The 56,651-nt window shown below is 41.1% G+C and carries 63 protein-coding genes, 1 other RNA gene and 1 riboswitch (2 of these 65 running past the window's edge); of the genes, 51 read left to right on the top strand and 13 right to left on the bottom strand.

The features are described from left to right. From ACP69X_RS11040 to ypjB, 7 genes are all read left to right on the top strand, one after another. On the top strand, window positions 1-528 hold the 3' portion of the coding sequence (locus tag ACP69X_RS11040) for a ReoY family proteolytic degradation factor (protein ID WP_008344562.1). Its footprint begins 12 nt before the window's first position; the window shows 528 of its 540 coding nt (coding positions 13-540); its start codon lies off the left edge, out of view; its stop codon occupies window positions 526-528. A gap of 61 nt (window positions 529-589) precedes the next feature. After that, entirely contained in the window at window positions 590-1,036 is a 447-nt protein-coding gene (locus ACP69X_RS11035) for a YpiF family protein (protein ID WP_041085875.1), read from the top strand. 144 nt (window positions 1,037-1,180) lie between these two features. Further along, window positions 1,181-1,687, top strand: a complete 507-nt coding sequence (locus ACP69X_RS11030) for a ubiquinol-cytochrome c reductase iron-sulfur subunit (RefSeq protein WP_007500911.1) — start codon at window positions 1,181-1,183, stop codon at window positions 1,685-1,687. A 2-nt stretch (window positions 1,688-1,689) separates the two neighbouring features. After that, on the top strand, window positions 1,690-2,364 hold the full coding sequence (gene qcrB / locus ACP69X_RS11025) for a menaquinol-cytochrome c reductase cytochrome b subunit (protein WP_003215804.1): 675 nt from the start codon (window positions 1,690-1,692) through the stop codon (window positions 2,362-2,364). Between the two features lie 41 nt (window positions 2,365-2,405). Continuing rightward, window positions 2,406-3,173, top strand: a complete 768-nt coding sequence (locus ACP69X_RS11020; RefSeq protein ID WP_039179522.1) for a menaquinol-cytochrome c reductase cytochrome b/c subunit — start codon at window positions 2,406-2,408, stop codon at window positions 3,171-3,173. A 100-nt stretch (window positions 3,174-3,273) separates the two neighbouring features. After that, entirely contained in the window at window positions 3,274-3,867 is a 594-nt protein-coding gene (locus ACP69X_RS11015) for a DUF1405 domain-containing protein (RefSeq protein WP_041085871.1), read from the top strand. A 65-nt stretch (window positions 3,868-3,932) separates the two neighbouring features. Then, a complete protein-coding gene (ypjB, locus tag ACP69X_RS11010; RefSeq protein ID WP_034280441.1) occupies window positions 3,933-4,736 on the top strand; it encodes a sporulation protein YpjB in 804 nt (267 codons plus the stop codon). 29 nt (window positions 4,737-4,765) lie between these two features. Here the strand turns inward: ypjB and ACP69X_RS11005 are convergent, their stop codons facing one another. Beyond that, a complete protein-coding gene (locus ACP69X_RS11005) occupies window positions 4,766-5,638 on the bottom strand; it encodes a YitT family protein (RefSeq protein WP_024422789.1) in 873 nt (290 codons plus the stop codon). Window positions 5,639-5,775: 137 nt separating this feature from the next. On the opposite strand from ACP69X_RS11005, the gene ACP69X_RS11000 reads away from it, so the two are divergent. From ACP69X_RS11000 to ACP69X_RS10920, 17 genes are all read left to right on the top strand, one after another. Next, window positions 5,776-6,111: a nucleotide pyrophosphohydrolase gene (locus ACP69X_RS11000; RefSeq protein ID WP_024422788.1), complete on the top strand. Its 336-nt coding sequence runs from the start codon at window positions 5,776-5,778 to the stop codon at window positions 6,109-6,111. Window positions 6,112-6,116: 5 nt separating this feature from the next. Beyond that, window positions 6,117-6,920, top strand: a complete 804-nt coding sequence (gene dapB, locus ACP69X_RS10995; protein ID WP_338527484.1) for a 4-hydroxy-tetrahydrodipicolinate reductase — start codon at window positions 6,117-6,119, stop codon at window positions 6,918-6,920. A gap of 17 nt (window positions 6,921-6,937) precedes the next feature. Further along, the gene (gene mgsA / locus ACP69X_RS10990) at window positions 6,938-7,357 is read left to right on the top strand and encodes a methylglyoxal synthase (protein ID WP_024422786.1); all 420 of its coding nucleotides are present in this window, start codon (window positions 6,938-6,940) and stop codon (window positions 7,355-7,357) included. Further along, on the top strand, window positions 7,344-8,048 hold the full coding sequence (gene bshB1 / locus ACP69X_RS10985; protein WP_064497524.1) for a bacillithiol biosynthesis deacetylase BshB1: 705 nt from the start codon (window positions 7,344-7,346) through the stop codon (window positions 8,046-8,048). Before mgsA ends, bshB1 begins: the two co-directional genes overlap by 14 nt. Window positions 8,049-8,050: 2 nt before the next feature. Beyond that, window positions 8,051-9,196, top strand: coding sequence for an N-acetyl-alpha-D-glucosaminyl L-malate synthase BshA (bshA, locus tag ACP69X_RS10980; RefSeq protein ID WP_058837946.1), 1,146 nt, complete (start codon window positions 8,051-8,053; stop codon window positions 9,194-9,196). Continuing rightward, window positions 9,189-10,391 (top strand): CCA tRNA nucleotidyltransferase, encoded by a 1,203-nt coding sequence (locus ACP69X_RS10975; RefSeq protein WP_075611561.1) that lies wholly within the window; start codon window positions 9,189-9,191, stop codon window positions 10,389-10,391. The genes bshA and ACP69X_RS10975 overlap by 8 nt, the downstream gene beginning before the upstream one ends. Next, window positions 10,364-11,347, top strand: a complete 984-nt coding sequence (locus ACP69X_RS10970; protein ID WP_041085859.1) for a biotin--[acetyl-CoA-carboxylase] ligase — start codon at window positions 10,364-10,366, stop codon at window positions 11,345-11,347. The genes ACP69X_RS10975 and ACP69X_RS10970 overlap by 28 nt, the downstream gene beginning before the upstream one ends. 197 nt (window positions 11,348-11,544) lie before the next feature. Next, complete coding sequence (panB, locus tag ACP69X_RS10965; RefSeq protein ID WP_024422781.1) at window positions 11,545-12,384, top strand: 3-methyl-2-oxobutanoate hydroxymethyltransferase; 840 nt, start codon at window positions 11,545-11,547, stop codon at window positions 12,382-12,384. Further along, window positions 12,381-13,247 (top strand): pantoate--beta-alanine ligase, encoded by an 867-nt coding sequence (gene panC / locus ACP69X_RS10960; protein WP_041085858.1) that lies wholly within the window; start codon window positions 12,381-12,383, stop codon window positions 13,245-13,247. Before panB ends, panC begins: the two co-directional genes overlap by 4 nt. Next, window positions 13,240-13,623, top strand: a complete 384-nt coding sequence (gene panD / locus ACP69X_RS10955) for an aspartate 1-decarboxylase (protein WP_024422780.1) — start codon at window positions 13,240-13,242, stop codon at window positions 13,621-13,623. Before panC ends, panD begins: the two co-directional genes overlap by 8 nt. A gap of 114 nt (window positions 13,624-13,737) precedes the next feature. After that, complete coding sequence (dinG, locus tag ACP69X_RS10950; RefSeq protein ID WP_426052678.1) at window positions 13,738-16,530, top strand: ATP-dependent DNA helicase DinG; 2,793 nt, start codon at window positions 13,738-13,740, stop codon at window positions 16,528-16,530. A 127-nt stretch (window positions 16,531-16,657) separates the two neighbouring features. Continuing rightward, window positions 16,658-16,828: a YpmA family protein gene (locus ACP69X_RS10945; protein WP_064497519.1), complete on the top strand. Its 171-nt coding sequence runs from the start codon at window positions 16,658-16,660 to the stop codon at window positions 16,826-16,828. Window positions 16,829-16,840: 12 nt separating this feature from the next. Next, on the top strand, window positions 16,841-17,326 hold the full coding sequence (tseB, locus tag ACP69X_RS10940; RefSeq protein ID WP_041085855.1) for a cell wall elongation/penicillin-binding protein regulator TseB: 486 nt from the start codon (window positions 16,841-16,843) through the stop codon (window positions 17,324-17,326). 115 nt (window positions 17,327-17,441) lie between these two features. Beyond that, window positions 17,442-18,734 (top strand): asparagine--tRNA ligase, encoded by a 1,293-nt coding sequence (asnS, locus tag ACP69X_RS10935; protein ID WP_087975939.1) that lies wholly within the window; start codon window positions 17,442-17,444, stop codon window positions 18,732-18,734. A gap of 99 nt (window positions 18,735-18,833) precedes the next feature. Beyond that, the gene (locus ACP69X_RS10930) at window positions 18,834-19,538 is read left to right on the top strand and encodes a DnaD domain-containing protein (protein WP_041085852.1); all 705 of its coding nucleotides are present in this window, start codon (window positions 18,834-18,836) and stop codon (window positions 19,536-19,538) included. Between the two features lie 17 nt (window positions 19,539-19,555). After that, window positions 19,556-20,218 (top strand): endonuclease III, encoded by a 663-nt coding sequence (gene nth, locus ACP69X_RS10925; protein WP_024422776.1) that lies wholly within the window; start codon window positions 19,556-19,558, stop codon window positions 20,216-20,218. After that, window positions 20,215-20,724, top strand: a complete 510-nt coding sequence (locus ACP69X_RS10920; RefSeq protein WP_041085849.1) for a YpoC family protein — start codon at window positions 20,215-20,217, stop codon at window positions 20,722-20,724. Before nth ends, ACP69X_RS10920 begins: the two co-directional genes overlap by 4 nt. A 240-nt stretch (window positions 20,725-20,964) precedes the next feature. Here the strand turns inward: ACP69X_RS10920 and ACP69X_RS10915 are convergent, their stop codons facing one another. Together ACP69X_RS10915 and recU are read right to left on the bottom strand one after the other, a co-directional pair. Further along, entirely contained in the window at window positions 20,965-23,679 is a 2,715-nt protein-coding gene (locus ACP69X_RS10915; protein ID WP_073979685.1) for a PBP1A family penicillin-binding protein, read from the bottom strand. Between the two features lie 19 nt (window positions 23,680-23,698). Beyond that, a complete protein-coding gene (gene recU, locus ACP69X_RS10910; protein ID WP_041085845.1) occupies window positions 23,699-24,334 on the bottom strand; it encodes a Holliday junction resolvase RecU in 636 nt (211 codons plus the stop codon). 46 nt (window positions 24,335-24,380) lie between these two features. Here recU and ACP69X_RS10905 point away from each other — a divergent pair, with 46 nt between their 5' ends. Then, the gene (locus tag ACP69X_RS10905; RefSeq protein WP_073979686.1) at window positions 24,381-25,337 is read left to right on the top strand and encodes a DUF2515 domain-containing protein; all 957 of its coding nucleotides are present in this window, start codon (window positions 24,381-24,383) and stop codon (window positions 25,335-25,337) included. A gap of 25 nt (window positions 25,338-25,362) precedes the next feature. On the opposite strand, the gene sspM is transcribed toward ACP69X_RS10905, so the two are convergent. Then, entirely contained in the window at window positions 25,363-25,467 is a 105-nt protein-coding gene (sspM, locus tag ACP69X_RS10900; protein ID WP_039179471.1) for an acid-soluble spore protein SspM, read from the bottom strand. A gap of 197 nt (window positions 25,468-25,664) precedes the next feature. On the opposite strand from sspM, the gene ACP69X_RS10895 reads away from it, so the two are divergent. The 3 genes from ACP69X_RS10895 (at window position 25,665) to ACP69X_RS10885 (ending at window position 26,856) form a co-directional block, all read left to right on the top strand. Continuing rightward, a complete protein-coding gene (locus tag ACP69X_RS10895; protein WP_224928722.1) occupies window positions 25,665-25,898 on the top strand; it encodes a DUF5446 family protein in 234 nt (77 codons plus the stop codon). Window positions 25,899-25,947: 49 nt separating this feature from the next. Then, on the top strand, window positions 25,948-26,328 hold the full coding sequence (locus ACP69X_RS10890; RefSeq protein WP_228280239.1) for a YppE family protein: 381 nt from the start codon (window positions 25,948-25,950) through the stop codon (window positions 26,326-26,328). 108 nt (window positions 26,329-26,436) lie between these two features. Then, window positions 26,437-26,856 (top strand): YppG family protein, encoded by a 420-nt coding sequence (locus ACP69X_RS10885; RefSeq protein WP_041085838.1) that lies wholly within the window; start codon window positions 26,437-26,439, stop codon window positions 26,854-26,856. Between the two features lie 20 nt (window positions 26,857-26,876). Here ACP69X_RS10885 and ACP69X_RS10880 read toward each other — a convergent pair whose 3' ends face one another. Further along, window positions 26,877-27,296 carry an Hsp20/alpha crystallin family protein gene (locus ACP69X_RS10880; RefSeq protein ID WP_041085836.1) on the bottom strand — a complete coding sequence of 140 codons (420 nt, stop codon included), beginning with the start codon at window positions 27,294-27,296 and terminating at the stop codon, window positions 26,877-26,879. A 169-nt stretch (window positions 27,297-27,465) separates the two neighbouring features. On the opposite strand from ACP69X_RS10880, the gene ACP69X_RS10875 reads away from it, so the two are divergent. After that, a complete protein-coding gene (locus tag ACP69X_RS10875; protein ID WP_039183169.1) occupies window positions 27,466-27,972 on the top strand; it encodes a PTS sugar transporter subunit IIA in 507 nt (168 codons plus the stop codon). A 53-nt stretch (window positions 27,973-28,025) separates the two neighbouring features. Here the strand turns inward: ACP69X_RS10875 and ACP69X_RS10870 are convergent, their stop codons facing one another. Next, entirely contained in the window at window positions 28,026-29,144 is a 1,119-nt protein-coding gene (locus ACP69X_RS10870) for an NADH-dependent flavin oxidoreductase (protein WP_258954579.1), read from the bottom strand. A gap of 160 nt (window positions 29,145-29,304) precedes the next feature. Between ACP69X_RS10870 and ACP69X_RS10865 the strand changes: the two genes are divergently transcribed. From ACP69X_RS10865 to pbuX, 12 genes are all read left to right on the top strand, one after another. Next, a complete protein-coding gene (locus ACP69X_RS10865; RefSeq protein WP_041085832.1) occupies window positions 29,305-31,551 on the top strand; it encodes a DEAD/DEAH box helicase in 2,247 nt (748 codons plus the stop codon). Between the two features lie 24 nt (window positions 31,552-31,575). Beyond that, window positions 31,576-32,823 (top strand): ribonuclease H-like domain-containing protein, encoded by a 1,248-nt coding sequence (locus tag ACP69X_RS10860; protein ID WP_041085830.1) that lies wholly within the window; start codon window positions 31,576-31,578, stop codon window positions 32,821-32,823. Window positions 32,824-33,139: 316 nt separating this feature from the next. Beyond that, window positions 33,140-33,376 (top strand): spore coat protein CotD, encoded by a 237-nt coding sequence (gene cotD / locus ACP69X_RS10855; protein WP_073979689.1) that lies wholly within the window; start codon window positions 33,140-33,142, stop codon window positions 33,374-33,376. A 48-nt stretch (window positions 33,377-33,424) separates the two neighbouring features. Next, window positions 33,425-33,967, top strand: coding sequence for a DUF1273 domain-containing protein (locus ACP69X_RS10850; protein ID WP_029706022.1), 543 nt, complete (start codon window positions 33,425-33,427; stop codon window positions 33,965-33,967). Window positions 33,968-34,042: 75 nt separating this feature from the next. Then, the gene (gene gpsB / locus ACP69X_RS10845) at window positions 34,043-34,348 is read left to right on the top strand and encodes a cell division regulator GpsB (protein WP_012010336.1); all 306 of its coding nucleotides are present in this window, start codon (window positions 34,043-34,045) and stop codon (window positions 34,346-34,348) included. A 60-nt stretch (window positions 34,349-34,408) separates the two neighbouring features. Next, window positions 34,409-34,795, top strand: an RNA gene (gene rnpB / locus ACP69X_RS10840) — RNase P RNA component class B. Window positions 34,796-34,902: 107 nt separating this feature from the next. Next, complete coding sequence (locus ACP69X_RS10835) at window positions 34,903-36,057, top strand: THUMP domain-containing class I SAM-dependent RNA methyltransferase (RefSeq protein WP_041085826.1); 1,155 nt, start codon at window positions 34,903-34,905, stop codon at window positions 36,055-36,057. A gap of 105 nt (window positions 36,058-36,162) precedes the next feature. Next, window positions 36,163-36,360 carry a hypothetical protein gene (locus tag ACP69X_RS10830; protein WP_024422762.1) on the top strand — a complete coding sequence of 66 codons (198 nt, stop codon included), beginning with the start codon at window positions 36,163-36,165 and terminating at the stop codon, window positions 36,358-36,360. 75 nt (window positions 36,361-36,435) lie between these two features. Beyond that, window positions 36,436-38,373, top strand: coding sequence for an ATP-dependent DNA helicase (locus ACP69X_RS10825; protein WP_268465562.1), 1,938 nt, complete (start codon window positions 36,436-36,438; stop codon window positions 38,371-38,373). A 123-nt stretch (window positions 38,374-38,496) separates the two neighbouring features. Beyond that, complete coding sequence (locus ACP69X_RS10820; protein WP_041085822.1) at window positions 38,497-40,002, top strand: carboxypeptidase M32; 1,506 nt, start codon at window positions 38,497-38,499, stop codon at window positions 40,000-40,002. 136 nt (window positions 40,003-40,138) lie between these two features. Next, window positions 40,139-40,238, top strand: a riboswitch (purine riboswitch). A 117-nt stretch (window positions 40,239-40,355) separates the two neighbouring features. Beyond that, the gene (gene xpt / locus ACP69X_RS10815) at window positions 40,356-40,940 is read left to right on the top strand and encodes a xanthine phosphoribosyltransferase (RefSeq protein WP_269103369.1); all 585 of its coding nucleotides are present in this window, start codon (window positions 40,356-40,358) and stop codon (window positions 40,938-40,940) included. Beyond that, entirely contained in the window at window positions 40,937-42,256 is a 1,320-nt protein-coding gene (gene pbuX / locus ACP69X_RS10810; RefSeq protein ID WP_426052677.1) for a xanthine permease PbuX, read from the top strand. Before xpt ends, pbuX begins: the two co-directional genes overlap by 4 nt. Window positions 42,257-42,448: 192 nt before the next feature. Here the strand turns inward: pbuX and ACP69X_RS10805 are convergent, their stop codons facing one another. Continuing rightward, window positions 42,449-43,303, bottom strand: coding sequence for a polysaccharide deacetylase family protein (locus ACP69X_RS10805; RefSeq protein ID WP_284367676.1), 855 nt, complete (start codon window positions 43,301-43,303; stop codon window positions 42,449-42,451). Window positions 43,304-43,915: 612 nt separating this feature from the next. Here ACP69X_RS10805 and ACP69X_RS10800 point away from each other — a divergent pair. The 6 genes from ACP69X_RS10800 to ACP69X_RS10775 all read left to right on the top strand — a co-directional run bounded on the left by ACP69X_RS10800 (window position 43,916) and on the right by ACP69X_RS10775 (window position 50,893). After that, entirely contained in the window at window positions 43,916-45,016 is a 1,101-nt protein-coding gene (locus ACP69X_RS10800) for a type III polyketide synthase (RefSeq protein ID WP_075611547.1), read from the top strand. After that, on the top strand, window positions 45,013-45,522 hold the full coding sequence (locus ACP69X_RS10795; protein ID WP_034623498.1) for an isoprenylcysteine carboxyl methyltransferase family protein: 510 nt from the start codon (window positions 45,013-45,015) through the stop codon (window positions 45,520-45,522). Before ACP69X_RS10800 ends, ACP69X_RS10795 begins: the two co-directional genes overlap by 4 nt. 64 nt (window positions 45,523-45,586) lie before the next feature. Next, on the top strand, window positions 45,587-45,694 hold the full coding sequence (fbpC, locus tag ACP69X_RS10790; protein ID WP_306299200.1) for a Fur-regulated basic protein FbpC: 108 nt from the start codon (window positions 45,587-45,589) through the stop codon (window positions 45,692-45,694). 133 nt (window positions 45,695-45,827) lie between these two features. Next, window positions 45,828-49,424, top strand: a complete 3,597-nt coding sequence (locus tag ACP69X_RS10785) for a dynamin family protein (protein ID WP_426052676.1) — start codon at window positions 45,828-45,830, stop codon at window positions 49,422-49,424. 41 nt (window positions 49,425-49,465) lie between these two features. Continuing rightward, complete coding sequence (locus ACP69X_RS10780; protein WP_041085809.1) at window positions 49,466-49,729, top strand: YpbS family protein; 264 nt, start codon at window positions 49,466-49,468, stop codon at window positions 49,727-49,729. A gap of 276 nt (window positions 49,730-50,005) precedes the next feature. Further along, window positions 50,006-50,893, top strand: a complete 888-nt coding sequence (locus tag ACP69X_RS10775; RefSeq protein ID WP_041085807.1) for a 5'-3' exonuclease — start codon at window positions 50,006-50,008, stop codon at window positions 50,891-50,893. Window positions 50,894-50,909: 16 nt separating this feature from the next. On the opposite strand, the gene ACP69X_RS10770 is transcribed toward ACP69X_RS10775, so the two are convergent. From ACP69X_RS10770 to ACP69X_RS10760, 3 genes are read right to left on the bottom strand one after another with little or no spacing between them, the layout of a single operon-like run. Further along, a complete protein-coding gene (locus ACP69X_RS10770; protein ID WP_003215584.1) occupies window positions 50,910-51,035 on the bottom strand; it encodes a hypothetical protein in 126 nt (41 codons plus the stop codon). A 42-nt stretch (window positions 51,036-51,077) separates the two neighbouring features. Then, complete coding sequence (locus ACP69X_RS10765) at window positions 51,078-51,473, bottom strand: reverse transcriptase-like protein (RefSeq protein ID WP_041085804.1); 396 nt, start codon at window positions 51,471-51,473, stop codon at window positions 51,078-51,080. 1 nt (window position 51,474) lies between these two features. Further along, window positions 51,475-52,164 (bottom strand): queuosine precursor transporter, encoded by a 690-nt coding sequence (locus ACP69X_RS10760; protein ID WP_426052675.1) that lies wholly within the window; start codon window positions 52,162-52,164, stop codon window positions 51,475-51,477. A gap of 94 nt (window positions 52,165-52,258) precedes the next feature. Here ACP69X_RS10760 and ACP69X_RS10755 point away from each other — a divergent pair, with 94 nt between their 5' ends. From ACP69X_RS10755 to ACP69X_RS10745, 3 genes are all read left to right on the top strand, one after another. Continuing rightward, complete coding sequence (locus tag ACP69X_RS10755) at window positions 52,259-52,930, top strand: ribonuclease H family protein (RefSeq protein ID WP_269103373.1); 672 nt, start codon at window positions 52,259-52,261, stop codon at window positions 52,928-52,930. Window position 52,931: 1 nt separating this feature from the next. Further along, window positions 52,932-53,114 (top strand): zinc-finger domain-containing protein, encoded by a 183-nt coding sequence (locus ACP69X_RS10750; RefSeq protein ID WP_024422748.1) that lies wholly within the window; start codon window positions 52,932-52,934, stop codon window positions 53,112-53,114. A gap of 173 nt (window positions 53,115-53,287) precedes the next feature. Further along, complete coding sequence (locus ACP69X_RS10745; RefSeq protein WP_426052674.1) at window positions 53,288-53,470, top strand: hypothetical protein; 183 nt, start codon at window positions 53,288-53,290, stop codon at window positions 53,468-53,470. A 51-nt stretch (window positions 53,471-53,521) separates the two neighbouring features. On the opposite strand, the gene cspD is transcribed toward ACP69X_RS10745, so the two are convergent. Continuing rightward, window positions 53,522-53,722, bottom strand: a complete 201-nt coding sequence (cspD, locus tag ACP69X_RS10740; RefSeq protein ID WP_024422747.1) for a cold-shock protein CspD — start codon at window positions 53,720-53,722, stop codon at window positions 53,522-53,524. Between the two features lie 262 nt (window positions 53,723-53,984). Here cspD and ACP69X_RS10735 point away from each other — a divergent pair, with 262 nt between their 5' ends. Beyond that, a complete protein-coding gene (locus ACP69X_RS10735; RefSeq protein WP_041085797.1) occupies window positions 53,985-54,686 on the top strand; it encodes an AIM24 family protein in 702 nt (233 codons plus the stop codon). 33 nt (window positions 54,687-54,719) lie between these two features. Here ACP69X_RS10735 and ACP69X_RS10730 read toward each other — a convergent pair whose 3' ends face one another. Further along, window positions 54,720-55,871, bottom strand: a complete 1,152-nt coding sequence (locus ACP69X_RS10730) for a diglucosyl diacylglycerol synthase (RefSeq protein WP_073979696.1) — start codon at window positions 55,869-55,871, stop codon at window positions 54,720-54,722. 228 nt (window positions 55,872-56,099) lie between these two features. Further along, on the bottom strand, window positions 56,100-56,651 hold the 3' portion of the coding sequence (metA, locus tag ACP69X_RS10725; protein WP_024428133.1) for a homoserine O-acetyltransferase MetA. It continues 357 nt past the right edge of the window; 552 of the gene's 909 nt are visible here — the last part of the coding sequence; its start codon lies beyond the right edge, outside the window; its stop codon occupies window positions 56,100-56,102.

The following is a 56,651-nucleotide window of genomic DNA, read 5'->3' as shown; positions in this document are numbered from 1 at the left end:
GTTTCTGTCAATGAAAAAAAGGAATTTATCCGGTGGTTCTTAAACCATTATCAGCTAAAGCGAAGAGAGTGTGTTTGGATATTAAATTATTTAATGAGTCACGACTCTTTGATGGAAAAGGTTCATTTTGTAGAGCAAGCAGAATTTTGCCCAAGGGGAATCATCATGTCAACACACTGTGTGGATGAAGTTCCCTTTAGATTTTATAAAGAAAACATCATGACGACAGATGCTGAAAAGTCATTTCATGATATTCGTTTGAATAAACAGCAGGATTTGTTTATTCAATTGAATTTCCGTTCTGCTTATCGTTCGCCGGAATATGCAGCTGTTCTTGAAACAAATCCCCATATTCCGAAGGATCTTTATGAGAACGAAAAAGATAAGGATCTTGCTGAGAAAGTGCTTGAGCACTCAATCGCAACTTTCCAAAAAGAACGGCTCATGAAAGAGATAGATGAAGCACTTGACCGCCATGATCAAGAAACATTTAATAAGCTGGCAAAAGAATTAAGCCTATTGTCATAAACTGAACGAATAAGCCTTGCCCTATACAGGCAGGGCTTATGTCATGAAAGAGGGGAAATTGATGAAGTTTCAAGCAGAGGACGCGGATCGCTTTTTGCAATCTAAAGCTTACATTGATACCGCTATCATTCCATTAGTTGGGGTTAACGCAGATCAAATGAAACAAACCGTGTCTTTAGGAGAGTTTACTATTCTTGTAGCAGAGGAACTTGAAAGACAATTAAAAGGACGGGTTTTTCTTTTTCCACCACATACATATTTAGAAGTGAGTGACCGGAAACAAGAAGACATACTCACAATGAAGCAGTCGCTCAAAGATCATTTTCAGCATGTCGCACTGATCACATCTGATCACCAGTGGAAAGAGCATGCTGAGATTAGCGAATCGCTATTTTTGCTCAAGCCGGTTCCGCTGGAGCATTTGAAGGTTGAATTAAAGCAAAAAGTCATTCAAGACAGTGTAGAACAAATTTTGAACTTTTTGTTACAAAAATGGAACCCTTCATAAAAACCCTTACATTTGCATTGTACATAGCTTTTTAGGATGTTGACCTTGTGAATAGATTGATATATTATGAGGGTGTCCTAGTTTTATGAAATTTTTTCTAATTCAGTTATAAAGTAGCTGACGACCTGAGGGGGGGAGAAAAAAATGAGCGAGAAGAGACATGGAGTGTCCAGGCGTCAATTTTTGAATTACACGTTGACCGGCGTGGGGGGATTTATGGCCGCTGGAATGCTCATGCCTATGGTTCGCTTTGCGCTTGACCCTGTGCTTAAAGGAACAGAGGATCAGGATATGGTTCAAGTTGTCAGTGTAGATGAACTGACAAAGGAACCGAAGCGCTTTGACTTTAAAATTGATCAAGTAGATGCATGGTATGAGTCAAAGGAATCTAGGTCAGCATGGGTGTACAAAGAAGGGGATGAAATTGTCGCTTTATCGCCAATCTGTAAACATTTAGGATGTACAGTGAACTGGAACAGTGATCCGAAAAATCCAAACAAATTTTTCTGCCCGTGCCATTATGGGCTGTACGACAAGGATGGTACAAACGTACCCGGAACTCCACCGCTTGCACCGCTTGACCATTATAAGCAGCAAGTGAAGGACGGATACCTCTATCTTGGAAAAGCTGTGCCGAAAGGGGAAGGGTAACGATGCTTAACAAGATTTACGATTGGGTAGATGAGCGGCTCGACATTACACCGATATGGAGAGATATTGCGGATCACGAGGTGCCAGAGCACGTCAATCCAGCACATCATTTCTCCGCTTTTGTGTATTGTTTTGGCGGTTTAACGTTTTTTGTGACAGTCATTCAAGTCCTTTCGGGCATGTTTTTAACGATGTATTACGTGCCGGATATTAAAAATGCCTGGGAATCTGTCTACTATTTGCAAAATGAAGTGGCATTTGGCCAGATTGTCAGAGGAATGCACCACTGGGGTGCGAGTTTAGTCATTGTGATGATGTTTTTACATACGCTAAGGGTCTTTTTCCAAGGGGCGTATAAAAAGCCTAGAGAGCTGAACTGGATTGTTGGAGTGCTCATTTTCTTTGTGATGCTTGGACTTGGTTTTACAGGTTATCTTTTACCATGGGATATGAAGGCGCTGTTTGCGACGAAGGTTGGTCTTCAAATAGCAGAAGCAACACCTTTCATTGGTAAAGAGATCAAAACGCTGCTTGCAGGTCATCCTGACATTGTAGGGGCACAAACGCTGACGAGATTTTTCGCTATCCACGTCTTTTTCTTGCCAGCGGCATTATTTGGGCTGATGGCTGCCCACTTTATTATGATTCGTAAGCAAGGAATTTCTGGACCGCTATAAAATGTTGCGTTTGATGAATGTTCAATGAGGAGGGGATGACTTTGCATAGGGGAAAAGGGATGAAGTTTGTCGGAGATTCCAGGATACCGGCAGAAAGAAAACCTAACATACCTAAAGACTATTCCGAATATCCGGGAAAAACAGAAGCCTTTTGGCCGAACTTTCTTTTAAAGGAATGGCTTGTAGGTGCCGTTTTTTTAATTGGATTTCTTGTCCTAACTGTTGTTCATGCGCCTCCGCTTGAGCGGATGGCTGATCCGACAGATACTGGCTATATTCCGCTGCCAGACTGGTATTTCCTATTTTTGTACCAGTTATTAAAATATGAATTTGCTGCAGGTAGCTTCACTGTCGTTGGCGCGATGATTATGCCTGGAATCGCGTTTGGTGCACTTTTGCTAGCGCCATTTCTTGATTCAGGTCCAGAACGCAGACCGTATAGAAGACCAATTGCAGTCGGGATGATGATCCTTGCAGTCGGCGCAGCAACATATTTAACGTGGGAGTCTGTTGCAACCCATGATTGGGAAGCAGCGGCAAAACAAGGCGAGATTAAGAAAGAAGCAGAGATTGATACTTCGGCTGAAGAGTATAAAATTTATCAAGAGCAAACATGTATCTCCTGCCACGGGGATAACATGCAGGGCGGAGCAGCCGGACCGTCACTCGTTGACAACGGCCTTTCGCCTGAGGAGATTGCTAAAATCGCTGTAGAAGGAAAAGGCAACATGCCTAAGGGTGTCTTTAAAGGTAGTGATGAAGAACTCGAGAAGCTCTCTAAATATTTATCTGAGGTCAAATCAAAATAATTCAGTTGTTTAAATGCAAGTACAAGGATATACTCAAAAGAGAAAAAGCTGGCGCTGTCAGCTTTTTTCTGATTTTAACAGATCGTGAGTGAAGAGACATATGAGATGGATTCAATATTTGCTAGCGACGCGCTACATACTTGTGCTGGTGCTTATGATCAATTTCCTTGGCACTGTTTATGGATACTATTGGTATATTCCGCAGCTCGTAGAGACGCCGGCTGTCTTTTTAGCTTTTGTACCAGACAGTCCAACGGCCAGCTTTTTCTTTTTATTTGTATTACTTGCGTTTTTGATGAAACGAAATGCTCCTTATTTTGAAGCACTTGCTCTTGTGACCTTGATTAAATATGGGCTATGGGCGGTAGGAATGAATATCTTTGTGCTTTTATCTGTTGATGATTTTCCGTGGGAAGGCTACATGCTGATTGGGTCTCACTTTGCGATGGCGGTTCAGGCTGTATTGTTTGCGCCGTATTATCGTTTTCAAATGCGTCACCTCGTGGTAGCGGGAATTTGGATTTTACATAACGATGTGATTGATTATGTATTTGGTATGATGCCGCGTTATTCTATGCTGTCTGCCTATTCAAACGAGATCGGCTATGCGACGTTTTGGTTAAGTATCGCGGTTCTTCTTGTTTCGTATTATCTCGTTCTATCGAAAAAATCGGTCAAGCTGGAACTCCCTTAACAATGTTGGTCTAACCTTGTCCTTTTCTTCATACGCTGTATGGAGAAGGGCTAGGAGGGACTTGCATGAAACGAAAGCCAATCGCGATGATTCTATTATTTTTTCTCGTATTACATCCGGCTGTTGCCAAAGGTGAGGAAACAGCTGCTAACACGCTGCAAGAATTAACGGAACTATCAGATTCCATCTTTCAATTAACGAGACAAGCTAAATATGATGAGGCATTACAAGTCGCATTGTATGTTGAAAAGACATTTAAAGCTGAGAATTGGCGTGGAACTTTGACGAATACGCAGATTCGGCAAATTACACTTGGCTATCAAGATATGATAAAAGGGCTGCCGCAGGAAGAATTGAATGAGCGCGAAAAGCTTCGTTATGCTTCTCAATTTAGAATGCTGCTTGATGCGATTCAGTCGGATTCTGAGCCTCTTTGGGGTTCGCTCGAGAAGCCCATTATGGGGTCTTTTCCTACTTTGAAAAAAGAAGTGAAAGATCCAGAATCAACGACATTTTATGAAACTTGGAATGAGCTGGTTTCTTTATACGATATGATCTATCCGAGTTTAACCATTGATATTTCGCCTGAAAAGCTCCAGACGATTAAGCAGCACATGGAAGTGATTGAGCAAGGTGAATTTTTAAAAGCATCAAGTGGGACAAAGCTTGAACGTCTCACGAAGCTGGAAGAGGATTTATCGAGTGTGTTTGCTCACGTCGATGAAGATGAAGCTGATCCATCGCTTTTATGGGTCATCTTAACAACCGGGAGTATCATTTTACTAACGTTAACGTATGTTGGATTTCGGAAATATCGTGCTGAAAAAGAAAAGAAGCAAAAACGTCAGGCGGATTATCCTAAATCATAAAAAAGAAGCCCAAAACTGGTGCTTCTTTTTTAATGCGGGTTGAGCGGCTTTTTGTGTTCATCTAATGTAAAGCCTTCACCGAGTACATCATGCACGTCACTGACTGATACGAACGCATGAGGATCGACTGAGGTCACGACGCTTTTGAGGTGGACAAGCTCGTTTTTTGGAACGACGCAATAAAGGACGTTGCGCTCCTGCTTCGTATAGGAACCGACCCCTTTTAAGATGGTGACACCGCGCTCCATTTCATCCGTGATTTTCTTTTGAATGATGTCATCTTTTTCAGAGATAATCATGGCGCCTTTGGCAGCGTAAGCGCCTTCTTGCATGAAGTCAATGACCTTCGCAGCTACAAATACTGCGACAAGTGTATACATCGCTTCTTTATAATTTAAGTAGGTAAGAGAAATGGTAATGACGCATGCGTCGAAGATGAACATTGTTCGTCCCATGGCCACCTGATAATGCTTGTTGATCAGTCTTGCAATGATGTCCACACCGCCTGTTGTACCGCCGAATTTAAAGATGATCCCGAGGCCTGTTCCGATAAACACACCTGCAAAGAGGGCGGCTAAGGCTAAATCGTGCTGGAGAGGCATATGTATTTGAAAGCGCTGGAAGATGGCAAGAAAGACAGAAAGACTGACTGTGCCTACAATTGTATAAGTAAACATCGTTCTGCCGAGCATTTTCCAGCCAATAAAAAAGATCGGAATGTTTAAGACAAGGTTTGAAATAGATGGGTCAATGTGAAATAGAAAATATAAAAGCAGTGTAATACCTGTAAATCCGCCTTCCGCCAAATTGTTCTGCATATTAAAATGAACAAGACCGAAAGAAAAAATCGCAGATCCTATTAAAATAAATACGATATTTTTAAGACGAATTTCTTTTAGCAAGAGATCACTCCTTTTTTTGCTTAGACAGCGATAATATTATATGGTATGGGAGAGAAACAAGCAAACTGAGTCTTAAACATTTGTCAAATATTTATGATTTCGCTAACATGTAAGAGATGGATAGGAGGATGAGCTTCATGACGAAAGAAAAAACGCTGCGTCACGTGCAGCAAGAAGTAGATGATTACATAGGACAATTTAAAGAAGGCTATTTCAGCCCGCTTGCCATGATGGCCCGTCTGACAGAAGAATTGGGAGAGCTGGCAAGAGAGGTTAACCATTACTATGGAGAAAAGCCGAAAAAAACAACGGAAACAGAAAAAAGCATGGAAGAAGAAATTGGTGATGTTTTGTTTGTGTTAACATGCCTCGCTAATTCACTTGATATTTCACTAGAAGAAGCACATGATCGTGTGATGCATAAATTCAACACAAGAGATAAAGACCGCTGGACGAAAAAAGAAGGGAAGTAGAGACGATGACGAACGAAACCATCAAAGTAGTAATCGCTGGAGCAAGAGGAAGAATGGGGATAGAGGCTGTGAAGCTGGCGGAAGAAACAGGCCATTTTGAGCTGGTGGCAGCACTTGATCACGCGCATGAAGGAAAAAAATTATCTGATGTGATTCATACGACATCTCATGCGCCAATTTATACGGATATTGATGTGTGTCTTTCAGAAACAGCACCAGATGTATTAATTGATTTAACAACACCAGAAATCGGGAAAGTACATACAAAAAAAGCACTTGAACATGGCGTGCGTCCAGTCGTCGGAACAACTGGATTTTCAGAAGATGACCTAAAAGAGCTTCAGCAATTAACAGAAGAAAAGGGCATAGGCTGTATTATTGCACCAAACTTTGCTGTCGGTGCGGTCTTAATGATGAAATTTGCCAAAATGGCAGCGAATTATTTTCCTGACGTTGAAATCATTGAGCTTCACCATGATAAAAAACTAGATGCCCCAAGCGGTACGGGCTTAAAAACGGCTGAAATGATTTCAGAAGTAAGAGAAAGCAAAAAACAGGGACATCCAGAAGAGAAAGAATTGATCGAAGGTGCACGAGGAGCAGATTATGATGGTATCCGTCTGCACAGCGTGAGACTTCCTGGCATGATTGCACATCAAGAAGTGCTGTTTGGAATGGACGGACAGACGCTCACCATTCGTCATGATTCTTATAACCGTGCATCCTTTATGTCAGGCGTGAAGCTTTCAGTAGAGCAGGTCATGCACATTGATCAGCTCGTTTATGGTTTAGAAAATATCATCGACTAATAAGGAGTGGATTCCTGATGAACATTGCTTTAATCGCTCATGATAAGAAAAAAAGTGACATGATTCAGTTTACCACTGCGTACCGTGATATTTTGGCAGATCATACACTTTACGCAACAGGGACAACAGGTTTGAGAGTGAAAGAAGCGACGGGGCTTCCCATTCATCGTTTCCAGTCAGGACCACTTGGGGGAGATCAGCAGATCGGTGCTTTAATTGCTGATAATGCAATGGATCTTGTGCTCTTTTTTAGAGACCCGCTAACTGCGCAGCCGCATGAACCGGATGTATCTGCACTCATCCGGCTTTGCGATGTGTATACCATTCCATTAGCCACCAATATGGGAACTGCTGAAATTTTAGTCAGAAATTTAAATAAAGGTACGTTTGATTTTCGAGATGTAGCAAAAAACGGAGGAACAAATGAAACGACTTGATATCCTTGCATTCGGTGCCCATAGCGATGATGTAGAGATCGGAATGGGCGGAACGATTGCAAAATACGTAAAAAAAGGGGCGCGCGTCGGGATTTGCGACTTGACCCAGGCCGAATTATCTTCAAATGGAACAGTAGAGAGCCGCAAAGAAGAAGCAAAAGCCGCCGCCGCTATTTTAGGTGTCAGAGCGAGAATTCAGCTTACACTGCCAGATAGAGGGCTGTATCTAAATGACGAAGCGATGAAGGAAATTGCGGGCGTGATTCGAACATACAAACCGAAACTGATTTTCGCTCCGCACCACCAAGATCGGCATCCAGATCATGGTCATGCGGGCTCACTTGTAGAAGAGGCCGCTTTTTCTGCAGGTATACATAAATTTGAAGATTCATACAAGCAGCCAGCGCATAAAATAAGCCAAATGTATTATTACATGATTAATGGGCACCATCGTCCAGATTTTGTGATCGATATTTCTGAGGAAATGCACCAAAAAATTGATAGCTTGCATGCGTATAAAAGTCAATTTGTTAAATCGGCAAATTCAGTAGAGACACCTCTTGTGAACGGTTATATTGATTTTGTCAAAATGAGAGAGTCTATGTATGGAAGAGAAGTCAACAAAGCTTATGCAGAAGGGTTTATCACAAAGAAACCACTTTTGATGGACGATGACTTACTTGGGGGGTAATTATGAAAAAACTGAAGGTCGGAATTACATGTTATCCAAGTGTCGGCGGATCGGGCATTATAGCCACGGAGCTTGGAAAACGTTTAGCTGAAAAAGGGCACGATGTTCATTTCATTACCTCTAGCATTCCGTTTAGGCTTAATAAAGTATATCCGAATATTTATTTTCATGAGGTGGATGTGAATCAATATGCTGTTTTTCAATATCCGCCTTATGACCTTGCGCTGGCAAGTAAATTGGCAGAAGTTGCAAAACGAGAAAAGCTTGATATTATTCACGCGCATTATGCGGTCCCGCACGCTGTCTGTGCGTTTTTAGCCAAACAAATGACTGGACACTCTGTGAAAGTCGTTACGACGCTTCACGGAACGGATATTACGGTTTTAGGCTATGATCCATCATTAAAGGAAGTCATTCGGTTCGCCATCGAATCATCGGATCGTGTGACGGCTGTGTCGCATTCATTAGCTGCGCAGACGTACGATCTCATCAAACCAGATAAAAAGATTGATACGATTCATAATTTTGTTGATGAACGGGTGTATTTGCGTGAAGATCACGATTTGTTAAAGACACATTATGGTCTTTTACCGAACGAAAAGGTCATCATCCATGTATCAAACTTTCGAAAAGTGAAACGGGTGCATGATGTGATTCATGTGTTTCAAAAGATTTCTGAACAGGTGCAGGCAAAGCTGCTGCTCATTGGTGATGGTCCTGAAAAATCGGTCGTATGCGAACTTGTGAAAAAATTGGGATTGACAGACCGCGTGTTGTTTTTAGGCAAGCAAGAGAAGGTTGAGGAGCTTTATTCAATAAGTGATCTGAAGCTGCTTCTTTCAGAGAAGGAGAGCTTTGGGCTTGTGCTTCTTGAAGCAATGGCATGCGGTGTCCCTTGTATCGGAACGGATGTCGGAGGTATTCCAGAGGTCATTACACATGGAGAAACAGGGTTTCTTGTCCCACTCGGCGATATAGACGGAGCAGCAAAGCACGCAGTGTCTCTGCTAAAAGACGAAGCGCTTCATGAAAAAGTGTCAGCGGCAGCTCAGTCTAGTGTTCAGGCTCAATTCTCCTCTGAAAAGATTGTGAGTGAATATGAAAAGCTTTACCTAGAATTGATCGAAGGTGATGTTGAAGATGAATGAACCATTCACACATGCGATCCCTATATTACATACACTGCACGAACATGGGCATCAGGCTTACTTTGTCGGCGGAGCGGTGAGAGATGTTCTATTAGGACGGGAAATCGGCGATATCGATATTGCGACAGATGCAATACCTGATAAGGTTGAGTCCTTATTTGAAAAAACAGTAGATGTCGGTAAGGAGCATGGCACTGTCATTGTTTTACATGAGGGTGTTAGCTATGAGGTCACGACATTTCGAACGGAATCAGAATATGAAGATTTTCGCAGACCGAAAGAAGTGGCGTTTATCAAGTCGCTTAAGGAAGATCTTTTAAGAAGAGATTTAACGATTAATGCGATGGCCATGGATATAAACGGGGAAATCATTGATTATGTAGGTGGTAAACAGGATATTAAGCGGAAACGAATTCAAACCGTAGGAGATCCTGCGTGCCGCTTTCAAGAAGATGCGCTTCGCATGATGAGAGCTGTCCGTTTTTTAAGCCAGCTTGGCTTTGAGCTCGCTGATGAGACGGCTGAAGCTATGAAAAAAGATAAGCATCTGCTTGCCAACATATCGGTTGAGCGCAAAAAGATTGAAATGGAGAAGCTTTTAAAAGGCCGTCATTGTGAGCAGGCCATTCAAGTGCTCATCTCAACTAGGTTATATGAAGAATTACCAGGTCTCAAAGAGGATCGTCTTCACGAATCCTTTCAAACCTTTCCATATTACTTGCTGGATGGACTAGAAGAGGTATGGGGGGCTTGTATCCATTTGCTTGGCCTAGATGAAGCGGAGGCTGCGGTCTTCTTAAAAGAATGGAAGCTGTCAACGAAGCTTTTGAAAGGCGCAATAGCTATTAGTAAATACGTTGATTGTGACTGGGATGCGGAAAACATGTTTGAAGCTGGTGAACACGTGCTCTTATCTAGTTTGAAGATCACGCAGCTAAAACATGAACGCCGCATTTTCTTTGATGAGCTGGAGGCAGCGAAGCGTTCTTATGATGCACTGCCGATTAAAAAGCTCCAAGACCTCGCTGTTTCAGGAAAAGATTTAATGGCCTTTCGGCAAAAGACGTCTGGGAAATGGATTGCAGAAGAGCTTCATTTTGTGAAAAAAGCTGTTTTGCAAAACCGTTTAGAAAACCGAAAAGAAGCCATAGAGGAGTGGCTTAAAGCATGCGATCCGCAATTAGAAAACGATTAATTGAACTATTTACAGCATCCAGCCAGGATTTTGTCTCAAGTCAGCAAATTTGTGATGAGCTTGGCTGCTCCCGAACGGCTGTATGGAAGCATATGGAGGATTTGCGAAAAGAGGGGTATGAGGTAGAAGCGGTCAGAAGAAAAGGATACCGTCTGCTTCGTAAACCGGACAAAATTAGTGAGGACGAAATTCTGTTTGGTCTTGAAACAGAGAGCTTTGGCAGGCATATTTACTTTCAGAAAGAAGTCGCTTCAACTCAGCTGATTGCCCATGATCTTGTAAATGAAGGTGCGCCCCACGGCACGATCGTTGTCAGCGATCACCAGACAGACGGAAAAGGGCGTCTTCAAAGAACGTGGCATTCACCAAATGGGACAGGCATTTGGATGAGTCTCATTCTCCGGCCTGAGATCCCGCTCTATAAAGCGCCGCAAATGACGCTTTTGGCATCTGTAGCCATCGCTGAAGCGATTGCGCAGCAAACAGGACTCACTCCATCTATTAAATGGCCAAATGATATTTTGTTGAATGGAAAAAAGGTCGTTGGTATTCTGACTGAATTAAAAGCAGAAGCTGACCAGGTTCATGCGGTCATTATTGGACCGGGCATAAATGTGAACCAAACAGCTGATGACTTCCCAGATGAACTAAAGGACGTCGCCACAAGTCTGCGAATGGAACTGAACGAAAAAGTGGATCGGGCTGCACTCATACAACAGATCATGTCCACCTTTGAAAAAAGGTATGATGATTATATGCAGCAAGGATTTGCGCCGATTAAACAACTATGGGAATCGTTTGCGATGACGATCGGTCAACGTATTGTTGCCCGCACCGTCAATGGGCAATATTCGGGGAAGGCGCTTGGAATCAATGAAGAAGGTGTTTTATTGCTTGAAACGGAGGACGGTATCCAAAAAATCTACTCCGCAGACATTGAGATCAAGTCAACTTGAGTGGAACACCCGGCACATTTTTGATATACTTCGTGTGGGCAGTATCTGCAAAGAACTGTACCTGTTAGGAAGAAAAATTTGATAAATTTCTGCCTTGATCCTAAGGGACTTGGACAGAGGGATGATTCGCCGCACATGAGAAATCAAAGCATGTGATGTGAGGCAAGCCATCTCCTCTCCAGAATGAGGAGGAACAAATGAAGACAAAGCTAGATTTTTTCAAAATGAAAGAACAAAATGAACCTATTGTGATGCTGACCGCATACGACTATCCAGCTGCAAAGCAAGCGGAAAAAGCGGAAGTCGACATGATCTTAGTTGGTGATTCACTTGGGATGGTTGTACTTGGACTAGATTCCACAGTTCAAGTCACGATGGATGATATGATCCATCACACAAAAGCAGTGAAAAGAGGCGCAAAAGACACATTTGTTGTGACTGATATGCCATTTATGTCTTACCATTATTCGTTAGAAGAAACAATGAAAAATGCAGCACGCATCATGCAAGAAAGCGGTGCCGATGCCTTAAAGCTAGAAGGCGGAGATGGAGTGTTTGAATCCATTCAAGCTCTAACAAGAGGCGGCATTCCTGTCGTCAGTCATTTAGGCCTCACACCTCAATCAGTTGGTGTACTTGGCGGGTATAAGGTGCAAGGAAAAGACCACGAAAGTGCTCAAAAATTGATTGAAGACAGCTTGAAATGTGAGGAAGCTGGTGCAATCGCGCTTGTGTTGGAATGCGTACCTGGCGAACTGACAAAACGAATTACCGACATGCTGAAGATTCCTGTGATCGGAATTGGTGCAGGAGCTGAGGCAGACGGACAAGTTCTTGTTTACCATGATGTGGTAGGTTACGGGGTGTCTAGAACACCTAAGTTTGTGAAACAATACGCGCAAATTGATACTGTTTTAGAAGAAGCGCTCATTCAATATACGAAAGAAGTAAAAGCACGCACATTTCCAGAGGACATGCACACGTTTCATATCAAAGAAGAAGTCCTTGATGGTTTATATGGGGGAATCAAAAAATGAACGTTGTCACCCATATTCACGAGCTAAAAGAATTAATCAAGCAGCATCAAAAAAAGCAGCATACAATCGGCTTTGTTCCGACGATGGGCTTTCTTCATGAAGGACATCTGACGCTTGCGAAAGAGGCAAGAGGTCAAAATGATATTGTCGTGATGAGTATTTTTGTCAATCCTTTGCAATTTGGACCAAATGAAGACTTTGAATCCTATCCAAGGGATATGGAAAGAGACCAGCGTCTTGCAGAAGCAGCAGGAGTGGACATTTTATTTACACCTGATGTGAAAGAAATGTACCAAAATGATCCATCTATTACGATGACGGTTCAAAAGCGGACGGATGTCTTATGCGGAAAAAAACGTCCAGGACATTTTGACGGCGTTGTCACTGTGCTTACAAAGCTGTTTCATCTTGTGTCACCAACAAATGTCTATTTTGGTCTAAAGGATGCACAGCAAGTCGCTGTGATCGATGCGATGATCAAGGATTTCTTCTTTGATCTTCACCTTGTATCTGTACCAACAGTCAGAGAAGAAGATGGTTTAGCGAAAAGTTCAAGGAATGTGTACTTGTCAGAAAAAGAAAGACAAGAAGCACCCGCTTTATACCGCGCATTAAAAAAAGGACGGTTAGCTGTTGAAAAAGGTGAGCGTGATGTCAGTCGTGTGTATCAGCTGATTGAAGAGGAACTTGTTCAGACGAGCGGAGAAATTGATTATATTGAGATCTACTCATATCCAGAACTTGAGCCACTTGAGCAGTTGGCAGGTCAAGTCATTATGGCGATTGCGGTGAAATTTTCACGGGCAAGACTGATTGATAATGTGATTTTCCATGTTCCTGAAAGCGGTGAAAAACATGTATAGAACCTTTATGACATCTAAGCTTCATAAAGCGACGGTAACAGAAGCAAACTTACATTATGTGGGAAGTATTACAATTGACGAAGATTTACTTGATGCGGCAGGTATGATGGCAAATGAGAAAGTACAAATTGTCAATAATCATAATGGCGCAAGACTTGAAACATATATTATTCCTGGCGAAAGAAAGAGCGGTGTCATTTGTCTAAATGGTGCGGCGGCGAGATTGGTTCAGCCAGGGGATGAAGTCATTATTATTGCTTATGGGATGCTGTCAGAAGAAGAAGCAAAGACTCATACACCAAAAGTGGTCGTGTTAAATAAACAAAATCAAATTGAACAAATGATTGGGCAAGAGCCTGCGAGAACGATTTTATAACGCAAGCTCCGTAGAAACAGAACAGTTTCAGGAAGAGAAGCTGTTCTGTTTCATCTATTTTGTCCAGAGTGTGTTTCGCTTCAGGGTGAAACGAGGAATTGAGGTGTCCATTTTATGACCGATCAAAGGTTTGTTGTCGTTGATATTGAAACCACCGGGAATTCACCTAAAAAGGGTGATAAAATCATTCAAATAGCTGCGGTGGTCATTGAAAATGGACAAATTGTCGAACGGTATTCAAAATATGTGAACCCGGGAAAAACAATCCCTGGATTTATTGAACAGCTGACAGGCATTCAGCAGCACATGGTTGACGATGCGGTGTTTTTTGAGGACATTGCCCAAGAGGTGTATGATCTCATACAGGGTGCTTATTTTGTTGCGCACAATGTTCATTTTGATTTGAATTTTTTAAATGATGAACTAAAAGCATGCGGGAAAAATGAGCTGGATGTGCTAGCAATTGATACAGTTGAGATTTCTAGAATTCTTTATCCTGAGCTTGAAGGTTATAAGCTCACTGAATTAAGTGAAGAGCTCATGCTTCCACATGACCACCCGCATAGGGCGGATAGTGATGCGGAAGTTACTGCCATGTTATTTTTAACTTTATTACATCAATTAAAACATACACCACAAAATGTGCTGAAGCAGCTACGTAGATTATCTTCTTATCTCCTAAGTGATATAGGACTCTTAATTAAGCAGCTTGAAACGAGCCATGCTAGCCTGGAAGATTCTTTGGTGGAAGTCGGCTCTTTTGCTGTAAAAGATGTCACCAATCCTATCAGTAGGGCGACACATTCAGTAGGTGAAGAAGATGAAAAACTGTTTGAGGAGATCAAAAAGAAGCTTCCGCAAACGGTAGAAGGCTATGAGGTAAGAGAAGGCCAGCTTACGATGATGAATAAAGTCAGAGACGTGTTTCATGAACGAGCCTATGCATTAATTGAAGCGGCACCGGGTATTGGGAAAACGCTCGCTTACCTCATCCCAGCCGCTCTAGAAGCGAGGAAATCAGGAAAACCTGTCATTATTAGTACTTATTCCATCCTGTTGCAGCAGCAAATGCTTCAGCGCGATGTGCCGATGTTGAATCAACTGCTCCCGTTTGAGCCTGCTGCCTGTGTCTTTAAAGGCCGGGCGCATTATATTTGTTTAGATAAGTTTGAGCATGTGCTTCATGAGGAAGATGATAACTATGATGTGGTCTTAACGAAGGCGCAAATTTTAATGTGGCTCCTTGTTACAGAAACAGGTGATTTATCTGAACTGAATTTACCGTCAGGAGCTGCCAATATAAAAGACCGAATTTCCTGTGTACATATGCCGTTTACATCAAAAAAGCGCCGTTTTAAAGAGTATTGCTTTTATGAGCGCGCCAAAAAAAGGGCAAAAACAGCTGATTTAATTTTAACGAATCATCGTCTGCTCTTATCACAAACAGAGGCATCGTCTATCTTTCAGCATGCTGACGTATATGTGATAGACGAAGCCCATCAATTTGAGAAAACAGCCAATGAAACACTAGGGGATAGTGCGTCTTATATCCAGCTTCATGCGAAATTAACGCAGCTTGGCTCCTTGCAAGGCGGACTGTTAAAGAAACTGAAAAAAAGATTTCATCATGCAGGGTTACAGACGGACACTTTTATCGAAATGGATGAGTATCTCAATCAGCTTCAAATGGAAAGTGATGCTTTCTTTAGCAGCGTTCATTCATTTGTGAAAAGGACAAAACCAAAAGCCGACATCAATCGTCTCATACATAGAGTCCGTCATCATTCAAAGCATGCTCAGTGGAAACGGATTAAAGAAACGGCAAGTAAGCTGTGTTCTTTGTTAATTGCTTGTGAGAAGTTGTATGAGCAGCAAAAAAACGAGCTTCTTCAAAAAAGTGATCAGCTGACAGAACACTTTGCCTTTGAAGCAGAGGAATACGACCAGGTCATGTCGTTTATGCATACTTTTTGCAGTACGCTTTACCGGTTTATCTTTAAACCGAAAAACGGTGAAACGGTTTGGATTGAAATTGATGCAAAGGGTGCCAAAAACGCAGTCTTTATGCATGCACAGCCGTTAGATACTGGAGAGCTTTTGGCTGATCGTTTCTTTATGAACAAAAAGAGTGTCGTCCTCACATCAGGGACGCTCACCATCAATCACCGCTTTGATTATTGCTTGGAACGGTTTGGCCTGCAAGATTTTTACCCTCATCTTGTACAAATTGATTCACCTTTCGAACTTGAAAAACAGCTCAAGGTCATTGTTCCGGCAGATATGCCGCCGATTACGAACCGTGATGAACGAGATTATGTAAAGCAAGCTGCGCAATATATTAAGGTCATGGAAAAACAGCAGCATGCAAAAATATTGGTTTTGTTTAATTCACATGAGATGTTAAAAGCAGTCTATGAAGAGCTAAAAACAGAAGGGATGCAGTCCGCCCTTTTTGCTCAAGGTTTGACAGGCGGAAGCCCCGTGAAATTAACGAAAATGTTCAAATTGGCAAAACAAGCCATTTTACTTGGTACGGGTAGCTTTTGGGAAGGTGTTGATTTTCCAGGCTCAGAGCTGACAACAGTCATCATGGCACGTCTTCCGTTCCGGCCGCCTGATTCTCCGCTCATTGAAGCAAAATGTGATGCAGCTAAAAAACAAGGGAAGAATCCATTTAAAGCCGTCGCTTTACCAGAAGCTGTGTTAACCTTTAAGCAAGGAGCTGGACGCTTGCTGCGTTCTGAAAAAGACATAGGCACATTGCTAATTTTAGACCGCCGAGTGAAAACCGCTTCATATGGAAAACTATTTTTAGAATCACTCCCTCATGCGCCAGTTCACGAGATGTCAAAAGAGTCACTTGAGGCGTATATAGAAAACCTTAACAACGAAAAGCCGCTGTCATAAGCGGCCTTTAGCTGGTGTGGGTTTGGAGTTAATTTATCGTAACGGCTTGTTCCGTTGTAAAAATAGTATCGGTTTCCGTGCAGAAAAGTATGACTAACAATATTTACGTACCGAGGAGGAATTAGAAGTGGAAAGTAAAATAGAGGTACTTTCAACTGTTCAAATTAAGCATTCAGAAGACCTATACAAAATCGTTGATGTATTGAACAGAACGCTTAAAAGAGAAGATCTCATGTTTGGATTAGCATTAGATCAAGAAGACCAAAATCAAGCGGTATTTACGATATATCGCACATAGGGGAAGCTTGACATGAAAAAAATAGTCTGGATTATTTCATCTGTAGTGGCTCTCGTTCTGCTCATTGGCATCATCAGCTTTACGTGGATTTATCAAATTGCTATGGGACAAAGAGAACAAGGGCATGAAGCAGCGATCGAACGAGCAAAAGAACAAGCAAACATCGTACAAGTGGAGCAAGTGGAAACCTTTGTCGGGAAAGAAAAGCAATTTATTGTTGAAGGGAAAAACAAACAGAATGAAACGACCTACGTTTGGGTTCCTGCAAGCAAAAAAGAAAAAGTGATCGCAAAAAAAGCAAAAGATGGCATTACCTCGAATCAAGCAGTACAAGCCGTTCAAAAGGAGAACACGGTCTCTAAGCTAAAAGAAGTCAAATTAGCGAGAGAAGGTGACGTACTCCTTTGGGAAGTGACGTACTTAAATGAGAACAATCAATATAGCTTCAGCTATGTCGACTTTTCGACAGGACGCGTGGAAAAAAATTTAACACCGTAGTTTCTCCTGTCTTGCGTTGACCATGCTGATTTAGAACGGTTATAATAAAATGTATGAAAAAAGATTCACACCTGCCAAATAGGTGAGTTTCTTTCTGGCTTTGGAGGGAATTATGTTGAAAACAACAATTAATCAAGTGTTCAAACACGTCGATCAAGAAGTAACCATCGGCGCATGGATTGCCAATAAACGTTCAAGCGGAAAAATTGCATTTTTGCAGTTGCGTGACGGGACAGGCTTTATTCAAGGAGTCGTAGTAAAAGCAGAAGTGGAAGAGGAAGTCTTTAAGCTTGCGAAATCAGTCACACAAGAAACATCTGTCTATGTGACAGGTCAAGTGACAAAAGATGAGCGTTCACCACTAGGTTTTGAATTACAAGTGAAATCCATTGAAGTGATTCATGAAGCGACAGATTACCCAATTACACCGAAAGAGCATGGAACAGAATTCTTAATGGATCACCGTCATTTATGGCTTCGTTCTAAAAAACAGCATGCCATTATGAAAATCCGTAACGAAATTATTCGTGCTACATATGAATATTTCCATCAAGAAGGTTTCGTGAAAGTAGATCCGCCAATTTTAACTGGAAGTGCACCTGAGGGCACAACGGAACTGTTTGCTACGAAATATTTTGATGAAGATGCGTACCTTTCTCAAAGTGGTCAGCTTTACATGGAAGCTGCAGCAATGGCACTCGGAAAAGTATTCTCATTTGGCCCAACATTTAGAGCTGAAAAATCTAAAACAAAACGTCATTTAATTGAGTTTTGGATGATCGAGCCTGAGATGGCTTTTGTCGAATTCAATGAAAACCTTGAGTATCAAGAAAATTATGTGTCTCATGTTGTTCAAAGTGTACTTGAAAACTGTAAAGTGGAGCTGCATACACTAGGTCGTGATACAGCGAAATTAGAAAACATCAAAGCACCATTCCCGCGCATCACTTACGATGAAGCGATTAAATTCTTGCAGGAAAAAGGCTTTGATGATATCGAATGGGGAGATGATTTCGGAGCGCCTCACGAAACAGCGATTGCCGAAAGCTATGATAAACCAGTGTTTATCACTCATTACCCAACATCATTAAAACCGTTCTATATGCAGCCAGCACCGGATCGTGAAGATGTTGTCCTTTGTGCAGACTTGATTGCACCAGAAGGCTACGGAGAGATTATTGGCGGTTCTGAGCGTGTTCATGATTTAGAGCTTCTTGAAGCAAGATTGAAAGAACATGGGCTTGATCAGGAAACTTACAAATGGTATACAGAATTAAGACAATACGGTTCTGTACCGCATTCAGGTTTTGGTCTTGGACTTGAACGTACAGTTGCTTGGATTAGTGGAGCGCCGCATGTGCGTGAAACCATTCCTTTCCCAAGATTATTAAACCGTTTATACCCTTAAGACGTGAAAGCCTCCAATAAATGGAGGCTTTTTCAAACGCCTTTTTAGGGAGGCACGTGAAATAAAACGTGATATACTTAAAATGAAGAGGTGTATCCGATGAATAGGCAGCAATTTATTAATATGCAGCAAATGGGGGCGACAAGTTTGCCTAATTTGCTGATTGCTCATTATGAGCAGTTAGGACTGAATGAATCACAGATGATGGTCATGCTCAAGATTAAAATGAATGAAGAACAAGGTGTTTTCTTTCAAACATTTGAAGAGCTTTCTCATGGAATGACCATATCAGCGGAAGAGTGCGCGTATATGGTACAGCATCTGATTCAAAAAGGATTTATCTCAATTCAGCCATTTGAGGACAGGTCTGGTATTCAGCATGACCGTTACTCAGTAGAACCTTTATGGGGCGTACTGTATGACTTTTTAGAAACAAAACAGGCGAAAGAAGCTCAAAAACAACATGTGCAGGCAGAAAAATCTTTATATGCTTTATTTGAAGATGAATTCGGAAGACCGCTGTCTCCTCTTGAAGGAGAAACCCTTTCGATCTGGATGGATCAAGACCATCATGATGCTGAGATGATTCGGCTAGCGCTAAGAGAAGCTGTTTTATCAGGGAAATTAAATTTCCGTTATATTGATCGAATTTTATTTGAGTGGAAAAAGAAAGGGCTGAAAACAGCGGAAGAAGCAAAAGAGCATAGCCAGCATTTCCGTTCTCAGCAGAAAACGCCACCTTCAAAAGAAGAGACGGGTACTTATAAACGACAAGTTCCTTTTTATAATTGGCTGGAACAATAACCAATAAAGGAGAAGGCATGTTATCAAAAAAACAAATCAATGAGTGTTTAGATATTATAGGAGATATGTTTCCAGAGGCGGAGTGTGAGCTTGTTCATGCCAATCCATTTGAGCTTGTGATTGCTGTTGCGCTCTCCGCTCAGTGTACAGACGTGCTTGTAAACAAAGTCACCAAAACGTTATTTCAAAAATATAAAACACCAGAAGACTATTTAAGTGTACCGCTTGAAGAACTGCAGCAAGATATTCGCTCGATTGGTCTTTATCGAAATAAGGCTAAAAACATTCAAAAGTTGAGCAAAATGCTGATTGAAGAATATGGCGGTGAAGTACCAAAGGACCGGGATGAGCTTGTCAAGCTTCCTGGGGTTGGCCGGAAAACAGCAAATGTCGTCGTTTCGGTCGCTTTTGGGGTACCGGCTATAGCAGTAGATACACATGTAGAACGAGTCAGTAAGCGTCTAGGCATCTGCCGCTGGAAGGATTCTGTGCTTGAAGTAGAGCAAACCTTGATGAAAAAGGTGCCAAAAGAAGATTGGTCTGTGACGCATCACCGCCTAATCTTTTTTGGGAGATATCATTGTAAGGCGCAGCGGCCGCAGTGCGAATCGTGTCCGCTTCTTGATATGTGCAGGGAAGGGCAGAAGAGGCTGAAAAAAGGACTGGTGAAGCTGGCATGAGCGGGGCAGCTGTTTTCACCTCATATGTCGAAAAGCTAAAAGAGAAAAAGGTAGAGATTAAAGGTGATCGAGTAGATATACTGAGAGCCAACCCGCTCGCATATGATCTATCTTCGGAACCTTTAACAGACGAGCTTCCATGGCAGGGAACAGAAGAATTTGTTCCTGTCATGTTCGAACTGTGGAACGAATTAAAAGAAAAAATGCTCCCACGTTTCCAAACAAGGAAATCCCGCTGTGAAGAAGATGATATGCTGCAAGGAATCATCGGTATGATCGCGATGTTTTACTGGATCAAGGGGGAGAGTGTCCAAAAGCTTGAATGGGAACTTATCAAGCAAGAGACATTTCCTGTTGCTCCGATTAATTGGACGGAACGTTTAGAGTTCATTTTGTTAAAACCTACTCAATATCACTGCTTTATTCAATTGGACGAGCTATACACGGAATTAAAAAAGCAGTATGGAAAATATGAAGCACTTAAGAAAATCAGACAGCAGCGTTAAAAAAAGCACTTGCCAAGGAGGCAAGTGCTTTCAAGCGTGTAGACAAACCCTCGCATTCTTTGTCAGGTCTGCGCTCCGGTGCTCACGAATGTCAAATTCACTCCGCTCCAGTGCTCGTCCTTCCTAGACTGCAAAGGTTTTCTATCACGATGAAAAGAAGACAAAGGGCTAAAATCAAGATCATTTTAGCCCTTTGTCAACAATCTTAAAGCACTTGCCAAGGAGGCAAGTGCTTTTTCATTATTCATCTTCTTTACGAGAAGTAGAATTTGATTGCGAATTGGAACTTTGAGAGTTGGCTTTCGCATCATCTTTCTTTTTATCTTTATGATCAGTTTGTGAGTTGCTGTTCCCATTTGTACTGTCTGAGCCATCACCTGAAGAACCATTATTTCCGTTTTCGGTATTTGCGCCTTGGTCCTGATCCTTATCCTTATCTTGATCTTTTTTGTCATCAGGCTTTTGCTCATCAGTGCCAGGGGGCTGATTTTTGTTATCGTCTGTTTGGTCTGTTTGCTCGTCGTCAGGCTGCTGCGGTTCTTCTTCTTCTTTATTCTCATCATCCGCTTTTTCTTCTTCATCAGCGTCATCCTTAATGGTGAGGAAGGTAGAAGCCGCTTTACTTGTGACATCCTCTACAGTGGCAGTCACTTGGAATTTATATGTGGAGCCAGGCTTCACATCAGAGATGACCGCTTCTTTAGCAGAGCTGTTTTGAATCTCTTTATAGCCGCCATTATCAACCGCTTGCTTGACCTTAAATGTAGCATCAGCGTCGTCAGAATAGCCCCAAGTCAGTGTAATGGATTTTTTCTCTTCATCATACACCGCTTTTAAGTCAGAAGGCTTATCGGCTTCTTTTTTCTCATAAGTGTCAGACACTTTTGTTGGAACTGTTCCTTTAACAAAGTATTCTGTTGTCTTTTTGTCACTTGGTGTATTCGGTCCGGCTAATTTTGCTGGATCTGAACCTTTTTCAACCGTAGCTTCGACGACACTGTCTGGTTTTTCAAATGAGCCGCTTCCATCATCAATTTGAGAAATTAATCGCTGGAAGACGATTTTGGCAACACGCTGCTCGTAATCAGTCAGCCACATCTTACCGTCTGCATCTTTTGAGTTACCGATTCCAGTCCAAACGGCTGCTGTATATTGCGGCGTATAACCGACAAACCACGAATCTTTCGCACCGCCAGAAGGGATATTGTATTTATTAATATCATCTTGTGTGAAGTTCGTTGTACCGGTTTTACCAGCTACTTGAACGTTCGGTACTTGTGCAAGTGTACCAGTTCCAGATTGGACAGCAGTTTTCAGCATATCTGTGATCATAAATGCTGTGTAATCACTCATCGCTGCTTTTGAATCCGGCGTAAGGTCAAGCTTTGTCCCGTCATTAAATTCAACAGATGTGACAGCGTGCGGTTCATTATAGTATCCGTTATTGCCGAACGCACTAAATGCACCTGCCATTTTTAATGAAGACACACCATCTTCAAATCCACCGATTGAATAAGATTCTGGAATATCAGAAGGTAAGTCCATGCCTAAATTATTCGCAAATTGCGCGGCATTCGCTGAACCAGCTTCTTGGAATGCTTTGAGTGCAGGGATGTTACGTGATTGTGCCAAAGCACTTCTCATCGACATTTTCCCTAAGTGTCTTCTATCAAAGTTGTTAATTGGTGTCCCATCTGAGTACGTATATGGTGCATCATTGATTTGCTGATATGTTGACCATTTTTTGTTTTCAATGACTGGGCCGTAATCTAAGATCGGTTTAATTGTGGACCCTGGCTGGCGTTTTGCATCTGTCGCATAGTTAAAGCCGCCGGCTGGTACATCACGTCCACCGCCAATGGCGCGTATTTCACCATTTTTCGTATCTAGCAGGGTGACACCCGCCTGCATACCTTTCGTAAATCCAACTGAATCTCCATTGATGATATCATCTAGGTGATCCTGTGCTTTTCGATCAAGTGATGTATAGATTTTTAATCCATCAGTTGACGGATCAACTTTAGCTTTTTTCTGTACTTCTTCCATCACTTCTTCAATGTAGGCAGAATACTTACTAGAGTTTTGGCTCTTATATTTATCAGCAGGAACGACTGTCTTGCTGATAGGGGTTGCTTTTGCAACGTCATAGTCTTTTTCTGAAATGTAGCCTTGTTTTTTCATAAGGCTTAAAACGATATTTCGGCGTTTTTCCGCTGCCTCGGGATTTTTAACTGGATTATAGACAGTAGGACTTTGTGGCATACCTGCAAGTGTGGCTGCCTGTGCAACGGTTAGTTTATTTAAATCTGTCACTCCAAAAAATTGTTCAGCTGCTTTCCCCACACCATAAGCATAAGGAGAGAAGAAAATACGGTTTAAATACATTTCTAAAATTTCATCTTTAGAGTATTTTTGCTCAAGCTGAATCGAGAGCCATATTTCCTGTACTTTCCGTTTTAACGTCTTTTGCTTGCTTAAAAGGGTGTTTTTAACAACCTGCTGTGTAATTGTACTTCCGCCTTCAGCGCCAAACCCGTCCTCAACGTTTGCGACAAGGGCACCGCCAATACGGATTGGGTCAATCCCGTGGTGCTTATAAAAACGTGCATCTTCAGTCGCAATAAATGCGTCTTTTACCACATCGGGTATATCTTTTATCGAGACATACGTTCTTTTTTCTGCACCAACTTCTGCAAACACTTTCTTGTCTTTATCATAAAGTTTTGAAGAGTATGGTGTTTTAAGCTTACTATCATCAATAGAAGGAGCGCTTGATGCAAAAACGGCAAAAGTTGTGATTCCGGCAACTAAACAAAGTAGACCGATCACGAGTAAAGATAAAAATATTTTTTTAAATAGACCTGCTTTCTTTTTGCCTTTTTTGTTCTTTTGCTTCTTATTGTTTTCTTGACTTGCTTTACGTCGCTGCTCACGACTTGTAAATTGATCAGACATCACATCTCAACCTTTCGTGTTAAACCTTTTTCGAACGTAATTGCTGCTTGCTTTCATCCGAAAAATGAAGTGTCTCCACTACTTTAATATAATCAATTCTTGGCGAATATCCAAGTGTCATTATGTGGCCAGCTTCCATTAATTCTTCTTTGCTAATGGATTTACGGCCGTTTTTCTTCTGCCGCTCCCAGAAGAAAAAGAGATCTGAAGCAGGCAAATAATAAACGGAGCCAAATGCGGATATAATAACGAAACAAATGCCGCCTTGCTTTTCAACCTGTTTCATATGCTCAATTTGATGGTCGTGGAAATTTTTGAGCGGAAACGAGGTAGAGCTTTTGGTTTCCTTTGCTTCAAAATCGATATAGCGGCCTTTGTACACCCCGTTATAGTCCGTTGTGGAGGATTGTTTAAAATAGGCTTCTTTAATGACAGCAGCACTTCTTTTTGGATAATCCACATTCACAATTTGAACTGGGGTAGGCTTTTTATGAATGACTGCGATCCCGTTGACCAAATAGTATTGGTTCGTTTCATTTAAATCAGCCTCAAGCGTCATCCCGCGGTTACTATAAGAGGATTCGCCGCTGATTCTTTTTTTTGTCCCAATTTGTTGAATGGGCTGATACGATTTTCCGTTTGGATACCGAATCATCAAGTTTCAGCCTCCTTTTAATGCATTTTGTATTGGAGAGATCACCATGTTGTCCCAAGAAGAGCACATCATCACTCAGCAAATTTTGCGTGAAACGAAAGCAAAAAATAAAGACAACCTGACGAGGACAAATGCTTACAAGCGGTTTTATGACCGGCATCCAGAGATGAAATGGTCGCTGCTCGCTTCCTTTGTCTCAAGAAATGCAGGGTGGTCCATGACAGATTTAAAGGGCGAACTCTTCCATCCAGGTTTAACGGATCAGCAGGGGCACCTTTTTTTCACAGCATATGAAAGAGCGAATTGGCTGATCTTTTCGGATGCTTATCCTCAGCTTCTTTTGTATGAATGGTCTAAGAGATGCAGTCAACCTTTGTTTCATCTGCTGCCTTATTTCTCCGTGTCTCGGTTTATGAGCGCTGAGTGGGAACATTTTTGGCTAAAGCGTGACACAGAGCGTCTGCTTTATGCACTCATCATAAATGAACAATATACTATACAATCTCCTATTATACAAAATCCTCTTCTGAAAAAGAATGTTTTTCACTCGATTCAATATCTTTTCAGCGAGTGGGGACATTTCCAAACCGTTGTTTTTCCAACGGTGGACGGGCATTTGTACGGCTTAACCATACGGAAGTTTTCCAATGTAAAGGAACGCATTACATTAGGTAAAAAGCTAGCGAAACTACTATTTCGAGCCGATTTGTTTTCGGATTTTTATCATTTTTTGCATACCGTTCCGCATACTGGGTCTCGGTTTGATTTTGAGCCGTTTTTAGGGATCGCTAGAAGGTCAACACCTTTTCTTCGGACGGTTTATCCGGTGATGACACATTCATTAGACGATCAAAGGGAAGATTGGTTTCAAAAGAAATTGAGTCCATCTTTATTTGAGGCAGAGGCGCTGCCAAAGCAGATTGAGCTGACTGACTGGTATTTTCATAAAAAAAGACAGCTTCGTTTTCTTTTCTCATTAGAGCACTATTTTTTGCATAAATAAAAAGCAGGGGGTGCCTGCTTTTTTTTTACGTAGATGGACGATTAGGACCGCCGAGCTTTTTATCAAGTTGATCTGTACTGTTTTCTTTCCCTTTTGGATTTTGCTCTTTTGGTGCTGGCTTCTTTTTCATGAAATCTACCTCCTTTTGTCCTTAGAATTTACACAATCGGACGCAATCATACAAAGAAGGACAAGCATCTGTCGAAAAGGAAGAAATAGCGCTTATCTACACTTAGATTGGCGATTTGCTTCTAGTTTTGTCATGTGTGAAGGAGGGTGAGAAAGAAAAGAGAATGTAACGAGAGACGATAAAGGAGGAATCTGATGATGAGCGAATTTGTATCAAAAGAATCCATTATGCAGTTGTTAGAGGAAATCGAGCGAAAAATTGATGCGGTGGAAGCAGAGCTGTCTCTTGCTGTGAATCAGACAAAACGTGCAGCAATAGAAGAGCAAGAACAAATAATTGACCGGCTTGAATCAGAAGTAAAGGACTGTGAAGTGAAGCTTCATGCAGCCGAGTATAAACTGGCGGCAAGACCGGCATATCACGCCGGATAGCTTTTCTATTTGAGCAATAGGTAAACGTTTGATAGGATGGTTCATAGAGGTGAACACTTTGGATAATCAAACATTACTTGAACATACACAAAACTTGAGAATATGGATCGAAAAAGCGTATGAGCAGTACCAAAAGGGAAAGGCTGAAGAGGAGTACCCATCGTATGATTTTTATACGGATATTCAGCCAGCCGTTGATACATTTGATCAGAAAATGGAAGAGTGGCTCACCGCAGCTATCTCCTTTGTTCAACAGGTCAAACCTAGATATTTACACCAAGAACAGCTTGAAGCCGTAAAAGAAAATGGTAAAGAGGTTGTCCTGCAATCTTATTTTGGCAAACAGCACGCACCCCGTGTAAAAAATTTAGTTGAGTCAGTGGTTTACACGCTGAACCTTTTAATAGAAGAAATCAAACAGCGCAGCTAAAGACATAATGCTGCGTTTTTCTTATGACTTCTTTAGGCACATCTTCTGCTTTTGTTCATAATATATGAGTGACATCAATATGTGTTGAGAGCGAGAGGAGCGAGATAGATGTTCCCTTATTCAAACCAGCAGCCTTATGAATTCAATCAATTCAAGCAAAGGCCTTTTCCGTATTCAGAGATGCAGCAGCAGCCTCCGCAGCCTCCAGACTATTTCATGCCGCCATATCAAGGTGGAATGAACCAGGCACCATCTACTGTTTATCAGCCGCCTTATGGATACCAAGAAAATGTGCCGCCTATGCAGCCGCCAGGCATGATGCCCATGCAACAGCCTATGAACCCATATCCTTTGCCAAGACCGCAAAAACAGCAGCCTTCTCAGTTTAAAAGTGTGCTGTCGCAATTCAAAAAGACGAATGGGCAATACGATTTTAACAAAATGTTTGATACAGCTGGCCAAATGATGAGTACAATGAATCAAGTAGGCTCATTGGCGAAAGGATTTACAAGCATTTTTAAAGCATAGTTAAAACCCAATAGATTGATCTATTGGGTTGTTTGCTTTGGCGCAGATACACGAAGCGATTGATCTTTCCACACACTTTTCATTTTCGTTTCATCTATTTTTGCCGGCATTAAAATGGTTTTGGTAAAGCTTGAATACGAGGAACTCGTATCCGTTTTGATTTTTTCCTGCACTGATAAGTGTAAATATTGGGCTTTTACTTCTAGCGCAATGTCTCCTTCGACAAAATGGTCTGGAAATTGAATCTCGATATAGACATTCTGTTCATCCTCTGTCACATCAGTCGTAATTGATGCAAGTGATTGCGATGTGGTCATGAGTGCCTCCGCACTATTTAATATCTCGTGAAACGGGGAGGATGCAAAAAATTGTTCAATCGCTTCATATAGAATATCTTCATTTGCCAGCAATTCATGTTTGTTTTCGCCATCTTGTTTCATTTGAATCACCTCTCATCTACAGCCTATGCAGAAAGGGCTCAGGCGGTTATCAATTGATGAGAGGAAAAAATTATGATTAAATAGTGTTGAATGAAGCAAGGTGTATAGGCGTAAAGTTTCTTACACTAAATAGATTTAGGAAGCAAAGCTTGAAGGGAGCAAATTGACATTGCTGAAAAAATTATTCGGTTTCGGAAAAAACCAAGATGATGTAAAGGAAGAAGTCATTTATTCTCCAGTTGATGGAGAGTTAATGGATATGACTGATGTACCAGATCCCGTCTTTTCTCAAAAGATGATGGGAGACGGCGTAGCAGTAAAACCAAAAAGTGGGACGATTGTGTCACCAGTAGAGGGTGAAATCATTCAGCTCTTCCATACAAAACATGCAATTGGCATTCGAACACTCTCGGGGCTTGAGCTTCTGATTCATATCGGACTTGAAACAGTTGGGTTAAATGGTGAAGGATTTGAAGCGCACATTAAAGAAGGGGATAAAGTGAAAATCGGTGACCCTCTCATTACGTGTGATTTAGAACTGATTGAAGAGAAAGCATCAAGTACAGTGACACCGATTGTGATTATGAATGGTGACCTAGTCGAACGACTTGATAAAGAACCAAAAGGCTCTGTAGAAAAGCAGATGTCCAAGCTCTTTACAGTGAAAATGAAATAATTCATGAATAGAAAAAACTACCCGTTAATAGGGTAGTTTTTTTATTGAGGATATTAATCCTCCATTGGAACCCAGCCTTGACTCGCTTCCATGACAGACCACAATCCTTCTGGAATGAGATACTTGTCTTTTTGGCTGCGTTTAATGACGGTTTCAATCTCTTGTTCTCTGCCTTCTTTAATCTTTTTAGCCCAATCTGGGTCGACGATCAGCTCTCGTGCGACAGCAATCAGAGGAATCCCTTGATTGTAAGCATGGAGAGCATCTTCAGCTGTAATGACGCTGCCTACTCCAATAAGTGGAAGAGTATCGCCGCATCGTTCTTTTAGCAGTTCCATACGTGTTTTATTAGAATCTGCGCCTCGTCTTGCTTTAGAGCCAATCTCCATTAAAGAGATATGCAAATAATCGAGTTTTTTTGTTTTGAGAACATCCACTAATGTAAACGTCTCTGTCATTGTTAAACCAGGTGTTTCAGGTTCTTCAGGAGATAACCGGTATCCAAAGATAAACGGTTTAGCCGCATGTTCTTTGATGGCCTCTTTGACTGCATCTACAACAGCAATAGGGAAAGCTAGACGTTTTTCTTCATTTCCTCCCCATTGATCTGTACGCTGATTGCTATGCGGTGAGTAAAATTGCTGTAATAAATAACCGTTTGCTCCGTGGATTTCCACGCCATCAAACCCTGCTTGAACCGCTCGTCTTGCCGCTTCTTTAAAGGAGTCGATAATATGAGTAATTTCCTCTTCTTTTAAAGCGCGTGCAATTTGTTTTCCATCTTTGAACACATCACTAGGCGCAACCACATCACCGTTTGGAACTAAATGAGGGAGAGCCTGAGAGCCGCCGTGATGAATTTGGATAATGGCTTTTGTTCCTTTTGCTTGGATTGCTGAAGCTAATTTCTTCAGACCTGGGATATCTTCATCTCTTGCGATAGAAGGCTGTCCTTCAAATGCCTTCCCATCTGGAGTCACGTTCGCACATGCTGTAATCACCATACCCATTTCACTTGATCTAGCTGTAATGAAATCAATTTCGTCTTTTGAAATGGTGCCATCGTCATGAGAACCAAAGTGTGTCATTGGAGCAACCACTAACCTACCATCAATAGAGGCGCCACCAGGAAACGTAAATGGTTCAAATAAAGGCTTAAATTCGTTTTTCACTCTGATCATCTTCTTCCTTGATAAAATCATTTCACTATAGAAGTGTAATAGATACTGTTACAACAGTTCAAAGTATTTGCTCATAAGCCCAGCATTAAAAAATTGCCGCCTAGTCATGCAAACAAATATTCGGTACACTAGAATGAGAGGTGGACGCAATATGAAAAAGAAAACAATGAACGAACTGATAGAAGAATTAAAGAAAGACGAACAGGTAGAGCATTGGCATGAAATTGAGGCGAAGCCTGCACAGACCTCTCCCGTTCCTGAAAGAGTGGATGACAGGCTAAAAAAGGCGCTTGAAAAACGAGGCGTGAAAGAACTGTACATTCATCAAAAAGAAGCCTTTGAACGAGTAATGGCTGGTGAACATGTAGTAACGGTTACACCAACAGCTTCAGGTAAAACGCTTTGCTACAATCTGCCTGTTCTTCAGTCGATTGCAGAAGACCAGACAAACCGCTCTCTTTATTTATTCCCAACAAAAGCGCTCGCTCAGGATCAAAAGAGTGAACTTAACGAGATCATCCACGAGATGGATGTTCCGATTCATAGTGAAACATATGACGGGGACACCTCACCAGCCATTCGGCAGCGAGTGAGACAAGCAGGACATATTGTCATCACAAACCCAGATATGCTGCATTCAGCCATTTTGCCTCATCATACGAAATGGGTCAGCTTGTTTGAGAATTTGAAGTATATTGTCATTGATGAGCTTCATACATATCGAGGTGTGTTTGGCAGTCATGTGGCCAATGTGATTCGCAGGCTAAAGCGAATTTGTGCATTTTACGGAAGTGATCCGGTGTTTATTTGCACTTCAGCAACGATTGCGAATCCAAAAGAGCTGGCGCAACAGCTCACAGGGAGCAAGGTGCATCTTATTGAACGAAACGGAGCGCCTAGCGGTAAAAAGAATTTTGTGTTTTATAACCCGCCAGTGGTGAATAAACCATTAAATATTAGACAAAGCGCTGCCACTGTCGTCAACCAATTGGCTAAAACATTTTTAAAAGAAAAAATTCAAACGATCGTTTTTGCTAGAAGTAGAGTACGAGTAGAAGTGATTCTAAGTCACATTCAAGAGCTTGTGAAAAAGGAAATCGGTCCAAAATCGATTCGCGGGTATCGTGGAGGCTATTTGCCAAAAGAGCGGCGCGTGATTGAAAAAGGGTTAAGAGAAGGAGAAATTCTAGGTGTCGTCAGCACGAACGCCCTAGAATTAGGGGTAGATATAGGTCAGCTAAAGGTATGCATTATGACGGGGTATCCTGGCAGTGTAGCGAGTACATGGCAGCAGGCAGGACGTGCTGGAAGGCGTCATGAGGAGGCACTTATTATCATGGTGGCAAGCTCCTCACCCCTTGATCAATATATTGTCAGACACCCTGAATATTTCTTTAATAGACCGCCTGAAGCAGCCAGAATTAATCCTGAAAATCTCATTATTTTAGTGGATCATCTAAAATGTGCTTCCTACGAGCTGCCATTTCGGATGGATGAACAGTTTGGCGACATGGAAGTAGAAGATATTTTGCAATACTTACACGAAGAAGGAGTTCTTCATTTTAGCGGTAACCGGTATTATTGGTCAGATCAATCGTTCCCAGCGCATGGCATCAGCCTGCGGTCTGCAAGCCAGGAAAATGTAGTGATTGTGGATCAAACAGATGTAGCGAATGTCCGAATTATTGGAGAGATGGATCGATTCAGTGCGATGACACTGTTGCATGATGAAGCGATTTATTTACATGAAGGGGTTCAATATCAAGTAGAAAAGCTAGATTACGAGCATCTGAAGGCTTATGTGAAACAAGTGGATGTAGAATACTATACAGATGCTAATTTAGCTGTTCAGCTCAAGGTGCTTGAAATCGATCAGACAACCGAGAAAGAAGCGGTATCTGTTCACTACGGTGATGTCACTGTCAACGCAATGCCAACAATTTTTAAAAAAATTCGGCTCAGCACTGGTGAAAATATCGGCTCTGGCCCGATTCACTTACCTGAAGAAGAAATTCATACGAGTGCAGCCTGGTTTGAATTACATGAAGCAGAGCGAAGATTTGAAGAGAAAACACTTGAACAGCTGCTGCTCGGCGTCGCAAATGTTCTTCAGCACATTGTACCAGCCTTTGTGATGTGTGACCGCTCAGATATTCATGTTGTTTCACAAATTAAAGCGGCACATACAGGTAAACCGACAGTCTTTTTATATGACCACTACCCTGGCGGAATCGGCTTAAGCAAAGAGGTCCAAGCTCGTTTCGATGAAATAGCCGGTGCAGCCATTCAACTGATAGAGCGGTGCCGCTGTGAGAACGGCTGTCCATCCTGCATTGGCATGGAAATGAAAGAGGTGAGCGGAAAAAGCAGCATTGTTGAATTGATGTCTGTATTTTAAGGGGAAGGAGGAAGAGAGCTACTCATGTCATTAAAAGGGAAATTAAATAGAATGAAGAAGCACCTATCGCACAACCAGCCAAACGAAAAACGGCAAAAAGCAGTGGAAGGACAACCTCAGTCTGTCACAGCTGATAACATCCCATTTTTAAAGGAATGGGAGCAACTGGGTGCAGCTCCATATCACTTTGAGGATTCCTTTTGTCTCATTCGAGAAGTCACCTATTCATTAGATGACAAGCATGGACTCTATTCGTTTGCGGAACTGCCAAAGATCATCGAGGCTTGGAACAAAAGCGGCATCCAGCATTCACTATCGGCTAAAGGTTACAAGCCGCATGAACTGTTTTTCTTTGATACAGAAACAACTGGATTATCTGGCGGGACGGGAAATATGATCTTCTTGCTTGGGCATGCGCGGGTTTTTGCTGACAAAGTAGTGGTGAAACAGCACCTGCTCACAAATCCGGGAAATGAAGCGGCTCTTTATAAAAGCTTTCTCGATGAAGTGAACGTAGAATCGCTCGTTACATATAATGGAAAATCATTCGATTGGCCGCAAGTGAAAACGAGACATACTTTGTTGCGAGATCAAATCCCTGCGCTTCCAGAGTTTGGCCACTTTGATCTTCTGCATGGGTCAAGACGATTGTGGAAGCATAAATATGAACGAATGGCGCTGTCTGTGGTTGAAAAAGAAGAGCTGCACGTTCACCGGGAAGGCGACACACCAGGTTTTTTGGCACCGATGATCTATTTTCATTTTTTAAAGGAACAAAATCCGAAGCTCATCGAAGGGATTTTGACTCATAATGAATTAGACGTCCTTTCGTTAATCAGCCTCTACATCCATCTATCCAAAAAAATTCTATCTATGGATGCAGTAAAGGAGCACGATGAGAAATACGCGCTGGCTAGGTGGCATCTTGCGCATCGAGATGTACAGGAAGCTACGAAGCATTTGCGGGAATTAACAGGTGCTGATTTTGAACATGCCAATCAGGCGGCTTATGATCTCTCCTTACAATATAAACGGCTAAACGAGTGGGATGAAGCAGTTCGAATTTGGGAAACATTATTTGAATCAAGTGATGTCCATTTAGCATTAAAAGCAGGTATAGAGCTTGCGAAGTGTAAAGAGCATCGTCAAAAAGATGCAAGGTCAGCTCTTTCCATCACCAAATCTTTATTATCTTTCTCATCGTTAAGCGAGCGAGACACGGAAGAGCTTGAGAAACGAAAAAAACGGCTATTGAGAAAAGCTGGGCAATGAAATATTATTACCCGGGAAAGCGCAAAAAATGACAACGTTCGGCTCTCGGCCGAAAATAAAAAATGTTTAGCACTTTTATTGTAGAAAGGCCGCGAATCCTGTAAAATAACGTTAGATATTGAATGAGGAGCGTATAGCATGTATAAAGGTCTTTTCTACTTGTTTTTTCTTGTGGTCATTTTGGTCGCCTTTGTGTTTTCAAACTATAAAGATATTTTTCTTGCCAACTTTTAAAATAGGTTAATGCATTAGTACATGTACACCTCTTGATTCATACATTGTTAATGTAAGAAAATAAAGGAGAGGGGAATGCTACATGTACCATCATCATCATTGCCATCCGAATGTTACACAGCCAATTGTTCATCCGACGAATCATTGCTGTACACACAGCGAGTCAACAACAATTGTGCCGCATATCCACCCGCAGCATGTGACAAATGTTCACCACCAGAATTTCAAACATGTTCACTACTTCCCGCATACGTTTTCTCAGGTGGACCCGGCAACACATCAACACTTTAACTGCGGTGGACCTTGCTGTAACAGATAAAGTGAATGGGACTTTTATAAGTCCCATTTTTTAAAAGCAGGTGAAAAAATGAAAATTATTGCTGTCACAGGGTACAAGCCGTTTGAGCTTGGGATATTCAAGCAAGACGAGCCTGCACTTCAATACATAAAAGCGGAGCTTCAAAAAAGGCTGACAGCCCTTATCGAAGAAGGTCTGGAATGGGTGCTCATATCAGGCCAGCTTGGGGCAGAAATTTGGACAGCCGAAGTGGTGTTTGAGCTTCAGGAGGAATATCCAGCGTTAAAACTTGCAGTCATTACGCCATTTTATGAACAGGAAGAGCGCTGGAATGAGCAAAACAAAGAATTGTATGAAGGAATTCTTGCACAGGCCGATTTTGTAGAAAGTGTCACGCATAGACCGTATGAAAGTCCGGCACAATTTAAACAAAAGAACCGCTTTTTTATTGAAAAAACAGATGGTCTTCTCGTCTTATATGATCCCGAGCATGAGGGATCGCCGAAGTATATGATCAGAGAAGCAGAAGCCTATACCGATTACCCCATTATGTACATCACAATGGATGATCTAAGAGCGCAGGTTGAGGCGGAAGATCCGTTTTTTGATTAAAAGCAAGAGAAAATTTGACAACGTCACGTATTTCTGAAAAAATATACTATGAATTCACGATATGAGGTGAAAAAGATGCTTGCTGATAAAGTAAAGCTTTCTGCGAAAGAAATTTTAGAAAAAGAATTTAAAACAGGTGTCAGAGGGTACAAACAAGAAGAAGTCGATAAATTTTTAGATATGGTCATTAAAGACTATGAGACCTTCAACCAAGAAATCGAAAAACTTCAACAAGAAAACCTCCACTTGTCAAAACAGCTTGAAGAAGCTGTTGAACAAGGGAAAAGACAGCCTGCACAGTCTAATACAACAAACTTTGATATTTTAAAAAGACTATCGAACCTTGAGAAACACGTTTTCGGCAGCAAACTTTATGATTGAGTCTTGCTGAAAAAGCTTGTGTCAGATGTCATTGTCGTTTATAATAACGGTTATTGATTAACGTTCGGGTAATCGCTGTAATGCTATTTAAGGCATTGCAGAGGAAAGTCCATGCTCGCACGGTGCTGAGATGCCCGTAGTGTTCGTGCCTGGCGAAAAAATAAGCCAGGGCAGCCTGGGAAAGGCTGACGGCAGGAAAAATGCCTACGTCCTTTTTAGGATATGGCAAAGTATCCTTGAAAGTGCCACAGTGACGAAGTCTCACTAGAAATGGTGAGAGTGGAACGCGGTAAACCCCTCGAGCGAGAAACCCAAACTTGGTAGGGGAACTTTCTCAAAGGAACCAAACGGAGAGAAGGACAGAGAATTCTGTAGATAGATGATTACCACCTGAGTACGAGGCATTTGCCGTTTGCAGTACGATGGAACAAAACATGGCTTACAGAACGTTAAATCCGTTATAATAAACATGATGTACAAAGCTCTCCTATTTCAACATATGGAGAGCTTTTATCTTGAATACATAAAAGGACGAGAAAACAGGTGATAAATCAATGAAAACCTATACACTCATCGCAACAGCTCCAATGGGAATTGAAGCAATTGTTGCAAAAGAAGTAAGAGACCTTGGCTATGAGTGCACAGTCGACAATGGAAAAGTGATTTTCAAAGGGGATGCGCTTGCGATTTGTCGTGCAAACCTTTGGCTGCGTACAGCAGACCGGATCAAGGTACAAGTTGCTGAATTTTCGGCAAAAACATTTGATGAGCTTTTTGAACGGACGAAAGCGATTGACTGGGCCGCTTTTTTACCAAAAAACAGTACGTTTCCTGTCATCGGGAAATCTGTAAAATCTCAGCTTGCCAGTGTGCCGGACTGCCAGCGCATCGTCAAAAAAGCCATCGCGCAAAAGCTTAAATCCTCCTACAACATTCAGTCTGAATGGCTTGAAGAGACGGGACCTGAATATAAAATCGAAATCGCTCTTTTAAAAGATAAAGCTGTGCTTACGCTTGATACATCTGGTGTAGGTCTTCATAAACGTGGATACCGCATGGATCAAGGCGGAGCACCTATTAAAGAAACGCTTGCAGCTGCGCTCGTCCTATTAACGAACTGGACACCTGACCGTCCGTTTGTTGATCCTTTCTGCGGATCAGGAACAATTGCCATTGAAGCAGCGATGATAGGACAAAACATTGCCCCGGGATTCAACCGGGATTTTGCGTCTGAATCATGGGAATGGATCGGTGAAGACGTATGGAACAAAGCGCGAGTAGAAGTAGAAGAAAAAGCAAACTATGATCAGCCGCTCCGCATTATTGCAAGTGATATCGACCATCGTATGGTAGACATTGCAAAAATCAATGCAGAAGAAGCAGGGCTAAGTGAACTGATTGAGTTTAAACAAATGCAAGTAAAAGACTTTCAAACAAAAGAAGAGTACGGTGTGATTGTCGGAAATCCTCCTTACGGTGAACGACTGAGTGATAAACCAGCAGTTGAAAAAATGTATCAAGGAATGGGTGAAGCATTTAAGAACCTAGATACCTGGTCCATTTACATCTTGACGTCACACGAAAAATTCGAAGAATGCTTCGGAAGAAAAGCGACGAAAAAGAGAAAGCTGTTTAACGGTTTTATCAAAACAGACTATTATCAATATTGGGGAAAACGCCCGCCTAGAAAACAAACAACCGAATCGTAATAAATGGCCGCACCGAAAGAAGGTGCGGCTTTTTTGTGCTGAAAAGGTATAACTCTCAGCTAGACGGAATAAACTGAACTTGATTTTAAAAAAAGAGGTGTCTTCATGATTCATTATGATCAAATTCAGTTAATCCAAAAAGCACTCGCTTCGACTGCTCAAGAAATAGAAGGGCATGAAGGTGGACAATCTGCTCAGCTTACGGCAGCCATCGAAGATTTGGCACTGGCTCAGGCATACATAGAACGTTCTGAGCATGCATTTTTAATGAAGGAAAGCTATCAACATCGCCTGCGCTCATAAAAAAAGATTGTTTTTCCCCAGCGTAAATGGTACTATTGAATGTCTGAATGATTCAAAAGTTGGGGGTTGAAGCAGGTGACAGCATCTCGTTTGCCTTTTTCATTATCAAAAGAACACAATTTTTACGAAGAACTGGGCAACTGGATTGGTGATGTGTTTTATGACATTTTGCCAGAAAAGGGCTTTGATCTTCGAGATGAACAAATATTCATGGCTTTTCAGCTAGAAAGAGCCTTTAAAGAAAAAAGTGTGATGTTTGCCGAAGCTGGGGTAGGCACAGGCAAAACCATCGTCTATCTATTATTTGCCGTCACATATGCAAGGTATACAGGGAAGCCTGCGATTATTGCATGTGCAGACGAAACGTTAATTGAACAGCTCGTTAAACAAGAAGGTGATATCTATAAAATTGCCAATCACCTTGATATTCAAATAGATGCGAGATTAAGTAAATCGCATGATCAATATTTATGCTTAAAGAAGCTAGAGAAAACGATGCAGCGTGAAGATGATGAAAAGTGGCTCGATATTTATGAATCACTGCCTTCATTTGTTCATGAATCACATGGTATGCAAACCTTTTATCCGTATGGCGATCGAAAAGAGTATCCAGAGTTATCAAATGATGAATGGTCACGAATTGGCTATGACTCATTTCAGGACTGCCTGACGTGCGATATGCGCCATCGCTGCGGTCTGAATTTATCAAGAGATCATTACCGGAAAGCGACAGATCTCATCATCTGTTCACATGATTTTTACATGGAGCATGTGTGGACGAAGGAATCCCGAAAACGTGAGGGACAGCTTCCGCTGCTTCCTGAGCATAGCTCCGTCGTATTTGATGAAGGACATCTTCTCGAGTTTGCCGCACAAAAAGCGTTAACGTACCGAGTGAAGCAATCAACGCTCGAAACATTTTTGGAGCGTCTTTTGCAAAACGACATACGCGAAGAATTTGCAGAGCTTGTTGAAGATGCACTTGCAACAAACGATGAGTTCTTTTATCTCTTAAAAACACATGCCAAAGAAGTCAAAGGCTCGCACCGGCTTGAAATTGGGCGTGTCGATGAGGTAAAGCGTTCTGCAAGCGAATTGTGTGACTTGCTTGAAAAAATCGGAGAAGCGCTCGTGTTTGAATCTGAAATGTATACGATCGATCAATACGAATTATCTGTTGTGGAAGAATACATTGAACAAATGGCGTATTCTCTATCGCTTTATCAAAAAAATGCCATTAGCTGGCTGGAAAAACAAGAATTAGATACAACATTTGTTGTGATGCCGAAGACGGTTGCAGAGGTACTTGGCGAAAAAGTCTTCTCGCAAAAAAGACCATATATTTTCTCTTCCGCTACATTGTCTGAGAATCAATCCTTTGATTATTTAGCTGAAAGTCTTGGGATTAAAGATTACTTATCAATGAGTGTCGCTTCGCCGTATGATTACGATGAACAAATGAAGATTTATTTCCATGGAATTCAGCAGCTCACTGAGCAAGAGGCAAAAGCACAGCAAGTGATCACTCAGCTGAAAGAAAATGGAGGACGATCTCTGATTCTATTCCCTTCATTTGATGAACTCCATTTCTTTAGAAAACAGCTTGAAGCAGCAAATGAATCACTGCCGTTTGACGTATATTTTGAGGGAGACGAGGAAATCAGCACAATTGTTCAAAAGTTCCAAGCTGATGAGACGTCTGTGTTATGCTCTGTTCATCTGTGGGAAGGGCTTGATATTCCAGGTGAATCATTAACGAATGTGATCATTTGGGGACTTCCTTATCCGCCGCATGATCCGGTATTTGAAGCGAAACGAAATGAAGCAAAGGATGCACATGCTGAAGTTGACCTTCCGTATATGCTGCTTCGCTTACGCCAAGGGATTGGAAGACTGATCCGGACAAGCCAAGACGCAGGAAGCATTCATATTTATTTTGATCGTAAGGAAGATACAGCGCTTCAAAGTAAAATTGAATCCGTCCTGCCAGTGAAGCCCATCATTACATCGTAAATAGCTGAAAACTTGTAAAGGAGGAGGATACCGCTGTGTATCCTCCTTTTTCATTGACAAAAGAACATTCATTGAAGTAGCCTTGAAACGTACATACATATTATTGATTGGGGGAACAAACGCATGAGTCTTGAAGCAACTGAGAAAGCGTTTTATCAATTACTAGGGAAAATCGCCCATTATACAGAGGCGCTCCATTTACTTTATTGGGATTCTAGAACACAAGCGCCTAAAAAAAGTGCGGATTTTAGAGCGGAAACGATCGGTCAATTATCAAGTGATATTTTTAATATGAAGACTTCTGACGAAATGAGAGATCTTCTTCACGAATTAAACAAACATCGAGATGAGCTGTCAAAAGATACACAGAAGGCGCTCGAATTATCACAAAAAGAGTATGATGAAAACAGTAAAATTCCGAAAGAAGAATTTAAAGAATACTCGATTTTGCAATCAAAAGCAGAGCATGTTTGGGTTGAAGCAAGGGAGAAGTCAGACTTTTCACTCTTTGCACCATACTTAAAACAGCTAATTGACTTTAATAAGCGTTTCATCCAATATTGGGGCGTGAAAAAAACGCCTTATGATGTGCTGCTCAATAACTATGAGCCAGATATGACGGTTGAACAGCTTGATCAAAAATTTGGTGCACTTCGTGACGCCATTGTTCCTCTTGTGAAAAAAATCGAAGCTTCACCAAATAAGCCGGATACTTCATTTTTATCGAAAAGCTTTCCAATCGATAAACAAAAGGAATTGAGCCTCTTTTTCTTAAAAGAATTAGGATATGACTTTGACGCAGGCCGCCTTGATACAACAGTCCATCCATTTGCAGTGACATTAAGCAGAGGTGACGTGCGTGTGACGACCCGTTATGATGAGCATGATTTTCGAATGGCGATCTTTGGCACGATTCATGAATGTGGTCATGCGATTTATGAGCAAAACATTGATGAAGCACTGAGCGGAACGCTTTTATGTGATGGTACTTCAATGGGTATCCATGAATCACAGTCTCTTTTCTTTGAGAACTTTATCGGCAGACACGAAGATTTCTGGAAAACGTATTATCAAAAGCTGCAAGAAGCATCTCCTGAGCAATTTAAAGATGTTTCTTTAGAAGACTTTGTGCATGCAGTGAATGAATCGAAGCCGACTTACATTCGAATTGAAGCTGATGAACTGACGTATCCGCTTCACATTATCATCCGCTATGAAATTGAGAAAGCGATTTTCAATGAAGAAGTAGCAGTTGAAGATCTACCTGCACTTTGGAATGAAAAATATCAAGCGTATCTTGGCATTACGCCTCCTAATGATGCACTCGGTATCTTGCAGGATGTTCACTGGTCTGATGGAAGCTTTGGCTATTTCCCTTCATATGCTCTTGGTTACATGTATGCAGCGCAATTAAAACAACAAATGATCAAAGATTTACCAAATTTTGATGAGCTGATTCAAAATGGGTCTTTTGCACCGATAAAAGAATGGCTGACGGAACATGTTCATCAGCACGGAAAACGGAAAAAGCCGTCTGAAATCATTCAAGATGCAACAGGTGAAGAATTAAATGTTCAATATTTAATCGACTACTTAACGGATAAATACACGAAACTGTATTTATCATAAAAGAAGGGCACCCTTTCATAAGAAGGGTGCTATTTTGATGCTTGAATATTCTAAAAACGAACATTTTGTTCTGATCTATTATTTAAGTTCGGTATTTTTCTAGAAAAGTGCTTTCCAAGCGTCTGAAATCTTGTTATAATTTGAACACTATAACACTCATATAATCGCGTGATGATGGCACGCAAGTTTCTACCGGACACCGATACGGTCCGACTATGAGTGAGCAAATGAAACAGCTCTCGTTTGAGCTGAAGATCCGTGGATCGTTTTCGCATTGCTTGCTCCTCATGGACAGCAATGCTTTTTTTATGCAAAAAATTAAAATGTTTGCCAATATGCTAGGGGGAAGAATGATGGAATTGTTACGTCAAAAAATTGAGAACGAAGGAATCGTTCTGTCAAATCAAGTGTTAAAGGTAGATGCTTTTTTAAATCATCAAATTGATCCTGTGTTAATGCATGAGATTGGGCAAGAGTTTGCTAGATTATTTAAGCATGATGGCATAACAAAAATCATCACAATCGAATCTTCAGGCATCGCACCTGCTGTGATGGCTGGGCTTGCTCTTCAAGTCCCTGTTGTGTTTGCAAGAAAACGTCAATCACTCACATTAACGGATAACCTGTTAACAGCCAGTGTGTACTCTTTTACGAAAAAAGTAGAAAGCACGATTGCTGTCTCAAATACGCATCTTAGTGAAAACGATTGTGTGTTAATCATCGATGACTTTTTAGCAAATGGTGAAGCTGCGAAAGGACTTGCAGCGATTGTAAAGCAGGCAAAGGCGAAAGTAGCCGGATTTGGCATTGTCATTGAAAAATCATTCCAGCCTGGAAGAAATGCGCTTGTGCAAATGGGCTACCGCGTCGAGTCCCTCGCACGTATTGAATCACTTGAGAAAGGGAAAGTCACGTTTGTACGGGAGGTACAATCATGAGTACCGCTAAAAAAGTCAAAACGCTCTCGCTGGGCATTCAGCATGTACTGGCAATGTATGCAGGTGCTGTTCTTGTACCGCTTATTGTTGGAGGTGCGCTCGGGCTCACGCCTGCACAGCTGACTTACCTAATCTCTGCGGATATTTTCATGTGCGGGGCTGCTACATTGCTTCAAGTATGGAAAAACCGCTTCTTTGGAATCGGTCTGCCTGTTGTATTAGGCTGTACATTTACTGCGGTTTCGCCGATGATTGCGATTGGCTCTAAGTATGGAATTTCGTCTATCTATGGCAGTATTATCGCTTCTGGGTGTATTGTTATTCTTCTTTCTTTTTTCTTTGGGAAGCTTGTGAAATTTTTCCCGCCTGTTGTCACAGGCTCTGTCGTCACCATTATTGGTATCACCCTCATTCCTGTAGCGATGAACAATATGGCAGGAGGAGAAGGAAGTGCGGACTATGGTTCTTTTGAAAATCTAGGGCTCGCTTTCCTTGTACTGTTTATCATTGTACTGCTCTATCGATTCACGAAAGGGTTTATGAAGGCGATCGCCATTTTAATCGGTATTCTCCTTGGGACAGCAGTTGCTGCGTTTATGGGGAAAGTGGAAACAGCTGAGGTGGCAAACGCTCAGGTTTTCCGCATGATTGAGCCATTTTATTTTGGGATGCCGACCTTTGAATTTGCACCGATCATGACCATGACGTTAGTTGCGATTGTGTCATTAGTTGAATCAACAGGCGTTTATTTCGCACTAGGTGATTTAACAAACCGTTCATTAAAAGAAAAAGATTTGGCTAAAGGCTATCGGGCAGAGGGGATTGCTGTTTTATTAGGCGGAATCTTCAATGCTTTTCCGTACACAGCCTACTCACAAAACGTTGGATTGATCCAGCTAACAGGCGTCAAGAAAAACCAAGTCATTGTCGTAACAGGCGCATTGCTCATGTTATTTGGTCTTTTTCCTAAAATCGCTGCCTTTACAACGATTATTCCAAAGTCCGTTCTTGGCGGTGCAATGGTTGCCATGTTTGGTATGGTCATCGCATACGGTATTAAAATGCTCTCGCGCGTGGATTTTGCAAAGCAGGAGAACTTGCTGATTGTTGCTTGCTCCGTGGGTATCGGCTTAGGTGTTACCGTCGTACCGCAAATGTTTGAGCATCTGCCAGAATCGATTAAATTATTAACAAGTAACGGCATTGTGGCCGGAAGCTTTACCGCTATTTTGCTTCATATTATTTATCACATGATTCCTTTTAAAAAAGAAGCCGGGCATGACCTGGTAGAAGAACCTAAGCAATCTGTTATGTAAACTCCTATCTTGGAGAGGGGTTCAGATTATGGACAAAGAGCTAAAATGACCTTTTATTTTAGCTCTTTGTCTTCTTTTTAGCTTGATAAAAAACCTTTGAAGTCCTAGAATCCTAGGAAGGAGCCTGTGAGGGTTTGTCTACAAGCTGAAAGCCCGCATCTTTTGGATACGGGCTTTTTGTGATTAGCACTATTAATGTTGTACCGGCGGCATTGTTTCGTTAATGACTGCAAATGTATAGCCCCTTGCTTTTAGCTGTATAATCAGGCTATCTAAATAGTTTGTGGTAGAGGGTTGATCATGCATTAATATAACTTTTGGTTCCCATGGTTTATTTTTCTCAAACATTTGCAATTGATTCAATACCTCTGGAACATATTGTGAGTTTTTATATCTCCAGTCAAGGCTATCAATCGTCCAGTCCCAGTAAATAAAGCCATTTTGGTTTAAACGTACTTTTTGATGATATGTTAAATTTGGAACACTGCCATAGGGGGTTCTTACAAGACGGCTGTAGACGCCTGTAACAGAGGCAAGAATACGCTGAGCTTCTCTCATTTCATTTGCGGGAGACTCGCTGTTCTGATAAAAGAGGTTTATATCATGCGTCATGCCATGAAGACCTAATTGATGTCCTTCTTGATAAAGTCTTTTCACAGCTGATTGGTGTGCTTGGATTTGCGGTCCAAGCATGAAGAACGTCGCCTTCACGTGATGTGCTTTTAATACATTTAACAGCTGATTTGATGTAGCAGAAGGACCATCATCAAATGTTAAAAAGACCGTTTTATTCGTTGCCTGTTGATTTGGATTGGTCTTAAAATGTGTATCCAATGTTCTTGTAGACTGATCTTTTGCTTTCAGACTGATGCTTGTGTCACGGAAGTCACTGCTGGCAACATTTTTTGCTTGCCCATTTGTCGCCTGCAAATGGGGTTTAGACATATCCCAGATAAAAAAGAGAAACAGTGTAAGAAGCACTAAACCAATTACCTTTGAGAGAAGTATCGTGTTGTAGGGTGTCTTTTTTTTGGAAACCTTTTTCAATACAATCACTCCAGTCAATTAAATTTTGAGCCGAACCATGTTGTAGATTCTTTCTTTTTTCACTGTTTTTCTTGGTACACATATTGATTATGTATATAGTGGAAAAAATCCTTTTTATATAGAAAATTCAAATGAATTAGAAATTTATGGTTGTTACTTTGTGTTGATCAGCAAAAAAAGGTGATCCGTTCATGTTTAAATAAAATCATTCTGAATAATGATTGAACCGTTAATATTTATACGCTAAGATAGCAGCAGATTTGACCATTAATTCGAAGCGAAAGGGAGATTCCTTATGAAAGTGTTGTATAATGACGATTTCATTGAAAAAAGGGTGCTCATGCTTTTATTTAAAGTAAAGGGGGGCTACGGTCTGAACACTTCTTTTTGAGAGGTGTTTTTTTGCATAAAAAAAGCAGGTTCGCTTGGCTTAGAACGAACCTGTGAAGGAGGAAAACTACATCATGTTTTCACCTATATTATCCAATATTTATCAATTGACGTCAAGACAAAAAGTTAGACGGAGGAAAATATTTTGACTGAATTGTGACATTTTGGCATGTATATCCTTTTTTCGATAGGGGATATTAATCGAAAAAAGAGGTGAAGCCGATGGCGTACATTCTTTCTGTTGGAACGAGTCTGCCACAACATCATGTGGATCAGAAAAAGGCGGCTGATTTTGCTAGATCCCAATTTAAACGATCGTTTAAAGATATCGACCGGCTGCTCAGAGCTTTTCAAAACGGAGAAATCGAGAGCAGACAGTTTGTGCAGCCAATTGAATGGTATCAGACGCACCACTCTTTTGAGGAGAAAAACAATCTCTATTTGGAAAAAGCATTGGCTCATGCAAAAGAAGCGGTCATACACTGTCTTCATGAGAAGGCGTTCCTGAAAAAGCCGATTCCGTTTGAAGAGATCGATGCATTGTTTTTTATTTCAAGCACCGGACTTTCGACACCAAGCCTTGATGCAAAACTGATGAACGTTCTCCCTTTTTCGCCTTATACGAAACGAGTGCCGATCTGGGGCTTAGGATGCGGGGGCGGAGCGGCGGGGTTGTCCCGGGCTTACGAATACATAAGAGCATTTCCAAAAGCAAAGGTGCTGGTTGTCGCCTGTGAACTGTGCAGTTTAACCTTTCAGCCGCAAGATCAATCAAAAAGCAATTTAATCGGTACATCTTTGTTTGGAGACGGGACAGCAGCTCTTTTATTAACTGGAGAAAAAGGCGTATCTGAATATACCTATCTAAAAACAGTTCCTAAAGTGATTGGTACACAATCCGTCACAATGAAAGAGTCTGAGGATGTGATGGGCTGGGAATTTACAAGTGACGGCTTTCGAGTTATTTTCTCCCGTGACATTCCTTCCATTATTTCCGGCTGGTTAAAAGAGCAAGTCGATCAATTTTTAGAGCAGCAAGGGTATTCGGCAGAAGACCTATCGGTTTTTCTTGCCCATCCTGGAGGAAAAAAAGTGATTGATGCCTATATTAAAAGTCTATCCTTACAAGAAGATCAGCTTTTTTCATCAAAAGAAGTACTCAGACAACACGGAAATATGTCCTCTGCCACAGTTTTGTATGTGATCAAGCATTATCTTGAACATCAATCCGCTGAAGCGGGAGATATGGGTCTTTGCGGAGCGCTTGGACCAGGATTTTCCTCAGAGCTGCTGCTCATGAAATGGGAGGAGGTCATATCATGATCATTTGGCTCGTCATTGGTTTCTTCGTGTGTCAGCGGCTTATTGAAATGCTTGTGGCTAAAAGAAATGAAAAGAAAGTGAAAGCGATCGGTGCCATTGAATTTGGTGCAAGTCATTATCCTTATATGGTCGCTATGCATGCGGGTTTTTTTCTCTCACTCATGGTTGAGGTATGGGGATTAAACAGGCCGCCGTCACGCTATTTTCTTGTGCTGCTCGTTTTCCTGCTGGCTACACAGGTGATTCGATATTGGGCATTATGCTCTCTTGGAACGTATTGGAATACAAAGATTTTAGTTGTACCAAATGCGATGATGGTGAAAAAAGGACCTTATCGCTGGTTAAAGCATCCTAACTATGTCGTGGTGGCGATTGAGCTTATGCTGATCCCGCTTTTATTTAATGCCTATTTTACCGCCATTTTGTTCACATGTTTAAATGCATGGATGATGGCTGTGAGAATTCAAACAGAAGAGAAAGCGCTCAATCAGTATTTGTTAAATTAATATTGAAAATCATTATCAATTGTGATACACTTTCATTAATGATAAGCATTCTCAATCACGAAGGATGGACGGTGATCACATGACAATGGTTTTCTTACTCGGTACGGTCTGTGTATACAGCCTATTAATTGGCTTCGTATTAAAAGGTGTTTCTAAAAAATCTGCTTCCTGATCGCAGTCAATTGCGACTGATCGGGCAGCAGATTTTTTTAATTTCTTCAGATCAGAAGAAAAATCTCTTCATTTTGTGTAAAATGGTATCACATACATAACTGACTTTTCTAAAAACAAAGGGGTTTATCGTCATGGAAGACTTGTCTATTCGAGAATCGCTCGTTCAAACTACAGGTGCTTTATATCAAAGCCTTCTCAAAAGGGATGATCATGAACGCGCAGCCAAACTTGCATCGATTATCAAAAAGGAAGCAGAAGAAGAAGTGTATATCGCATTTACCGGCCACTATTCAGCTGGAAAGTCATCACTTGTGAATCATCTGCTTCATGATCACATCCTGCCAACGAGTCCAATTCCAACAAGTGCAAACTTGGTCGTCGTGAGGAAAGGGGAGAGTGAAGTAAAGCTTCACACCTCAGATGGCCGTTTTGCAAAAATGAGCGGTTCTTATGATAAAGAAGCAGTTCAGCGTTTTTGTAAGGACGGAGAACAGATTGAAATGGTGGAAATTAGCGGGGACTATAGAGGATTGGAAGAAAAGGTGGCACTGATTGATACGCCTGGAATTGATTCAACGGATCATACCCATTTTTTATCTGCCGCGTCTATTCTACATCAAGCAGATGCTCTTTTTTATGTCGTGCACTACAACCATGTTCATTCGGAAGAAAACATTCGTTTCATTCGCTCCATTAAAGAGAAAGTGCCAAATCTTTATTTCATCGTAAATCAAGTCGATCGACATGATGAGCATGAGACAGCGTTTGAAGACTACAAAAATCAAGTGGTTGATATGCTTCTTAAAGAGGGCATTGAAGAAGAACATCTATACTTTACATCTGTAACCGATGAGTCGCATCCAAGAAACGAAATGATTCGTTTAATCGAGAAACTGCAAGAATTACAAACATTGCCGAAAGCATCACTTCGCGCCTATACCGAGCAGAAAATAGAGAATGTTTTAAAAGAACATATTGACTCATTAAAAGAAGAGCTGCAAGAAGAGGATCTTGATTCACTGCTTCAAGAAAAAAGAAAAGAAGTCAAGGAGCTTGAAGCGAAAAGCAGCTTTATTGAAAATGGAGCAAAACAGTTAGAAGATGAAGTGTCTTCTGAAGTCGAGAACATTTTAAAAAATGCAAACCTAACCCCATTTAAAATGAGAGAGCTCGCAAGTGACTATATTGAATCGAAAGCTCCTGGCTTTAAGGTAGGACTACTGTTCGCTAAAAATAAAACCGAGCAGGAAAAAGAAAAGCGGGCGAACGATTTCTTAGCAGATGTCAAAGCAAGAATGAAAGCTGAAGTGGACTGGCATATTGCTGAGCTGCTCAAAAGAGAAGTCAAGAAACATCAGCTTGGTGAAGAGCTATTAAATCAAGTGATGGCATTTGAAACACCTGTGGAAGAATCACTGCTTGAAAACGTCATCCATCATGGTGCGACATTTTCAAATGAATACGTTTTGCAATATGCAAAAGATGCTGGTGAAGCACTGAAAAGACAGACCAAACAGAAAGCAATACCATTGATTGAACAAATGACTGAGACGCTGAAAACCCAGCTTATGAATGAAAAGGGAAAGCAGCAAGATAAATGGGCCCAGGCAGCACAGGAGCTCCTAGCGCTCGAGCAAAGCATGGAAAAAAATGATCAAATCAGAAGAGATATTGAGCATATATGGGATATATGGCAAAACGGAACAAATGAGCAGATCACAGATGATTGGTTTTATGTGAAAAAACATCGGATGCAGCATGACGAGCTAAATCAGAATCATACGTCCACTCATGCGGAAGAAAGCGAGAAAGAAAATCAGCAGCAGACAGAGCTTGATCAAATGCGTCAATCACAGCATATTACGACAGCTCAGTCAATTGACCAGTTTGAGCAGCTTTCTCAAATTTTAATGCCATTAAACGCGCTTCAGTCTCAAAGAAAGTCCTTTGAACAACGAACAAAACGGCTGCAAGCGAAGGAATTTACACTCGCCTTATTCGGTGCTTTTAGTTCGGGGAAATCTTCGTTTGCCAATGCCCTAGTTGGGAGAAAGGTGCTGCCATCATCTCCTACACCAACGACGGCCACAATCAATAAGCTGACGCGGCCGACAGAAGACCATCCGCATGAAAGTGTGAAAGTGGTGTTCAAAACCGAGCAGGAAATATTAGAAGAGCTCGATCAAATTCTTGGTTTTTCTATAACGGAAGAAAAGGGAGATACGTTTCAAGCGAAACTCGAACGAACGCTGAAAAAAAGAGAGCTTGAACAGGATCACCGCATCATTGTTGAACATTTTTTAAACGCTCATGAAAAGTTCCGTGATTCCATTCAAAAACAAACGCCGCTCAATGTCACCCTTCAAGAACTAAAACCATATGTGGCAGAAGAGGCTGTTTCTTGTGTGGTGAAGGAAGTGACGGTGTATTTAAGTACACCTTTAACAGATAAAGGACTGACAATTGTTGATACACCAGGCGCCAGCAGTATGAATAAACGTCATACAGAGATTGCCTTTCAATATATGAAGGATGCTGATGCCCTTCTTTATTTAACTTACTACCAGCATTCTTTCTCAAAAGCAGACCGGTCATTTTTACGTAAACTCGGGCTTGTAAAAGATTCATTTAGCATGGATAAAATGTTTTTTATTATCAATGCAGCTGACCTCGCAAAGGATCAAACAGAGCTTGAAACCGTCTTTGACTATGTAAAAAATGAGCTCACAAAAGAAGGCATCCGGCATCCAAACCTTCATCATGTATCCAGTAAGGAAGAGATTGAAGGAAAGGGTCAGTCGCCTTATAACCAGTATGCACAGCTTAGAACACAGCTCGACTATTTTATTGAGGAAGAATTAACGAAAGATGCGATTGAGCTGCTGTATTTTGAAGCGAGTACATTATGTAAAACAGTCGACAAGCTGCATGAGACGCTGCATCAGTCAGAAGATGAAAAGCAAGCGGAAAAGAAAAAGATAGACACATCCTATGAAGCGATCGTTGATCAAATGAGCCATATCAAACGATCTAAGCTAGTGACAGAAAGTGTGAAAAAGGACTTGCACGAACAGCTTTACCACATTGTTCAGCGCTTGTCACTTTATGCAAATGATCTGTTAAAGACAGCCTTTTATCCTGGAATATCTCAAGGGGACTTCAGGCAGGAGCTGAAAAAAGCGCTTGAACAGGCGCTAAAGGATTATGCATTTGAATTTGTACAGGAGATAAAGGCGCTTGATATTCGAATGGAATCGTTTATCACTCAATATTTCAAAGAGGAGTGGGAGAAAGGATTACAGGCTGCGTGTGCAGAAGATCCTTACTTTTCTCTCCGGCTGTCGCCGCCAGATGAGAAAAATGCAGAGCTGAAACAAATTGAAGTGGAAGCGGACCTGACGCCGTTTGAGCCGCTCTTAAAGAAGCAAAAATCAGCGAAAGCTTTCTTTGAACAGAACGGGAAGGCAGCGTTTATTGAAGCGATTCGAGATGCTCTTTTCCAGTTAACGACGAAATGGGCAGATAAAGAAAAAGAAGAATTACAGAGCAGATACGATATGATGGTGAAGACCTTTACTGAAAGATATGAGACAGAAGCGCTCAAGCAGCTGAATGAACAAAAACAAACATTTATCATGAGCTTGACGACAGATGCGAAAGAGCAGGCGATGATAGAACAAGTATACAAGCAGACAAATGAATGGAAGAACCAGTTGAAAACCATTTGATTCATGATAGACTATATAAAAAAGAAAGCAGTTGATAAAAAATGACGAGCGTACACGAAGAGATTTCCGCACATTCACAAAAACAGAATGCTCATATCAAGTCGTTTCTTGCGCTTGAGCAGAAAAGAGAGCAGGCAATAGAGACTGCTGTTTTCAAGTGTGAGCAAAACGAACCATTTACAACTGACGATATCAATGCGATTACTTCGAAGATGAATGAGCTTGCACGAGGCGGAATTGTTCCGCTGCGTAAGCATGTCACGATTGATATGGTCAGAGAGTATGTCGAACGAAAACAGAAGTAAGAGTAACTTTCTCTTTTTTGGTCATCTTAACAAGTGAACCGAGAAAGGGGAATGATGATGGAAAAAAAGCAGCATGCAAAAAAGCAGGATGAGCGTCACCCAAAACAAAAAGAGATGCCGTCCTACGCAGAAGCAGAATCGAAAAAAATGCAATACGGTCAAAAATAATCCAAAGGTGCCACTTCTTTTCCAAAAGAAGAGGGCGCCTTTTTTATGTCGAATTCTATGTTCTGTGATAGAATAGGAGTATTGTTTTGAAAAAGGGAGTTTATAAGAATGAATAAACACGTACTGCTTGTTGATGGCATGGCGCTTCTGTTCAGATCGTTCTATGCAACGGCTGTCCATCGGAATTTTATGATAAATGATCACGGCGTCCCGACGAATGGAGTAAATGGTTATTTGAAGCATTTATTAACCGCTGTTCAGACATTTGAGCCAACTCATATTGTTTGCTGCTGGGATATGGGAAGCCAAACATACCGAAATGAATTGTTTCAAGATTATAAAGCAAATCGAGGAGAGGCACCTGTCGAGCTCATTCCGCAATTCGATTTAGCAAAAGAAGCGACAGAAGAGCTAGGAATTGTAAACGTTGGTTTAAAGGGCTTTGAGGCAGATGATTGTATCGGCACGCTGGCGGCAGTCTATCAGAATGAAGCACGTGTGACGGTTCTAACCGGCGACAGAGATTTGCTGCAGATATTGAATGAACAAGTGACTGTTGCTTTGATGCAAAAAGGGATCGGGAACTATAAACATTATACAAAAGCCTTATTTGAAGAGGAAATGGGCATCTCTCCAAAGGCGCTGATCGATATGAAAGCACTTATGGGGGATTCAAGTGACAATTACCCAGGCGTGAAAGGAATCGGAGAAAAAACAGCATTAAAATTTATTCAAACATATCAAACCATTGATGGATTATTAGAAAATGTTCATGAACTAACGGCCGCACAGCAAAAGAAAATGCAAGCAGGATTAGAAGATTTGAAGCTCTCCCGTCTATTGGCAGAGATCAAATGTGATGTCCCGCTGAGCTGTCCAATTGATGAGACGAAGGTGAATATCAATCAAGAACGGGCTGCTGCCATGCTGCGATACCATCAAATCAAAGGAATTGAACCGATGGTGAACCGATTAAGTAAAATAGAGATCAGCTAAAGCCGATCTCTAAGGTTCATCTTTTTGTATTGCTTTTCTTCGCTCTATTTTCGAGCTGAGATAGTGGCTGTTTATCTTTTGTTTGCGCATCACCTTGAGGGGTTGTCCCATTTGTGACACGACCTTTATTCTCTTTATCCAATCAGTATCACCTCATACATTAGCATAACCGAAAAAAAGCGATTCATCCTTTAGAAAGGTGAATCGCTTTTCTAGCGAGCTGATCAGCTACTTGATTTTCTTTGCTTGGAATCCACTTAATGAAAAATAAATCAAACTGCCGTTGAAGCTCGATCATCTCTTTTATAAAAGGCTGAAAGGCTGGATTTTTAGCAAATGCTGCATTGGCCGCACGGTCAACTACCTGTGAATCTGTTCGAAACGAAACGGAACGCAGTCCTTTTTCTACGCAGATTTTCATTCCTTCAATGAGAGCGGAAAATTCTGCTTCGTGATTGCTCATTGATCCGAGAGGAATCGAGAAAGATTCTGCCTTTCCATCATATTTAATGAAAATGCCGATACCAGAAGGACCTGGATTTCCTGCGCTAGCACCATCAATGTATATTTCAGCTGGCAATTTATTTCACCCTTTCATCAAGCGGAACCATTCTTTTCGCTGCATACGCATATGGTGTCCCAATCGCGGCGACGATAAATTTAATCACATAAGTCGTGATGAAGATTTCGATCCAGACGTGAAATGGATAGGTGCCAAGAAAGGCAATGGTTGTGAAGATCAGTGTATCAAGCAGCTGGCTGATCATCGTACTTCCAGCGTTGCGCACCCAGAGCGCACCATCGGAAGGAAATATCCGGCGAATAAACGAATATACATAAACATCTAACATTTGACTGATGATATAAGCAGCAAGACTGCCAAGTGCGACCCTTGGCATAAAGCCAAATATCGTTTCGAGCGATGTTTGAGAAATGTCAGATGGAGCGGGATGGAAAAGCAAAGCCTCCTGCATGACAACGGTTAGCGTTAAAAGGGTGACAAAGCCAATCCAGACAGCTTTCCTCGCTTCATTTTGTCCATATTTTTCATTCAATACGTCCGTTGCAAAGAACACACTGCCATATAAAATGTTTCCAAGTGTTGCCGTTAAGCCAAACAATTCAACGGTTTTGACCACTTGTAAATTTGCAGCAACCGTCGCAAAGCCAATCCAGACGAAAAGGCCCATCTTGCCAAATCCTTTATAAAATAGAAGAACAATGATAAAATTAATGATCGCAAATAAGATCCAAATACCTTCATTAAACAAGTGACATGAACTTCCTTTCTCATTGTAAAATGTAACTTTTTGATTATAGCATAACGAACGTTTACCTTAAAAGCACGGGAAGGCGATGTGATCAATGAAATTAAGAGCGCACTATACAATGAAAGTGAAATCGATTGGGTCCATTGCTTTTTTCCAAGAAGATTGGATGGAGCTAAAAGAGGCCTTGATTTTAGCAAAACATATCGATAAAAAAGAACCACAGTCACTCCTATCATTTGAAGATGAAAAAGGGGCGATGTGGTCTATTAAAGAACTTGAAAAGCTAAATGAAGAACTAAGGCTTGAACCTGATCAGCTTCAGGTCTATTTTGATGCAAGTTTTCACAAAGAAACAGGCGACTCTGGCCTTGGGGTTGTCGTCTACTATAAGCTCGGAGAAGATGCTTATCGTTTGAGAAAAAATCAGCCCTTCCAAGGAATCACCAATAATGAAGCGGAGTATGCAGCTTTATTTGAGGCAGTAAAAGCTTTGAAAGACCTTGGGGCAAGCAGAAATTCTGTCACGATTAGAGGCGATTCATTAGTTGTCATGAATCAATTAAAAGGAGAATGGCCTTGTTATGATGATATACATAACAAATGGCTCGACCGGATTGAAGCGGCTTTAAAGGAGCTGAGGCTTACGCCAACATATGAAGTCATCGATCGTAAACAAAATGCAGAAGCGGATCAGCTTGCAAGGCAGATACTTGCAGATGTCCCAATTGAAAGTAAATTGAAATTAGAAGCAGACGGAGCTGAATAATGTGGATAAAAAAACAGCAGTACAAGAATTGACGGATCTCCAAGACACGTATTGTTCAGATTGCTTGATTAAGAAGCACTTTCGAAAAGAATATGGCAAAAAATATGCCCACTCCTTTTGTATTCAGCAATGCACAGTAGGAGAGAAAATAAAAGAATACGGACAGACGCTACTTAAAAAGTGAGCGGCCGGCTGCCCCGGTTTTCCTTACTCAAACATCCGCTCGTGAAAAAAAACGGATAGAATGTGTAAAAAAAGAACATATTCTGAAAAATGAGCCGATATAACTATAGAAAGTTTTGGTTGAGTTACTTTTTGACTAAGTGACGGATAATAGAGGAAAAGGGGAAGGCCGGCATGGATAATAAGGATTTCGAAAACGTATTACATCGAACATTTCAAGAGGTATACAGCGATCTAGAGCAGCTAGTAGATGTAGCAAAGAAGGGAAGACCTTTTCTCGAAAAAGATATTTCTGAAATTGAACAACGACTGAAGCAAAATATTTTAGCAATTGAAATTCAGCTGAAAATCAAATAAGAGAGGCATAAGCCTCTCTTTATTTTGTCGTTTCATCATTGATTTAGTTGATTAAAGTTTTGTTACGTTTGCAGCTTGAGGTCCACGATTACCTTCAACGATTTCAAAAGAAACTTCTTGTCCTTCTTCTAAAGACTTGTAGCCGTCACCTTCGATAGCTGTGAAGTGAACGAATACATCGTCTCCGCCTTCAACTTCAATGAAGCCGAAACCTTTTTCATTATTGAACCATTTTACTTTACCGTTTTGCATATTGCTTTTTCCTCCTAGTACTGTAGCACACCTTTTGGCATACTAAAAAAAATTTTCATCACCTAACGACTTTACAGTTGTTAAATGATGGTTCCACTATACACCATCAAAAGTAAGGCGTCAAGCAGGCGAGCCAAATTTTGAGCAGAATGTTTGATTTTTTTGTTTTTTTGGTGAATAACAATGAAAAATAAAACGTCCTTTTCGGAACCTAACGTGCAGCCTGTCCGTATATAAAAAAAATACAGAAAGAGGTGCAATCATGAATCGTTATACACTTGAAGAATTTGTTCAGAATACGCAGCAAGAAGATAAGGGAGAAGGGGTCTTTGAACTTGAAACATCAAGACTTCTAGAAATTAATTTGACTGACACCATTTGGGCAAAAACTGGTTCCATGGTTTCCTATCGAGGGAAAATCAAATTTGAACGTGAGGGTGTTTTTGAGCACGGCGTCTCAAAGATGTTCAAAAAAATGCTCTCAGGAGAAGGCACCTCACTAATGAAGGCAACAGGTGATGGAAAGTTATATGTGGCAGATCAAGGCAAAAAAATCTCAATTCTCCGTTTGGCCCAAGGGGAATCTATTTTTGTTAATGGAAACGACCTGCTCGCATTTGAACCGTCTGTCCGCTGGGATATCAAATTGATGAAAAAAGTGTCTGGCATGCTTGCAGGTGGATTATTTAATGTCAAATTAGAAGGGCCGGGCTTAGTTGCAATCACAAGTCATTATGAGCCGCTGACGCTCATTGTTCAGCCGGGTGACTCTGTTTATACAGATCCGAATGCGACTGTTGCGTGGTCAGGTGATTTAAAAACTGAATTTGTGACAGATGTTTCCTTTAAAACCTTTATTGGCAGGGGAAGCGGAGAGTCCATTCAAATGAAGTTTAGCGGAAGTGGCTTTGTTGTCGTTCAGCCGTTTGAAGAAGTATACACAACAAATGGAAATCAAGGATAAAGAAAAAGGTGTCCGTCAATGACGGACACCTTTTTATGATAATGCGCGAGCATATGTTTTGTTATTCATGATGAGATCTGACTGCTCGACGATATCTTCCAAAATGGTTTGAGAAGATTGTTTTAAGTGCAGTTTTTTCATGTTTTGTTTCATTGTTTCTAATTTTTCTTCGTCCTGCATCAAGTTGGTCACAGATTCTAAAATGTCTTCATGTCTGTTAATGACAATGGCAGCGCCATAATCCTCAAAGAAAAGAGCATTCTCTTTTTCTTGACCAGGGACAGGCTTGTAAAGAATGACCGGGACACCGATTGCAGTTGCTTCTGTTAAAGTAATGCCGCCTGGTTTTGTAATCATACAATCTGTTACTCTGAACAACTCATCAATTTGTTCCACATATCCAAGCGCCTTCAATTGATCTGGGTGTGCCTGCTCAAGAACGCTAAGCGATTGTTTCAGTGCGGCGTTCTTTCCGCATACAACAACAATTTGTACTTCACTGTCGAGAAGCAGCGCCTCACATAATTCCTTCACATTTTTTAGTACACCATGAGCACCGGCCATGATAAGAAGAACTTTTTTGTCTGATGATAATCCATATTTCTTATAGATCATCGATTTTGGCACGTCTGCTTCAAACTGTGGTCTAATAGGAATACCTGTCACCTTGACATCGCTTGGATGTGTGCCGATTTCCACTAATTTTTGTTTCACATAATCGGTTGCAACATAGTATCGGTCGATGTTTTCGTGTACCCAAATCTTATGGAGACAAAAATCGGTCATGACATTAAAAGTCGGAATCACTTTACCTGTTTTGTTTCGGTATTCTGGTACAACAATCATCGGGAATGTAATAATGATGATGTCCGGATTGTGTAACTGAATTAATTCATCGAGACGCTTATTTCCCATCTTTAAATAAATGTTAAATTTACGTTTATTGTAAATTTTATCTACACCGTAATAAAACAAGCGATAAAATTGTTTCCCAATGGAAAAGCTCTTCAAGTATAAATATTGAGTCACTTCTGACACAATGGGATTCGATTCTTGATACAAATTAGAAACTACAACATGTTCAAACCCTTGGGATTTGCATTCATCATACAGTGTTTTTGCTACCTGCATATGTCCATTTCCATAATTTGCGGTCAAGATTAATATTTTTTTATTGGTATTCAAGAATATTCACCTCAAATGTAATCAACAACAACAAAACTTCGTACGAAAACTATTAATCTCATAGGTCTACATATACATAAAGATAACATATAAACAGTTAGAGCATATCATTCATTACGAAAGAATTAAGCTAATTTTAAAAAACAAACAGATTCAATTGATAATGGAAGACAGAGCCATTTGTATTTTAACACATTTTGACGATTTATCATCAGACCACAGTCTATTTTATTCCCAAACGTATGGTGTTTCTTGATAAACATAATAATTCAGCCAATTCATAAACAATAAGGTTGCATGGGCTTTCCAGCGATTTACTGGGATTAATGTGTCACCATCTTCTATAAAATAGTGGACAGGTTTTTGGACTGTATCATGTTTCAACAAATCTCTTTCATATTCCTGCATCAATGTATCTGTATCATATTCAGGATGTCCAGTTAAAAATACTTGTTTATCATCATCTGAAACAATTAAACAAACACCTGCTTCTTCAGACATACTCAAGACTTTCAAATTCGGCGTGTTTTTTAATTGTTCTGTATTAATATCTGTATGCCTAGAATGTGGGACATAGTATACTTCATCAAAACCTCTGACTAATCTTTCTTTTTTCTCTTTCACAATATGCTCAAATACGCCAAATTTTTTCTCGGGAAGCTTGATTTTTTCAATCCCGTAATGGTGATATAAACCTGCCTGTGCACCCCAGCAAATATGAAGGGTAGACGTCACATTGGTTTTACTCCAGTCCAAAATGTCCTGCAGCTCTTTCCAATA

The sequence above is a fragment of the Bacillus sp. DC4300-2b2 genome (genome assembly GCF_049895685.1).
Classification (GTDB): Bacteria; Bacillota; Bacilli; order Bacillales; family Bacillaceae; genus Bacillus; species Bacillus safensis.
The sequence above is the reverse complement of the archived record's forward strand: the minus strand, read 5'-3'. Positions and strand labels throughout refer to the sequence as shown.

What these genes read in the sequence shown, in the direction of transcription:
- ACP69X_RS10775 (WP_041085807.1), top strand. Translation starts at nt 50,006, where the DNA reads ATGAATAAACACGTACTGCTTGTTGATGGCATGGCGCTTCTGTTCAGA.
- bshA (WP_058837946.1), top strand. Translation starts at nt 8,051, where the DNA reads ATGAAAAAACTGAAGGTCGGAATTACATGTTATCCAAGTGTCGGCGGA.
- gpsB (WP_012010336.1), top strand. Translation starts at nt 34,043, where the DNA reads ATGCTTGCTGATAAAGTAAAGCTTTCTGCGAAAGAAATTTTAGAAAAA.
- ACP69X_RS10735 (WP_041085797.1), top strand. Translation starts at nt 53,985, where the DNA reads ATGAATCGTTATACACTTGAAGAATTTGTTCAGAATACGCAGCAAGAA.
- ACP69X_RS10920 (WP_041085849.1), top strand. Translation starts at nt 20,215, where the DNA reads ATGAGCGGGGCAGCTGTTTTCACCTCATATGTCGAAAAGCTAAAAGAG.
- mgsA (WP_024422786.1), top strand. Translation starts at nt 6,938, where the DNA reads ATGAACATTGCTTTAATCGCTCATGATAAGAAAAAAAGTGACATGATT.
- ACP69X_RS10880 (WP_041085836.1), bottom strand. Translation starts at nt 27,296, where the DNA reads ATGAAACAAGATGGCGAAAACAAACATGAATTGCTGGCAAATGAAGAT.
- ypjB (WP_034280441.1), top strand. Translation starts at nt 3,933, where the DNA reads ATGAAACGAAAGCCAATCGCGATGATTCTATTATTTTTTCTCGTATTA.
- recU (WP_041085845.1), bottom strand. Translation starts at nt 24,334, where the DNA reads ATGATTCGGTATCCAAACGGAAAATCGTATCAGCCCATTCAACAAATT.
- ACP69X_RS10800 (WP_075611547.1), top strand. Translation starts at nt 43,916, where the DNA reads ATGGCGTACATTCTTTCTGTTGGAACGAGTCTGCCACAACATCATGTG.
- ACP69X_RS10835 (WP_041085826.1), top strand. Translation starts at nt 34,903, where the DNA reads ATGAAAACCTATACACTCATCGCAACAGCTCCAATGGGAATTGAAGCA.
- ACP69X_RS11035 (WP_041085875.1), top strand. Translation starts at nt 590, where the DNA reads ATGAAGTTTCAAGCAGAGGACGCGGATCGCTTTTTGCAATCTAAAGCT.
- panB (WP_024422781.1), top strand. Translation starts at nt 11,545, where the DNA reads ATGAAGACAAAGCTAGATTTTTTCAAAATGAAAGAACAAAATGAACCT.
- ACP69X_RS10975 (WP_075611561.1), top strand. Translation starts at nt 9,189, where the DNA reads ATGAATGAACCATTCACACATGCGATCCCTATATTACATACACTGCAC.
- ACP69X_RS11015 (WP_041085871.1), top strand. Translation starts at nt 3,274, where the DNA reads ATGAGATGGATTCAATATTTGCTAGCGACGCGCTACATACTTGTGCTG.
- panC (WP_041085858.1), top strand. Translation starts at nt 12,381, where the DNA reads ATGAACGTTGTCACCCATATTCACGAGCTAAAAGAATTAATCAAGCAG.
- panD (WP_024422780.1), top strand. Translation starts at nt 13,240, where the DNA reads ATGTATAGAACCTTTATGACATCTAAGCTTCATAAAGCGACGGTAACA.
- ACP69X_RS11000 (WP_024422788.1), top strand. Translation starts at nt 5,776, where the DNA reads ATGACGAAAGAAAAAACGCTGCGTCACGTGCAGCAAGAAGTAGATGAT.
- ACP69X_RS10820 (WP_041085822.1), top strand. Translation starts at nt 38,497, where the DNA reads ATGAGTCTTGAAGCAACTGAGAAAGCGTTTTATCAATTACTAGGGAAA.
- ACP69X_RS10970 (WP_041085859.1), top strand. Translation starts at nt 10,364, where the DNA reads ATGCGATCCGCAATTAGAAAACGATTAATTGAACTATTTACAGCATCC.
- tseB (WP_041085855.1), top strand. Translation starts at nt 16,841, where the DNA reads ATGAAAAAAATAGTCTGGATTATTTCATCTGTAGTGGCTCTCGTTCTG.
- ACP69X_RS10860 (WP_041085830.1), top strand. Translation starts at nt 31,576, where the DNA reads ATGTCATTAAAAGGGAAATTAAATAGAATGAAGAAGCACCTATCGCAC.
- ACP69X_RS10830 (WP_024422762.1), top strand. Translation starts at nt 36,163, where the DNA reads ATGATTCATTATGATCAAATTCAGTTAATCCAAAAAGCACTCGCTTCG.
- ACP69X_RS11030 (WP_007500911.1), top strand. Translation starts at nt 1,181, where the DNA reads ATGAGCGAGAAGAGACATGGAGTGTCCAGGCGTCAATTTTTGAATTAC.
- ACP69X_RS10930 (WP_041085852.1), top strand. Translation starts at nt 18,834, where the DNA reads ATGAATAGGCAGCAATTTATTAATATGCAGCAAATGGGGGCGACAAGT.
- xpt (WP_269103369.1), top strand. Translation starts at nt 40,356, where the DNA reads ATGGAATTGTTACGTCAAAAAATTGAGAACGAAGGAATCGTTCTGTCA.
- ACP69X_RS10795 (WP_034623498.1), top strand. Translation starts at nt 45,013, where the DNA reads ATGATCATTTGGCTCGTCATTGGTTTCTTCGTGTGTCAGCGGCTTATT.
- sspM (WP_039179471.1), bottom strand. Translation starts at nt 25,467, where the DNA reads ATGAAAAAGAAGCCAGCACCAAAAGAGCAAAATCCAAAAGGGAAAGAA.
- ACP69X_RS10865 (WP_041085832.1), top strand. Translation starts at nt 29,305, where the DNA reads ATGAAAAAGAAAACAATGAACGAACTGATAGAAGAATTAAAGAAAGAC.
- qcrB (WP_003215804.1), top strand. Translation starts at nt 1,690, where the DNA reads ATGCTTAACAAGATTTACGATTGGGTAGATGAGCGGCTCGACATTACA.
- fbpC (WP_306299200.1), top strand. Translation starts at nt 45,587, where the DNA reads ATGGACGGTGATCACATGACAATGGTTTTCTTACTCGGTACGGTCTGT.
- pbuX (WP_426052677.1), top strand. Translation starts at nt 40,937, where the DNA reads ATGAGTACCGCTAAAAAAGTCAAAACGCTCTCGCTGGGCATTCAGCAT.
- ACP69X_RS10780 (WP_041085809.1), top strand. Translation starts at nt 49,466, where the DNA reads ATGACGAGCGTACACGAAGAGATTTCCGCACATTCACAAAAACAGAAT.
- ACP69X_RS10905 (WP_073979686.1), top strand. Translation starts at nt 24,381, where the DNA reads ATGTTGTCCCAAGAAGAGCACATCATCACTCAGCAAATTTTGCGTGAA.
- ACP69X_RS10785 (WP_426052676.1), top strand. Translation starts at nt 45,828, where the DNA reads ATGGAAGACTTGTCTATTCGAGAATCGCTCGTTCAAACTACAGGTGCT.
- nth (WP_024422776.1), top strand. Translation starts at nt 19,556, where the DNA reads ATGTTATCAAAAAAACAAATCAATGAGTGTTTAGATATTATAGGAGAT.
- ACP69X_RS10745 (WP_426052674.1), top strand. Translation starts at nt 53,288, where the DNA reads ATGGATAATAAGGATTTCGAAAACGTATTACATCGAACATTTCAAGAG.
- cspD (WP_024422747.1), bottom strand. Translation starts at nt 53,722, where the DNA reads ATGCAAAACGGTAAAGTAAAATGGTTCAATAATGAAAAAGGTTTCGGC.
- ACP69X_RS10915 (WP_073979685.1), bottom strand. Translation starts at nt 23,679, where the DNA reads ATGTCTGATCAATTTACAAGTCGTGAGCAGCGACGTAAAGCAAGTCAA.
- ACP69X_RS10885 (WP_041085838.1), top strand. Translation starts at nt 26,437, where the DNA reads ATGTTCCCTTATTCAAACCAGCAGCCTTATGAATTCAATCAATTCAAG.
- dinG (WP_426052678.1), top strand. Translation starts at nt 13,738, where the DNA reads ATGACCGATCAAAGGTTTGTTGTCGTTGATATTGAAACCACCGGGAAT.
- cotD (WP_073979689.1), top strand. Translation starts at nt 33,140, where the DNA reads ATGTACCATCATCATCATTGCCATCCGAATGTTACACAGCCAATTGTT.
- ACP69X_RS10850 (WP_029706022.1), top strand. Translation starts at nt 33,425, where the DNA reads ATGAAAATTATTGCTGTCACAGGGTACAAGCCGTTTGAGCTTGGGATA.
- ACP69X_RS10895 (WP_224928722.1), top strand. Translation starts at nt 25,665, where the DNA reads ATGAGCGAATTTGTATCAAAAGAATCCATTATGCAGTTGTTAGAGGAA.
- dapB (WP_338527484.1), top strand. Translation starts at nt 6,117, where the DNA reads ATGACGAACGAAACCATCAAAGTAGTAATCGCTGGAGCAAGAGGAAGA.
- bshB1 (WP_064497524.1), top strand. Translation starts at nt 7,344, where the DNA reads ATGAAACGACTTGATATCCTTGCATTCGGTGCCCATAGCGATGATGTA.
- ACP69X_RS10755 (WP_269103373.1), top strand. Translation starts at nt 52,259, where the DNA reads ATGAAATTAAGAGCGCACTATACAATGAAAGTGAAATCGATTGGGTCC.